The sequence below is a fragment of the Paenibacillus sp. FSL H3-0469 genome, from assembly GCF_038051945.1.
In the GTDB taxonomy this organism is placed as follows: domain Bacteria; phylum Bacillota; class Bacilli; order Paenibacillales; family Paenibacillaceae; genus Paenibacillus_AQ.
Map to the genome: position 1 here is coordinate 7,435,102 of NZ_CP150302.1, position 57,671 is coordinate 7,492,772.

At 53.6% G+C, this 57,671-nt stretch carries 43 protein-coding genes (2 of these 43 only partly in view); 33 read left to right on the plus strand and 10 right to left on the minus strand.

Annotated elements, in window-relative coordinates:
* Positions 1–392 carry the 5' portion of an AraC family transcriptional regulator gene (locus tag NSS83_RS32215; RefSeq protein ID WP_341347313.1) on the minus strand. 502 nt of this gene lie to the left of the window's left edge, so the window shows 392 of its 894 coding nt (coding positions 1–392); it begins with the start codon at positions 390–392; the stop codon falls past the left edge of the window.
* Positions 393–511: 119 nt separating this feature from the next.
* Between NSS83_RS32215 and NSS83_RS32220 the strand changes: the two genes are divergently transcribed.
* Positions 512–2,938 (plus strand): TIM-barrel domain-containing protein, encoded by a 2,427-nt coding sequence (locus NSS83_RS32220; RefSeq protein ID WP_341347314.1) that lies wholly within the window; start codon positions 512–514, stop codon positions 2,936–2,938.
* A 57-nt stretch (positions 2,939–2,995) separates the two neighbouring features.
* Here the strand turns inward: NSS83_RS32220 and NSS83_RS32225 are convergent, their stop codons facing one another.
* Complete coding sequence (locus NSS83_RS32225; RefSeq protein ID WP_341186613.1) at positions 2,996–3,862, minus strand: AraC family transcriptional regulator; 867 nt, start codon at positions 3,860–3,862, stop codon at positions 2,996–2,998.
* A gap of 131 nt (positions 3,863–3,993) precedes the next feature.
* On the opposite strand from NSS83_RS32225, the gene NSS83_RS32230 reads away from it, so the two are divergent.
* The 4 genes from NSS83_RS32230 to NSS83_RS32245 are packed head-to-tail and all read left to right on the plus strand — an operon-like array spanning position 3,994 to position 9,097.
* Positions 3,994–4,830, plus strand: a complete 837-nt coding sequence (locus NSS83_RS32230; protein ID WP_341186612.1) for an amidohydrolase family protein — start codon at positions 3,994–3,996, stop codon at positions 4,828–4,830.
* A gap of 20 nt (positions 4,831–4,850) precedes the next feature.
* The gene (locus NSS83_RS32235) at positions 4,851–5,810 is read left to right on the plus strand and encodes an aldo/keto reductase (protein WP_341347315.1); all 960 of its coding nucleotides are present in this window, start codon (positions 4,851–4,853) and stop codon (positions 5,808–5,810) included.
* Complete coding sequence (locus NSS83_RS32240) at positions 5,810–6,829, plus strand: zinc-binding alcohol dehydrogenase family protein (protein WP_341347316.1); 1,020 nt, start codon at positions 5,810–5,812, stop codon at positions 6,827–6,829. The genes NSS83_RS32235 and NSS83_RS32240 overlap by 1 nt, the downstream gene beginning before the upstream one ends.
* A 21-nt stretch (positions 6,830–6,850) precedes the next feature.
* Positions 6,851–9,097, plus strand: a complete 2,247-nt coding sequence (locus NSS83_RS32245; protein ID WP_341347317.1) for a glycoside hydrolase family 95 protein — start codon at positions 6,851–6,853, stop codon at positions 9,095–9,097.
* 67 nt (positions 9,098–9,164) lie between these two features.
* On the opposite strand, the gene NSS83_RS32250 is transcribed toward NSS83_RS32245, so the two are convergent.
* Positions 9,165–9,476: a hypothetical protein gene (locus NSS83_RS32250; RefSeq protein ID WP_341347318.1), complete on the minus strand. Its 312-nt coding sequence runs from the start codon at positions 9,474–9,476 to the stop codon at positions 9,165–9,167.
* 253 nt (positions 9,477–9,729) lie between these two features.
* Here NSS83_RS32250 and NSS83_RS32255 point away from each other — a divergent pair, with 253 nt between their 5' ends.
* The 9 genes from NSS83_RS32255 to NSS83_RS32295 all read left to right on the plus strand — a co-directional run bounded on the left by NSS83_RS32255 (position 9,730) and on the right by NSS83_RS32295 (position 22,607).
* Positions 9,730–11,427: an extracellular solute-binding protein gene (locus tag NSS83_RS32255; RefSeq protein ID WP_341186607.1), complete on the plus strand. Its 1,698-nt coding sequence runs from the start codon at positions 9,730–9,732 to the stop codon at positions 11,425–11,427.
* Positions 11,428–11,537: 110 nt separating this feature from the next.
* On the plus strand, positions 11,538–12,524 hold the full coding sequence (locus tag NSS83_RS32260) for an ABC transporter permease subunit (protein ID WP_036693453.1): 987 nt from the start codon (positions 11,538–11,540) through the stop codon (positions 12,522–12,524).
* A gap of 14 nt (positions 12,525–12,538) precedes the next feature.
* Entirely contained in the window at positions 12,539–13,450 is a 912-nt protein-coding gene (locus NSS83_RS32265; protein ID WP_036693452.1) for a carbohydrate ABC transporter permease, read from the plus strand.
* Positions 13,451–13,581: 131 nt separating this feature from the next.
* The gene (locus tag NSS83_RS32270; protein WP_341347319.1) at positions 13,582–15,114 is read left to right on the plus strand and encodes a response regulator transcription factor; all 1,533 of its coding nucleotides are present in this window, start codon (positions 13,582–13,584) and stop codon (positions 15,112–15,114) included.
* Positions 15,115–15,138: 24 nt separating this feature from the next.
* The gene (locus tag NSS83_RS32275; protein WP_341186605.1) at positions 15,139–16,947 is read left to right on the plus strand and encodes a sensor histidine kinase; all 1,809 of its coding nucleotides are present in this window, start codon (positions 15,139–15,141) and stop codon (positions 16,945–16,947) included.
* Entirely contained in the window at positions 16,940–18,460 is a 1,521-nt protein-coding gene (locus NSS83_RS32280; RefSeq protein WP_341347320.1) for a response regulator, read from the plus strand. Before NSS83_RS32275 ends, NSS83_RS32280 begins: the two co-directional genes overlap by 8 nt.
* Before the next feature lie 119 nt (positions 18,461–18,579).
* Positions 18,580–19,599 carry an endo-1,4-beta-xylanase gene (locus NSS83_RS32285; protein ID WP_341347321.1) on the plus strand — a complete coding sequence of 340 codons (1,020 nt, stop codon included), beginning with the start codon at positions 18,580–18,582 and terminating at the stop codon, positions 19,597–19,599.
* Between the two features lie 44 nt (positions 19,600–19,643).
* Positions 19,644–21,077, plus strand: coding sequence for a glycoside hydrolase family 43 protein (locus tag NSS83_RS32290; protein ID WP_341186602.1), 1,434 nt, complete (start codon positions 19,644–19,646; stop codon positions 21,075–21,077).
* An 18-nt stretch (positions 21,078–21,095) separates the two neighbouring features.
* Positions 21,096–22,607, plus strand: a complete 1,512-nt coding sequence (locus NSS83_RS32295) for a glycoside hydrolase 43 family protein (protein WP_341186601.1) — start codon at positions 21,096–21,098, stop codon at positions 22,605–22,607.
* On the opposite strand, the gene NSS83_RS32300 is transcribed toward NSS83_RS32295, so the two are convergent.
* On the minus strand, positions 22,604–23,494 hold the full coding sequence (locus NSS83_RS32300; RefSeq protein ID WP_341186600.1) for an AraC family transcriptional regulator: 891 nt from the start codon (positions 23,492–23,494) through the stop codon (positions 22,604–22,606). The two genes, NSS83_RS32295 and NSS83_RS32300, sit on opposite strands and share 4 nt — an antisense overlap.
* Before the next feature lie 125 nt (positions 23,495–23,619).
* Between NSS83_RS32300 and NSS83_RS32305 the strand changes: the two genes are divergently transcribed.
* Both NSS83_RS32305 and NSS83_RS32310 read left to right on the plus strand, forming a co-directional pair.
* On the plus strand, positions 23,620–25,602 hold the full coding sequence (locus NSS83_RS32305; protein ID WP_341186599.1) for a glycoside hydrolase family 31 protein: 1,983 nt from the start codon (positions 23,620–23,622) through the stop codon (positions 25,600–25,602).
* A gap of 428 nt (positions 25,603–26,030) precedes the next feature.
* Positions 26,031–26,171, plus strand: a complete 141-nt coding sequence (locus tag NSS83_RS32310; protein WP_341347322.1) for a hypothetical protein — start codon at positions 26,031–26,033, stop codon at positions 26,169–26,171.
* A 153-nt stretch (positions 26,172–26,324) separates the two neighbouring features.
* On the opposite strand, the gene NSS83_RS32315 is transcribed toward NSS83_RS32310, so the two are convergent.
* Entirely contained in the window at positions 26,325–27,116 is a 792-nt protein-coding gene (locus tag NSS83_RS32315; RefSeq protein ID WP_341186598.1) for an AraC family transcriptional regulator, read from the minus strand.
* Between the two features lie 171 nt (positions 27,117–27,287).
* Here NSS83_RS32315 and NSS83_RS32320 point away from each other — a divergent pair, with 171 nt between their 5' ends.
* From NSS83_RS32320 to NSS83_RS32355, 8 genes are all read left to right on the plus strand, one after another.
* Positions 27,288–29,102, plus strand: a complete 1,815-nt coding sequence (locus tag NSS83_RS32320) for a family 43 glycosylhydrolase (protein WP_341186597.1) — start codon at positions 27,288–27,290, stop codon at positions 29,100–29,102.
* 113 nt (positions 29,103–29,215) lie between these two features.
* Positions 29,216–30,781, plus strand: a complete 1,566-nt coding sequence (locus NSS83_RS32325; protein WP_341347323.1) for a response regulator — start codon at positions 29,216–29,218, stop codon at positions 30,779–30,781.
* Between the two features lie 19 nt (positions 30,782–30,800).
* A complete protein-coding gene (locus NSS83_RS32330) occupies positions 30,801–32,543 on the plus strand; it encodes a sensor histidine kinase (RefSeq protein WP_341186595.1) in 1,743 nt (580 codons plus the stop codon).
* 75 nt (positions 32,544–32,618) lie between these two features.
* A complete protein-coding gene (locus NSS83_RS32335; RefSeq protein WP_341186594.1) occupies positions 32,619–34,358 on the plus strand; it encodes an ABC transporter substrate-binding protein in 1,740 nt (579 codons plus the stop codon).
* Positions 34,359–34,516: 158 nt separating this feature from the next.
* Positions 34,517–35,431 carry an ABC transporter permease subunit gene (locus tag NSS83_RS32340; protein WP_235218379.1) on the plus strand — a complete coding sequence of 305 codons (915 nt, stop codon included), beginning with the start codon at positions 34,517–34,519 and terminating at the stop codon, positions 35,429–35,431.
* Between the two features lie 16 nt (positions 35,432–35,447).
* Complete coding sequence (locus NSS83_RS32345) at positions 35,448–36,389, plus strand: carbohydrate ABC transporter permease (protein ID WP_341186593.1); 942 nt, start codon at positions 35,448–35,450, stop codon at positions 36,387–36,389.
* Positions 36,390–36,565: 176 nt separating this feature from the next.
* Entirely contained in the window at positions 36,566–38,590 is a 2,025-nt protein-coding gene (locus NSS83_RS32350) for a right-handed parallel beta-helix repeat-containing protein (RefSeq protein ID WP_341347324.1), read from the plus strand.
* 210 nt (positions 38,591–38,800) lie between these two features.
* Positions 38,801–39,700 (plus strand): GNAT family N-acetyltransferase, encoded by a 900-nt coding sequence (locus NSS83_RS32355; RefSeq protein ID WP_341347325.1) that lies wholly within the window; start codon positions 38,801–38,803, stop codon positions 39,698–39,700.
* A gap of 57 nt (positions 39,701–39,757) precedes the next feature.
* Here the strand turns inward: NSS83_RS32355 and NSS83_RS32360 are convergent, their stop codons facing one another.
* Positions 39,758–40,129, minus strand: coding sequence for a MerR family transcriptional regulator (locus NSS83_RS32360; protein ID WP_341347326.1), 372 nt, complete (start codon positions 40,127–40,129; stop codon positions 39,758–39,760).
* 120 nt (positions 40,130–40,249) lie between these two features.
* Here NSS83_RS32360 and NSS83_RS32365 point away from each other — a divergent pair, with 120 nt between their 5' ends.
* Positions 40,250–41,104, plus strand: a complete 855-nt coding sequence (locus NSS83_RS32365) for a patatin-like phospholipase family protein (protein WP_341347327.1) — start codon at positions 40,250–40,252, stop codon at positions 41,102–41,104.
* A gap of 124 nt (positions 41,105–41,228) precedes the next feature.
* Positions 41,229–42,005 (plus strand): alpha/beta hydrolase-fold protein, encoded by a 777-nt coding sequence (locus tag NSS83_RS32370; RefSeq protein WP_341347328.1) that lies wholly within the window; start codon positions 41,229–41,231, stop codon positions 42,003–42,005.
* Positions 42,006–42,242: 237 nt separating this feature from the next.
* On the opposite strand, the gene NSS83_RS32375 is transcribed toward NSS83_RS32370, so the two are convergent.
* From NSS83_RS32375 to NSS83_RS32390, 4 genes are all read right to left on the minus strand, one after another.
* Positions 42,243–44,039, minus strand: coding sequence for a hypothetical protein (locus tag NSS83_RS32375; RefSeq protein WP_341186567.1), 1,797 nt, complete (start codon positions 44,037–44,039; stop codon positions 42,243–42,245).
* 46 nt (positions 44,040–44,085) lie between these two features.
* A complete protein-coding gene (locus NSS83_RS32380) occupies positions 44,086–45,051 on the minus strand; it encodes a carbohydrate ABC transporter permease (protein ID WP_081751123.1) in 966 nt (321 codons plus the stop codon).
* Positions 45,048–45,962 carry an ABC transporter permease subunit gene (locus tag NSS83_RS32385; RefSeq protein ID WP_341347329.1) on the minus strand — a complete coding sequence of 305 codons (915 nt, stop codon included), beginning with the start codon at positions 45,960–45,962 and terminating at the stop codon, positions 45,048–45,050. The genes NSS83_RS32380 and NSS83_RS32385 overlap by 4 nt, the downstream gene beginning before the upstream one ends.
* Before the next feature lie 577 nt (positions 45,963–46,539).
* Positions 46,540–47,310: a helix-turn-helix domain-containing protein gene (locus tag NSS83_RS32390; RefSeq protein WP_341347330.1), complete on the minus strand. Its 771-nt coding sequence runs from the start codon at positions 47,308–47,310 to the stop codon at positions 46,540–46,542.
* Between the two features lie 253 nt (positions 47,311–47,563).
* Here NSS83_RS32390 and NSS83_RS32395 point away from each other — a divergent pair, with 253 nt between their 5' ends.
* The 7 genes from NSS83_RS32395 to NSS83_RS32425 all read left to right on the plus strand — a co-directional run.
* Entirely contained in the window at positions 47,564–48,952 is a 1,389-nt protein-coding gene (locus tag NSS83_RS32395; protein WP_341186564.1) for an extracellular solute-binding protein, read from the plus strand.
* Positions 48,953–49,046: 94 nt separating this feature from the next.
* Complete coding sequence (locus tag NSS83_RS32400; RefSeq protein WP_341347331.1) at positions 49,047–51,941, plus strand: extracellular solute-binding protein; 2,895 nt, start codon at positions 49,047–49,049, stop codon at positions 51,939–51,941.
* Positions 51,942–51,959: 18 nt separating this feature from the next.
* Positions 51,960–52,925 (plus strand): sugar ABC transporter permease, encoded by a 966-nt coding sequence (locus NSS83_RS32405; RefSeq protein ID WP_341347332.1) that lies wholly within the window; start codon positions 51,960–51,962, stop codon positions 52,923–52,925.
* On the plus strand, positions 52,922–53,803 hold the full coding sequence (locus tag NSS83_RS32410; protein ID WP_036724919.1) for a carbohydrate ABC transporter permease: 882 nt from the start codon (positions 52,922–52,924) through the stop codon (positions 53,801–53,803). The genes NSS83_RS32405 and NSS83_RS32410 overlap by 4 nt, the downstream gene beginning before the upstream one ends.
* An 18-nt stretch (positions 53,804–53,821) precedes the next feature.
* The gene (locus NSS83_RS32415; RefSeq protein WP_341347333.1) at positions 53,822–55,282 is read left to right on the plus strand and encodes a hypothetical protein; all 1,461 of its coding nucleotides are present in this window, start codon (positions 53,822–53,824) and stop codon (positions 55,280–55,282) included.
* Positions 55,279–55,905, plus strand: coding sequence for a YIP1 family protein (locus NSS83_RS32420; RefSeq protein WP_341186561.1), 627 nt, complete (start codon positions 55,279–55,281; stop codon positions 55,903–55,905). The genes NSS83_RS32415 and NSS83_RS32420 overlap by 4 nt, the downstream gene beginning before the upstream one ends.
* A gap of 14 nt (positions 55,906–55,919) precedes the next feature.
* On the plus strand, positions 55,920–57,671 hold the 5' portion of the coding sequence (locus NSS83_RS32425) for a DUF5696 domain-containing protein (RefSeq protein WP_341186560.1). Its footprint extends 813 nt past the window's final position; 1,752 of the gene's 2,565 nt are visible here — the first part of the coding sequence; it begins with the start codon at positions 55,920–55,922; its stop codon lies beyond the right edge, outside the window.

Below are 57,671 nucleotides of genomic sequence, written 5' to 3' on the forward strand. Positions count from 1 at the left end.
GCATCTGCGGCAGATAACATAGCAGGAAGCCGTATCTTCCCTTGCAGAACCGGGTCCAGGAACAGCTCCTGTACCCGGTCGGGCTGCGGTGAAGACAGCCAGGAACCTTTGAACACGATGGAATAATAACAGGTGCCGCCCATAGCGGTGTCCATACCCGAATGAAGCTCACCGGGGTGGACGATCAGGGCATCTCCAGCCTGAATGGCGAACTCGCGGCTCTCAATATGGAAGGTAGCCTTGCCTTCTGCCAGATAGATAATCTCCATTTCGTTATGCCAATGGACGGGAAGAATGGAATGCACGCGGGCCTGATGCTCCACCCGGTAGATATGCAGGGGGAATTCCGGCTGGCCGTGCAGCTTGTTCTCCCGGTAACGGTGTTCGTACATGATGTCCTCCTGTGAATCGCCATATTGTGTTGATATCGCGCAAATATATGCTAGATGAACCGGTACCAATAATAATATCATTATCATCAGAGGAAGTCATAAGGAAGGGTGGAACCATTGTGAAACTGATAACTGTTCAATCCGGCGAGGCCGGCGTAAGGCTTGCGACTAGTGAGGGAATGATGCATATCGGCTGGTGTACGCCGGGGATTGCCAGAATCCGTTATACGCTGAATGCTGAGCTGAGCGGCAAAGAGAGTCTGATGGCGGTAAGCCGGCCAGAAGCCGGGAAAGTAGAATACAATATGGCAGACCTGCCCGGCCATCTGGTGATCTCAACGGCGCAGCTAACGATTGAAGTGGATAAAGAGACCTGTGCGTTCAGCTACAGAACTGCGGATGGCACACTGCTGACACGGGAGCCGGCCAGAGGCGGCAAAACCCTGGAGCGCACAGAGGTCTATCATACAGTCTTCGATGCTTCAGCAGATACGGTAGAGACGGGACAGGGTGCTGACGGGCTGCGTGCCAGAGCGGAAGGAGTGAACCGGAGGCTCGACAGAGAGGCTTTTCATACGAAGCTTGAATTTGAATGGCAGGAAGGGGAGGCCCTGTACGGACTTGGCTCCCATGAAGAGGGGATGATGAACCTCCGGGGACGGCAGCAATACTTGTACCAGCAGAATATGAAGGCGGTTGTACCGGTACTGGTGTCTACACGCGGCTACGGGATTCTGGTAGATTCGGGGTCGTATATGACTTTTCATGACGATGCCTTTGGCTCGTACCTCTGGAGCGATGCGGATGAAGAGATGGATTACTATTTCATTTATGGTCCGGAATTCGATCAGATTACGGCGGGCATCCGCTATCTGACCGGAGAAGCGCCGATGCTGCCGAAGTGGTCCTTCGGGTATGTGCAGTCCAAGGAAAGATACGTCTCCCAGGCGGAACTGCTTGCCATCGTGCAAGAGTACCGTGAACGTTCGCTTCCCCTCGACTGTATCGTACTCGACTGGCAGTCCTGGACGGGCAATCTGTGGGGGCAAAAGACTTTCGATCCTGAGCGCTTCCCCGATCCGGTGCAGATGATGAACAGCCTGCACGCTATGAATGCCAAGCTGATGGTATCGATCTGGCCGATTATGGGTGCGGGTGGGGATAATCATGAAGAGATGAAGGCGCGCGGCTTCCTGCTCGGCAATCAGGCGACATATGACGCCTTCTCGGAGGAGGCTCGTGCGCTGTATTGGAAGCAGGCCAACGAAGGGCTGTTCACCCACGGCATTGATGCCTGGTGGTGCGATTGCACCGAGCCGTTCGAAGCGGACTGGAAAGGCGCGGTGAAGCCGGAGCCGGAGCAGCGGCTGCTGATTAATACGGCAGAATCGAAGCGGTATCTCGATCCGGGCTTGATCAATGCCTACTCCATGCAGCATTCCAAAGGGATCTATGAAGGCCAGCGTGCAGCGACCTCAGCGAAGCGGGTAATCAATCTGACACGCTCCGCGTTCGCAGGGCAGCACCGCTATGGCACGATTACATGGTCTGGTGATACAGCCGCCAACTGGGAGACGCTGAGGAAGCAGATTGCAGACGGCCTTAACTTTTGCCTGACCGGTTCGCCATACTGGACGCTGGATATCGGAGCGTTCTTCGTGAAGAATCACAAGGAGCAATGGTTCTGGAACGGGGATTATGACGAGGGTGTTGCGGATTTGGGCTACCGGGAGCTATATGTCCGCTGGTTCCAGCTTGGCGCGTTCCTGCCGATGTTCCGTTCTCACGGAACCGATACTCCAAGGGAAATCTGGCAGTTCGGCGGGGAGGGTGAGCCGATGTATGATACGCTGGTGAAATACCTGAAGCTCCGTTACCGGCTGATGCCATACATCTACTCCCTGGCCGGAGCTGTGGCACACCGCAGCTATACTATGTTCCGCGCACTGGCCTTTGACTACCGGGAAGATGTGCAGGTCCATTCGATCGGCGACCAGTTCATGTTCGGTCCGGCTTTCATGGTGGCTCCCGTGACAGAGGCTATGTATTACGGTCCCGGCTCCCGCGAGCTTGAAGGGGTTCTTAAGCAGCGCAGTGTATATCTTCCTGAAGGCGAATGGTACGATTATTGGAGCGATGAACGGCTGGAGGGCGGTGTGACGATTGTAGCAAAAGCGGATCTGGAGACGCTTCCCTTGTATGTCCGCGCCGGGTCCATTATTCCGCTCGGCCCCGATGTTCAGTATTCGGATGAACAGCCGGAGGCTGTGACCCGGCTCAAGGTATACGGCGGCAAGGATGCAGCCTTCACCCTGTATGAAGATGAAGGCGACAATTATAATTATGAGACCGGCTCCTATGCCATGATTGAGCTGAGCTGGTGTGAAGCGGACCGCAGCCTGACTATCGGGAAGCGGGCAGGAGACTATGCCGGAATGCAGGCGGTAAGGCAATTTGCCGTAGAACTGGCGGGGCATGCGGGAAGCTGTGTTGTCACTTATGAAGGGGAAGCTGTAACCGTCCGCGAGGAGGATCTTCAGAGCTAAGGCAGAGGTTCATTGTAACCAACCTGAACGTTTTGTAAGCTGAATAGAGAAGCTCTACTAGGCTCTGTTACTCTTGCGGTAGGCGGCGGGTGTCATGCTGGTGATTCTTTTAAATGTACGGTAGAAGTGGGGCAGGCTCTCGAAGCCGCAGGCCATGGCGATCTGCTCAATGGTGCCGCTTGATTGCAGGAGGCTGTCCTTGGCGGCAAAAATCCGCTTAGTCGCAATATAATCCGTCACATTCATGCCCAGACGCTGCTTGAAGACCCGGCTGAAATGGGCCGGTGAGATCGAGGCCCGTGCAGCCAGGGAGCTTAGCTCCAGCGGCTGATCCAGATGATCGTTGATATAACTGAGCGCCTCACGGAACCATTCCGGCAGCAAGGGATTTGAAGCAACCGGCTCGGCCGCTTGCGGCAGACAGTAGCGGTTCAGATGCAGCAGTGTAAGATGAAGCAGCAGTGTAAGCGCCTGCCCGCCGTCCGGCTGATTCTGCTCGCGTTCCCGGTGGATCGCTTCGATATCATTTTGCAGAATCCCAGCATGCTCAGGAGACAGGGTATACTTGTACTGCTTGTTGGTCTTGGCAGCGTCGAACAGCTTTAGATAGGGATAAGACTCATTGTAGGTATGATTATGGATCAGAGCCGGGCTGAAAAAAAGAGCGGAGGAGGTCACCGGCTCCTCATTGTCGGGAAATCCCCGGTGTACCGTGTTCCCGGGAACAACAATGATGTCACCCGGCTGCATCTCATAAAAGGTCTGATCGATGAAAAAGCTTCCTTTGCCGCCGTATACGTAGATGAATTCGTACCAGTCATGCTGGTGGTCGGGCAGCTCACGCTGCGGGCTTTTTGTTTCCTTATAGTCCAGCAGCAGCGTAATTGGCAATTGATGGTCAAAATGCCTGCGGATCGGTTCCATAAAGTCTCCCCCTGAGTGAAATCTCTGCATTCTTACTTACATCATATCAAAATAAGGTATAAATTTGTTTGTTTTAGCTATTTTTATTCCTTTATCGGATGTTTACAATAAGGTGGAATGGAGGCGTTATCATGTATATTGATGCTCACCAGCATTATTGGAAGATAGACAGGGATGATTATGGATGGATTACGCCGGAGATTCCGGTGCTGTTCCGGGATTATCTGCCTGCTGATCTGGAGCCGGAGCTAACGAAGCATGGGATCAGCCGCACCATTGTGGTACAGGCTGCGCCGACCGTGGAGGAGACGGAATACATTCTGGGACTCAGCGGGCAGTCGGAGTCTGTCGCGGGTGTGATTGGCTGGCTGGATCTTGCAAGCCCTTCCTTTCAGGCAGAATTCGAGCGGCTCAGCAGACATCCGAAGTTCACCGGGCTGCGGGTGATGATTCAGGAGATGGCAGACCCCGGTGTGCTTTTGACCCGGCCATATATAGAAGCGCTCTCATATCTGGCGGAACGGGATGTGCCGGTGGATCTGCTGGTGCTGGCGGATCAGCTTCCGCAGCTTATTGCGATGCTGGAACAGGTTCCGGGACTGCGGGGAGTTATCGACCATCTGGCTAAGCCTAAGATTGCTTCGGGCCAATTAGAGCCTTGGAGAAGCTTAATGGAGGAGGTAGCTAAGCATCCGGGAATTTACTGCAAGCTGTCTGGAATGGTGACGGAGGCTGATCCGCAGGGCTGGACGCAGGAGGATTTCTCGGCTTACGTCCATGCTGTGCTGGAGCTGTTCGGACCGGAGCGGGTGATGTTCGGCAGCGACTGGCCGGTGTGTCTGATGGCGGCAACCTATGAGGAGGTTGTGGGGATTTTGCGCACAGCACTGCAAGACCGCTTGTCTGCGGAAGAGATGGAGCCGGTGTTTGGAGCGAATGCTGCTAGATTTTATAAGTTAGATCTATAAACCATAGGAGGTAGTGCAAGATGAAATACAGAAAGCTGGGCAATACGGGACTGGATGTCTCAGCATTAAGCTTCGGGGCCTCTTCACTGGGCAGCGTGTTCCGGGAGGTCCCGAAGGATGAGGCCATCCTTACGGTTCATACGGCGATTGATCTGGGGATTAACCTCATTGACGTCTCCCCATATTACGGTCTGATGAAAGCGGAAACGGTGCTGGGCGAGGCGCTGCAGACGGTACCGCGTGACAAGTATATTCTGAGCACTAAGGCCGGGCGTTACGGGTCAGATGAATTTGACTTCTCCAGAGAGCGGATCTTCCGCAGCGCGGAAGAGAGCATGGGCAGACTGGGCACGGATTACCTGGATATTCTGCTGCTGCATGATGTTGAATTCGGCTCGCTTACGCAGGTGATGGAGGAGGGAATTCCGGCGCTGGAAGAGCTGAAGCAAGCAGGCAAAATCCGTTACTTCGGTGTCAGCGGCCTGCCGCTGAGTGTGTTCGAGAAGGTGCTGCCGCAGACCAAGCTGGATGTCATTCTGTCCTATTGCCATTATTCGCTCAACGATACTACGCTGCTCCAGCTCCTTCCGCTGCTGGAGGAGAGCGGCACAGGGCTGATGAATGCGTCGCCTATCTCGATGGGTCTGCTCAGCAACCGCAAGGTGCCGGACTGGCATCCGGCAAGTGCGGAGATTCAAGCCGCGTGTCAGCGCGCCGCTGAGTATTGCAGAGACAAGGGCAAAGACATCGCCAAACTGGCGGTCCAGTTCTCCACGGCGAACGAGCAGATTCCAACCACCTTGGTCAGCACGGCGACACCGGCTAATATCCGCAACAATATTAAGTGGACCGAGGAGCCCATAGATCAACAATTACTGGCAGAAGTGCGCGATATTCTGAAGCCGATCGACGGTGCAACCTGGCCGAGCGGCCGGGCAGAATGGAACGAAGCATCTGGCCGGAACGGGGAGCGCTTATAATGAAGGGAATTATTTGTGAGGAAGTCGGTAAGTTCGTATTCCGCGAGGATCTGCCGGAGCCGGAGCTGGTGGACGGGGAAGCAGTTGTAAGCATCCGCCGTATCGGCATCTGCGGGACAGATCTGCACGCTTACCGGGGGAACCAGCCTTATTTCACTTATCCGCGTGTGCTGGGGCATGAGCTGTCCGGGATTATTGAGCGCATTGGCGACAACCCGCAAGGGCTAAAGGCCGGTGACCAGGTCAGTGTCATTCCGTATCTGCATTGCGGAGAATGCCGGGCTTGTCTGAGCGGTAAAACGAATTGCTGCCAGAAAATGAGAGTGTTCGGTGTTCATCTGGACGGCGGGATGCGGGAACGGGTGAGTCTGCCTGTAGGCAATCTGCTGAAGACAGACGGGCTGACGCTGGATCAGGCGGCCATGCTGGAGCCGCTGGCGATTGGTGCCCATGCGGTTCGGCGCTCCGGTGTCGGCGCTGGAGATCAGGTGCTGGTGATCGGCGCAGGTCCGATTGGGCTGGGCGTAATGGCGATGGCCCGGTACGCCGGGGCGAAGGTGATTGCGATGGACGTTAACGATGAACGTCTGGCCTTCTGTAAGGGCTGGGCGCAGGCGGAGCATACGGTAAGCGCGTTGAAGGAGCCGAAGGAACAGCTGTCGGCGTTGACGGAGGGCAACTTCCTGCCGCATGTTATTGATTCCACAGGCAACATTTCCTCTATGGAAGGGGCTTTCGGACTGGTTGGACATGGCGGTACATTGACTTATGTCGGCTTGGTCAAAGGGAACATTACCTTTAGTGACCCCGATTTCCATGCCCGTGAGATGACGGTGCAGGGCAGCAGAAATGCGACCCGCGAGGACTTCGAACAGGTGATTAGCGCCATTAGAGACGGTTACATTGATGTGGACCGCTATATTTCCCACCGCTGCTCTTTCGGGGAGATGACCCTGCAGTTCGAGAGCTGGCTGAATCCTGAGTCCAAGGTAATCAAGGCATTGGTGGAACTGAATTAACTGCGAAGGAGCGGAAAAGCGATGACAAGCACAAAACAGAGCCAGCGGTTATGGTACACGGAGCCGGCACAGGAATGGAATGAGGCACTGCCGGTCGGTAACGGCAGGCTGGGAGCGATGATCTTTGGCAGGGTAGCTGAGGAAAAGCTCCAGCTCAATGAGGATTCCGTGTGGTACGGAGGTCCGCGTGACCGCAACAATGAAGATGCGCTGCCCCACTTGCCGAAGCTCCGCCAGCTGATTCTGGAAGGCAAGCTGCGGGAGGCGGAAGAGCTGGCAGCCATGACGATGGTGGGGCTGCCGGAAGCACAGCGCCATTATCTGCCGCTTGGCGACCTGCTGCTGTCATTCGCCGGACATGAGCAGCCTGCTGAGGACTATCAGCGGGAGCTTGATCTCGAATCCGGCGTATCCCGGGTGAGTTATGTGACCGGCGGGGTCCGGTATACCCGTGAGCTATTCGCCAGCTACCCGGATCAAGCTATCGTGGTGCGGATTACCTCTGACCGGAAGAACGCAATCTCCCTGAAGGCCAGGTTTAACCGCCAGAACTGGAGAATGCTGGAGAAGACCGAGAAATGGAATGACAGCGGGCTGGTGATGGGCGGAGAATGCGGCGGGCGCGGGGGCAGCTCCTTCGCTGCTGCATTGAAGGCCGTCACGCAAGACGGAACCTGCCGCAATATCGGCGAATATGTGCTGGTGGAGGGGGCAAGCTCGGTTACATTGCTGTTTGCCGCAGGAACCACATTCCGCTATCCCGATCCGGCGCTGTATGCCAAGCGGCAGTTGGAGGCCTTGACTATGGTGCCTTATGAGGAACTGCTCGCCCGCCATGTTGCGGATTACCGCAGCTTGTACGGCCGGACCTCGCTGACGCTCCCGATGAACCCGGAGCTGAGCGGACTGCCAACCAGTGAACGGCTAAATCGGTTCCGGCAGGGGGGAGAAGACCACGGACTGATCTCGACTTATTTTCAATATGGCCGTTATCTGCTGATCGCCTCCAGCCGTCCTGGCTCCTTGCCTGCGAATCTGCAAGGCATCTGGAATGACAGCTTCACCCCGGCGTGGGACAGCAAATTCACGATTAACATTAACGCACAAATGAATTACTGGCCGGCAGAACTCTGCAATCTGGCGGAATGCCATGAGCCGCTGTTCGATCTGATCGAACGGATGCGTGAGCCTGGACGGGTGACTGCGAAGGTCATGTATGGCTGCGGCGGCTTCACGGCACACCACAATACGGATATCTGGGCAGATACTGCGCCTCAGGATACGTATTTGCCAGCATCGTTCTGGCCGTTGGGAGCAGCTTGGCTGTGTCTGCATATGTGGGAGCATTACCGGTTCGGCCAGGACCGCCAGTATCTGGCGAATGCCTACGATACGATGAAGGAATCTGCACAGTTCCTGTTGGATTACCTGATAGAGGATGAGTCGGGCCGTCTGATTACCTGCCCGTCCGTCTCGCCGGAGAACACGTATCAGCTGCCCGGCGGAGAATCGGGCGTGCTGTGCGCAGGAGCTTCTATGGACTTCCAGATCATTGAAGCCCTGTTCAAGGCCTGTGTCCAGAGCTCGGAGATTATCGGGCGGGACGAGTCATTCCGCGAAGAACTCCGTTCAGCGCTGGACCGTTTGCCGGGGCCACAGATCGGTAAATACGGGCAGATTCAGGAATGGATGGAGGATTACGAAGAGGTAGAGCCGGGGCACCGGCATATTTCGCATCTGTTCGCGCTGTATCCGGGGGATGCCTTCACGGTGGAGCATACGCCAGAGCTGGCAGCAGCAGCCCGTACGACGCTGGAACGCAGACTTGCCAGCGGCGGCGGACATACCGGCTGGAGCCGGGCCTGGATCATTAACTTCTGGGCCAGACTGCAGGATGAGGGTAAGGCTTATACGAATGTACGGGCGCTGCTGGAGCACTCCACCTTGCCGAATCTATTTGACAACCATCCGCCGTTCCAGATTGACGGGAACTTCGGAGGAACAGCAGGTATCGCGGAGATGTTGCTGCAGAGTCATACAGATAGGATCAGACTGCTGCCTGCATTGCCTGCCGACTGGAACGAGGGCAGTGTCAAGGGACTGCGGGCTAGAGGCGGCTATACCCTCGATTTCTCTTGGAGCGGTGGACTGGTTACGGAAGCAGTGGTAACATGTACCGTATCCGGCCCTTGCCGGCTCGAAGGTCCGGGACTGGATACGGTGTCGTTCGCAGGAGAAGCGGGAAGCTCGTATACATTCACCCGCTGAGGCTGAATAGCAGGCTGTGCGGTTGACGAATACTATAAGATAGTACACTGGGATTGGCGCATTTGCGTCAATCCCTTTCTGCTGTGGTTGGTTTGAACGTCGAGCGCGGACCGAATGTAATCGAAAAACCGATTACATTGCACAGCGCGGGGACGAGCGGAGCAAATGTAATCGAAAAACCGATTACATTGCGCAGCGTGGAGGTGAGCGGAGCAAATGTAATCGAAAAACCGATTACATTGCGCAGCGCAGTGGCGTAGGTGCGGGTGGGTGCGCAAGGGACGAGCCTGATGGTGAGGTGCACAAGTGCCCCTGAATTCGCCGAAAGTAGGCCACCCGAGCAAATCAGGAGCACAAGTGCCCCTGATTCCGCTTTCATTCGCCGAAATCCACCTAACCCGAAAAGGACCTAAGCAGGCTCAACGCTACACTCAACGCCACACATAGCCAGCTCAGAAAGAACGGCAATTCCACTGCCGTGCTGCAAGCAACCGTTTTCTTTTTATGAATTTATAGGGGGGAAGACCTATATTCTATGAATTGTAAGCGCATTCTGAAAACGTATAATTAAAGTTGTCACCAGGAGAAATTAGAAGCATAAGCGATTAGCCAAAAAGGGGAGGCATAACAACATGCACAAAACGGCAAAACGTTCAGCAGCAGCCGCTGCGGCCGGTGTATTAGCACTCACACTGGCACTGACAGGCTGTGGATCAAGCAATAACACCAGCAACACCGGAAGTAAGGATACCGGAGGCAAGGAACCCGCCACTGGAACTAACGCCAGCCCGGCAGCAGCCGGAGACGACACGGCTCCCGTAACGTTCTCGGTATTCATGAATGGTCCCGGACAACAGCCAACGCCTGACAATAAGCTTCTGAAGCTGATCAAAGACGAGACTGGAATCACCTTCAACCAGGAATTCCTGGTCGGCGACCTGCAGCAGAAGCTCGGGGTCATGATTGCCGGGGGCGATTACCCGGACATCCTGTCGGGTGACGACAAATTAATCAATGCCAAGGCATACATTCCGCTTGAGGATCTGATTGAGAAATACGCTCCTAACCTGAAGAAGCATTACGGTGCGGTCTGGAACCAGATCAAGGATGAGAGTGACGGCCACATTTACGTACTGCCAAGCTATGGCGTTTATCAAGGTAAAATTACTGAGCCTACTTATCAGGGACCAGGCTTCTGGCTGCAAAAAGGCGTGCTTGAGGAAATGGGCTACCCTACTCCTAAGACCCTGGATGAGTACTTCGACATCATTGCCAAATATAAAGAAAAACACCCGGATATGATCGGATTCGAATCCCTCAACTTCGACTGGCGCGTGTTCCCGCTGCAGAATCCCCCAGAGCATCTGTCGGGGCATCCGAATGACGGGGCCGTTATTGTAGATAACAATGTAGCACAGATTTTTGCCGATAAGGATATCTCCAAGACTTACTACAAGAAGCTCAATGATATCAACGCTCAGGGCCTCATGGATAAAGAAGCCTTCGTACAGAACTATGACCAGTATCTGGCCAAGGTTGCAAGCGGCAAGGTCATCGGGATGTTTGACCAGCACTGGAACTTCCAGGACGGCGAGAAATCCCTAATCTCTCAAGGCAAGCTGGAAAATACGTATATCGGCTTCCCTCTGCTCTATCCGGGCGCAGAAGAATGGTATCGTGACCGTGGAGCGGTCGGTACTAACCGCGGATTCGGAATTTCAATCAATGCCAAGGACCCTGTCCGCATTATCAAATTCTGGGATAAGATGATTACCGAGGATTGGCAGAAGACGCTTCAATGGGGCGTGAAAGGCGAAGATTATGAAGTGAACGCAGACGGTTCCTTCTACCGTACGCCTGAGCAACGGGCCAATGCAGATCAGACCAGCTGGCAGGTAGCTAACAAAATCTCAGGGATGTTCGGTTACATGCCTAAGATTCAAGGTACGTACAGTGACGGTAACGCAGCAGATGCCGGTACACAGCCTCAGGAATTCTTCGACAGCCTGAAGCCTTACGACCAGAAGATTCTGAAGGCGTACAACAAGAAATCATGGTCCGAATTCTTCAAAGAACCGAAAGAGAACAACATCTACTTCCCTGCGTATTCCATCGTGCTTAAGGATGGTTCACCAGCCCAGCTCGCACAGTCCAAACTGAATGACCTCATGATTAAGTATTTGCCGAAAGCTATTATGGCCAGCCCTGCTGAGTTCGACGGCGTGTGGCAGGATTATGTGGACAGAATCCACAAGCTGGACATCAAGGCCTACGAAGACCGGATGAATGAAGGCATTCAGCAGCGTATCGAAAAATGGAGCGTTAAATAAACCATTTAATACAGAAATAGGAGCGGGAAATGCTGTTTCCCGCTCTTCCTAAATAGGACTGCGTGAACAGGACAACGTGGAGAGAATGATTTTTACAGGAGGGAAACAACATGTCTGATGCCGTACTGGACAAACAGGTCAAAAAACAGAAGACCCGAAAAAGCAAAATCGATCCGGAAATCGGTGTGGAACTCAGCTGGAAAACACTGAAAACACAAAAACAGCTTATTTTTATGTCCGTGCCCATTGCACTCTATCTGATTATCTTCAACTATGTTCCCATCTGGGGTTGGCTGATGGCCTTTCAGAATTACCGCCCGGCGGTGTCCTTTGGCCAGCAGGAATGGGTAGGTTTGCAGCAATTCAAATTTTTGTTCTCCGATGATACCTTTATGCTTGTACTTCGCAATACCATTGCCATGAGTTTTATTAACCTTGTACTGGGTACGGTTACGGCGATCGGTCTGGCTCTGCTGCTGAATGAGATCAAGCTCAAGTTCTTCAAGCGCGCGGTTCAGTCGATTTCCTATCTGCCGCACTTTCTGTCCATGGTTATCGCTGCGGGGATTGTATCCACTTCACTCTCCATCGATGGCGGGATTGTCAATGTCGTTCTAATGAAGCTTCACCTGATTAAAGATCCGATTATGTGGCTCAGTGAAGGGAAATACTTCTGGGGCATCATCGGGGCGTCGAACGTGTGGAAAGAGGTGGGCTGGGGTACGATCATTTATCTGGCGGCCATTACCTCCATCGATCCTTCCTTGTACGAAGCAGCTTCCATTGACGGCGCGAAACGTTTTCAAAAGATGCGTTATATCACGCTTCCGGGAATTAAGGCTACATTCGTTATTTTGCTGATTATGAACATTGGACATATTCTGGATGCCGGCTTCGAGCTTCAATATCTGCTGGGCAACGGACTTACTGTGGACTATTCGCAAACCATTGATATCTTTGTAGTGAAGTATGGTCTGGCTATGGGTAACTACTCGCTGGCTACGGCCGCAGGGATCTTCAAAACGATTGTCAGTGTCATTCTCGTATTCATCGCAAACAATGTCGCAAAACGCCTCGGCGAAGAGCGATTACTATAGAGGAGGAAGCCCATATGAAAGCCGGGACCAAAGGTTCAAGCCGGATTGAGCCGGTTGTATTTCATACCTTCAACACGATATTTATGCTCTTTGTGGTTACTGTCACGCTCTATCCGTTCCTCCAGACGCTGGCGGTATCCTTCAATGACGGCAGTGACACGCTTACCGGGGGGATCTACCTCTGGCCCCGTGTATGGACGCTGGAGAATTACCGGGCGGTCTTTATATCAGGAACAATCTATCATGCTGCATTTATCTCGGTATCCCGTACGATAATTTCAACGGTGCTCGGTGTATTCCTTACAACGATGCTCGCTTATGCACTGGCGCAGCCGCAATATATTTTCCGCAAAAAGATCGGCCTGCTGTTCATCCTGACCATGTATTTCAATGCCGGACTGATTCCGAACTACTTCCTGATCAAGAATATGGGCCTGCTGCATAACTTCATGGTCTATATCCTGCCGAGTCTGGTCAGCGCGTTCAACCTGATTATCATGCGGACGTATATCCGCGGGCTTCCGTTCAGCCTTACCGAATCGGCGAAGATTGACGGGGCAGGAGAATTCAGAATTTTCTGGAAAATCATCTTCCCGCTCTGTACGCCTGTACTGGCAACTGTCGCACTGTTTATCGCGGTAGGCTCATGGAATTCCTGGTTTGACACATTCCTCTATGCCTCCTCGGATATCAAGCTTAGCACGCTGCAATATGAAATGATGAAGATGCTCGGTTCCATTATGAGTGCGAACAATGATCCGTCGATGCTTGCGGGAGGCCAGAACAATCAGGTCCAGTCGCTGGTTACGCCAGCCTCCATGCGTGCAGCCATTACGATCGTTACAGCGGTTCCGATTCTGTTCGTCTACCCTTTCTTGCAGAAGTATTTCGTGGTAGGATTGAACCTGGGTAGCGTAAAAGAGTAATTGTCAATACGTATTATAGTAAGGAAAATATGTATACTATAACCGTTTCGGGTGCAGCCGAAGCGGTTTCTCCTGTTCCATCATATGGAGTCCTGCCGGACTCCAACTACTTATATAAAGATGGTGATTCCATGCTTAAGGTACTGTTTGCCGACGATGAGCCGATTATGCTGGAAGGGCTCCGCTTCCTGGTCGACTGGGAGGCACTAAATTATGAAGTATGCGGCGAGGCGCTGGACGGGGAGGACGCGCTGCAGCTGATCGGCAGCACCCGCCCTGACCTGGTCATCACCGATGTGCGTATGCCGGTCATCGACGGCCTTGAGCTCATCCGAAGAACCTCTGAAAGCGATTTTCGGCCGAAGTTTATTATTTTTAGCGGCTATGCTGACTTTGAGTATGCCAAGCGGGCCCTGAAATACGGAGTAGCGAATTACTTGACCAAGCCTCTGGATGAAAAGGAGCTGACGGAGGCGGTGCAGACGGTTACGGCACAGATCCTTAAAGAACGCAAGGCGTCCTCTCGGCGTGATGCGCTCTCGGCTCTGATGCAGGAGGATATGGTATCCCGGCTCCTGATGCGGGAGAATACGGAGGAGGAGCGGGAGCAGGGGCTGAAGACGCTGGGGATCTCCCCCGCCTCGCGGCTATGCTGTATTCTGGTCCATGGAGCAGCGCCGGACAGCGTACATATGCGTGAGCAGCTCGCCGCCATGAGAAGCAGGGAACTGCTGCGCAGCCTCGCAGTCTATCCGTTCACCGCAGGCAGCGGGAAGCATGGCTATCTGCTGGTGTCTCCGCAGGAAGGACCGGTGCTTGACCAGGCACTGCTTACCCGGTGGATGGAGGAGATGCGGCCGCTGTACAGCACGCCGGTCTTTTTCACAGCAAGTCTTCAGCATCAGGGCCCGGAGGCTCTGAATACGGCATACCAGGAGGCGCTGGCTGCTGAGCTGTGCAAACCGTATGGTCCGGGGGCCGGGGGAGACGGCATCTTCGAGAAGCAGGATAAGACACAGATGGCTATGCTTCCGGCAGAGCTGAGACGATCGCTGCTGCAATCCGTCACCGAAGGGAAGACCCTGCATCTCACGGATCAGCTCGGAGAGGTGTTCAAGATTTTCTCGGCGGAGGTGGCTTCAAGCTCATGGATCGACGCTTTTCTGGCTAATATCAAAGCAGAGCTGCTACGTGAAATTACTGCCAGAGGGGGAGACTATGCGCAGTGGGTGCAGAAATGGTTCCCGTCCCGCCATACGGCTACTTGTCTGCCGATGCTTGAGCGTCAGATAGAGGAGGAGCTGTGCGAGGCTGCAGAGTGGTTCGCCGCGGCTGCGGACGGCAGGGCAGAGGATCAGATCGTGGCTGCAGCGATAGAGTATGTCCGCGGGCATTATCAGGAGAAGCTGAAGCTGCAGGATATTGCGGGGCATCTGCATGTGAACTCGGCTTACCTGGGACAACGGTTCAAGAAATACTACGGCAGCTCTTTTAACGATTATCTCCATGAATACCGCATTGAAGAGGCGAAGAAGCTGCTGCGCCGGACCGATATGGGGATTTCCGATATCTCGAGCAGAGTGGGCTATTCAGACGCCGATGTGTTCGCCGCCAAGTTCAAGGCGCTTAACGGAGTTACACCTTCCGTGTACAAGAAGAGCTAATTCAAGAGGAAGGAGGGGGCCTGCATGAAGAATAACCGGAAGCCATCTGCCTTCATCAATGATCTTCCGCTCAAATACAAGTTTTTGTTCATCTACTTGTTGTGTGTGCTTGTCCCCATACTTAGCATCAATGCCCTCTTTTATGTGCAGATCAGCCGTAATGTGGAGGCACGGGAGAGGGATAATTTGGAGATTTCTGTAGACCGGGTGGCTTATGACCTGATGCAGATCGTGAACGAATGTGTGGCGATCAGCAACACGGTGGCTGCGGACCGGCCTTTTATGGAGATGATGGATTACGCCTACCCGGATAATGAGGCTTATTATGATGCTTATAATGATTCTCTGAAGGACAAGCTGCGGCAGTACAGCAATCTTCATTCCTATATCTATTGGATGGGCATATACACCTCTAATCCGACGATTCAGAACGGCAACAGCTACTTCATTCTGTCGGACGCAGATAAGAGAAGTGAATGGTACCGTAAAATCTCAAGCAGCACAGACAAGGTGCTGCTCACTTCTTATCAGGGAACTAACCCGCTGAATCCGCCGCAGCAGGAAGTGCTTGTCAGCCTGATCCGCAAGCTGGATAACTTCACGGGCCAGCCCTACACGAAGTATCTGAGGATTGATCTGCGGCTGAACAATGTGCAGGACCTGTTCCAGAAGGAGCGTGACTATCTGGATTTCAAGCTGCTGGATGAGCAGAACCGGGTCGTGCTGGACTCGAACCGTTCCTTCTCCTCACTGGATGGCAGTGCCTTGCTGAATGTGGACACCAGCCTTGACCAGGCGCCCAAGCAGATTGTCCGGGCGCTCAGCAGTGCGGCCTACACCAAGGGCTGGCGGCTGGTTGGCACTCCGGAAGGGCGTAAGATCAACCATGAGATGGAGAGCGCGCTCAGGAACTCGCTGATTCTGCTCCTGCTGACGATCATCATTCCCACGCTGCTCATGATCGTCATTATACGTTCCTACAATCTGCGTGTACGGCTGCTCTACAAACATATGAAACAGGTCAAATATGAGCAATTCGAGAGCATTGATATGTATGAGGGGAAGGATGAGATCGGCGGTCTGATCCGCAGCTTCAATCTGATGACCGGCAAAATCCGCAATCTGATCAATGATGTCTACAAGCTGGAGATTCAGAAGAAGGATCTGGAGCTGGAACGGGTGCGGGCGGAGCTGAAATATCTGGAGAGCCAGGTGGACCCTCATTTCCTTTTTAATACGCTGAATGCGATCCTGGTCATCTGTAAGAAGTATAAATATGAACAGGTTACCGATGTCATCCGCAATCTGGCCCTGATTATGCGCAGGCTGCTCAGCTGGAAGGATGATCTGATTACGGTGGAGGAGGAAGTATCCTTCATCGAGATGTATCTGCAGATTGAGAAGTTCCGCTTCCAGAACCGGTTCTCTTATGAGCTGGATATTGCTCCTGAGGTGCTGAACTGCCGGATTCCCAAGATGAGTATACAGGCTCTGGTGGAGAATTCCTGCAAGCATGGTCTGCAATCGGTCAAATGGGCAAGGGAAATCCACGTGTCCGCTTCACGGAATGAGACAGGTCTGCTGATTGTGGTGACCGACAACGGCAAAGGAATCGAGAAGGAGAAGCTGGAATGGATCAAGTCCCATCTGGAGACAGAAGAGGATACGGGACAGAATGTCGGCCTCCGCAATGTGTATAAACGCCTCATGCTGTACTTTGACGGCAGGGCAGGATTCAGCATTGAGAGCATCGAGTATGAACGCACGGTCATTACCATCCAGATTCCCGAGGATTTGAGTCTGGTTCCGATAGGGGAGGGAGCTCATGTATAAAGTAGTGCTTGCTGATGATGAGACGATTGCCTTAGAGGGGCTGCGGACGCTGACTGACTGGGAGGAGCTGGGCTTCGAGGTATGCGGCGCCTGTGAGAACGGGGAGGAAGCGCTGGCTGCCATTATCCGCAGCTCGCCCGATCTTGTGATTACAGATATCCGCATGCCCGAGATCGACGGGCTTGAGCTGATCCGGCGCGTACGCAGCCTTGATATGGAGCAGCCGGTCTTCATCGTGCTTAGCGGCTACGGCGAATTTGAGTATGCCAGAACAGCCATCCGTTACGGGGTAAGACATTACCTGCTGAAGCCGGTCATGGATGCGGAATGGGATAAGGTGCTTACGGACATTACGGATGAGCTGGAGCTGCGCCTTAAGCAGACCATGCAGCAGAGCATGCTGTCCAGCCGGCTGCTGCCGCTGGCGATCGCGCGCATGCTTGAAGGGCACTGGACGGAGCCCGATGAAGAAGCAGCTGAGCAGATGGACCGCCTGGATGAGGCGGCTACTGGGTGGACGTATGTGCATGTGGAGGGTCATAGCAGCCGGATTACGGAGCTGTGCCGGGAGCTGGCCGGACCGGCCGGTGCGATGCTCATTGATCTGCCGGGGGATCAGACCGGGCTGGTCGTGGAGAGCTCGGGAGGGGCGGCTGGACTGGCGGAGCAGCTATACGCCGGACTGACCCGCAGCAGAATAAAGGGCTCGGTCAGCATCGGGCCAAGTGTGCGCTCCCTCCGCGAGCTGCCGGTCTCCTACCGCGAAGCGGCAGACGCTGCGGCCCGCCACTACTTCTATTCGGACGAATGCGGCCCGGTGGATTCGGCCAGTGAAGCAGAGGGACAGGTGAATTACACGCTTCCTTCCGCAGAGCTGATTGAGGAGATCATCAGCGCAGTGGAGCGGCTGCATGAGCAGAAGGCCGCAGAGAAGCTTGGCGAATTGTTCAGCGGTTTCAAGGAGAACCGGACAGATCCGGGAGTCGTCCAGATGACAGGCATGGATATCATGCTGCGGAGCATGGAGCTGCTGAAGGAATTCGGCGGCGCGGACGATCAGTGGATCGGCACGCTTGATTTTTTCAGAACCGAGCCGAGATCCCTGGAAGACCTGCAGGTCACTCTGGAGACGGCGCTCTCCACCAGTATGAACTATATCCGCCAGCACAAGGAGCGTAACTCCGAGCATCCGCTGATCCGCGTGGAATGCTTCCTGAGAGATCATTATGCGGAGCATCTGACGGTAAAAGAGATTGCTGAGCATTTCTATATTAATCCGGTGTACCTGGGCCAGGCCTTCATTAAAAAGCACGGTATCAGCATTCTTGAATACATTCATAATCTGCGGATTGAAGCGGCCAAGCAGCGGCTCGTTGACACTCAGGACACAGTCAGAAGTATTGTGGAGAGCATCGGGTACGTACACTATCACCATTTCTTAAGAGAGTTCGAGAAACGGACGGCGCTGAAGCCCGTCCAGTTCCGCGCACAGGCACAGGGAAATAAAAAATAGGGTGCAATTATTTATTTGGGGTCCATCTATTTACTTTGGTGATGGTAAACGCATACAAATGCGTTATGATAAAGAGAGTTGTCCCAAAAATTGTTGTCAAATACAGGAGGTTAGCAAAAATGAAGCAAGCAAGCAGCGAAATTCCTGCATTACACGAAATGTTCCGGGAGGCCTTTAAAATAGGGGCCGCCGTCAGTACTGGCATTATAGCTGCCCAGGGTCCTTTCATTGCCAAGCATTACAACAGCATCACCGCCGAGAATGAGATGAAGCCGGCTCTGGTTCAGCCGCAGGAAGGCGAATTCACCTTCGAGGCAGCAGACGATATCTTCGAATTCGCAGAGTCGCATGGGATCGGTGTCCGGGGGCATACGCTTCTGTGGCATAACCAGACCGGAGACTGGATGTTCCAGGATGCGGAAGGCGGAGCCTGCAGCAGAGAGCAGTTGCTTGCCCGCCTGCAGACCCACATTAACACAGTAGTGGGCCGTTACCGGGGACGGGCGTATGCCTGGGATGTAGTAAATGAAGCGATTGAGGACAAAACAGACCAGTACCTGCGGGATACGCGGTGGCTTGAGATCATCGGCGAGGATTATCTCCGTCAGGCCTTTGAAATGGCCCATCAGGCAGACCCAGACGCGCTGCTGTTCTACAACGACTATAATGAGACCGATCCTGTCAAGAGCGGCAAAATCTACAAGCTTGTACGCAGCCTGCTGGATCAGAATACGCCGATTCACGGGATCGGCATGCAGGGACACTGGAATATCTACGGCCCTTCCATTGAGGAAATCCGCAATGCGCTTAAGCTCTACGCATCGCTGGGGCTTAAGATCCACATTACCGAGCTGGATCTCTCCGTATTCCGTCATGACGACAAACGAACGGATTTGAAAGCGCCAACAGCTGAAATGCTGAAGCTGCAGGAGGAGCGTTATGCCGAGATATTCGCCCTACTGCTGGAATTCAGAGACTCCATTGATTCGGTGACCTTCTGGGGTGTGGCCGATGATTATACCTGGCTGGACGGCTTCCCCGTCCGGGGACGCAAGAACTGGCCGTTCCTGTTCGATGAGCAGAAGCAGCCAAAGGCTTCATTCGCCCGGCTGGCCGAGCTGGCCGCACCGCAATCCTAATCTTATTGTAAGCTGGACACCTTATTATATCTGGAGGGAATCAAATGACAACTCAACTGAAGCAGGCTACCGGCAAGGTACCGCCAAGCGGCAATCCGCTGGTGGCACACAGATACGGAGCCGATCCTTATGCCCTGGTATTCGGAGACAGAGTCTATCTGTATATGACTAATGATGCGCTGGAGTATGATGAGAACGGCGCCGTGAAGGAGAACTCCTACAGCAGTATTAATACGATTACCGTAATCTCGTCCGCTGACCTGGTGAACTGGACCGATCATGGTCCGATAGCCGTAGCCGGACCGGAGGGTGCAGCGAAGTGGGCAACCCAGTCCTGGGCACCGGCAGCGCTTCATACCGTAATTGACGGCAAGGACAAGTTCTTCCTCTACTTCGCCAATAATGCCAGCGGCATCGGCGTTCTGTCGGGTGACAGTCCGGTGGGTCCATGGGTGGACCCGATCGGGGAGGCACTGATTCTGCGCTCTACACCTGGAGTAGAGGATGTTACCTGGTTGTTCGATCCGGCGGTGCTGTTAGATGATGACGGCAAGGGGTATATCTATTTCGGAGGCGGCGTCCCGGAAGGACAGTTCGCCGAGCCGGGCACAGCACGGGTGATGCCGCTGGGTGAGGACATGATCAGCGTGGTGGGCAGCGCGAAAGTGATTCCGGCCCCGTTCATGTTCGAGGATGCCGGAATCCATAAGTGGAACGGAGTCTACTATTATACCTACTGCTCGAACTTCTATGACGGGCAGCGGCCGGAAGGCAGCCCTCCTGCGGGAGAGATCGCCTATATGACCAGTGAGCATCCGATGGGTCCCTGGACGTATCAACACACGATCCTGAAGAATCCGGGACATTTCTTCGGCGTATCCGGGAATAACCATCATGCGGTCTTCCAGTTCCATGACAGCTGGTATATCGCTTATCACGCCCAGACCTTGTCCAAGGCTCAAGGGATTGCGAACGGCTACCGCTCCACACATTTGAACCGCCTGACTCATAATGAGGACGGTTCCATTCCGGAGATCCATGCGGATTACGAAGGTGTGCAGCAGCTTGCAGCGTTGAACCCGTATGAGCGTATTCCGGCGGCAACGATGGGCTGGAGCGCAGGGGTGAAGACAGAATACCTGGCCAAGGGCGGAGTTCAGGCCGTAACGGATGTGGAGCACGGCGGATGGATCGGACTTTCCGGGGTAGACTTCGGCAGCGGTGCCGGCTCGTTCCAGGCGTCAGTCCTGAGCCTGGAAGCGGGCGGCGTGCTGGAGCTGCATCTGGATGACCCGGCAGGTCCGGTTATCGGCAAGCTGCAGGTTCCGGCGGCAGGCGGAGCACAGGAATGGCTGGAGCTGAAGACGGCGGTCGAGGGAGCGGAGGGAGTGCATAACCTCTATCTGGTATTCTCAGGAGAGAGCGGTAAGGATTTGTTCAAGCTGGCCCATTGGCAATTCACACCACAGCATAACTAACAGCAAGGAGGCGGCACATTGAATACAGTCATCATTACTAATCCAGTACTATGGGCAGATGTCCCGGATGTGGATGTGATCCGGGTCGGTCCAGTGTTCTATATGGTCAGCACCAGCATGCACTCGATGCCGGGCTGTCCGATTATGAAATCGGTGAATCTGAAGGACTGGGAAATTGTGAGTTACGTCTTTGATACCTTCGAGGACACTCCGGCCTTCCGGCTGGAGGACGGCGAAGTGATTTACGGCGGCGGTTCCTGGGCGGCCTCGCTGCGGTGCAGGAACGGAATCTATTACGTATGCTTCTCTTGCAATGACACGGACCAGTTCTACATCTACCAGACCCGTGATATCGAGCATGGACCGTGGGAGCGTTCGGTCATTCCGGATCTGCACCATGACCCGGCGCTGCTGCTGGATGAGGACGGCCGTAATTATGTGATCTACGGCAACGGGGATATCCATATCCGGGAGCTGAACGAGGACCTGACCGGATGGATGCACCGGGGAACGAAGCAGCTGCTGCTGGAAGGCGAGCGGCAGGGCATTATGCTGCGGATGGAAGGCTGTCATGCCCATAAGCGGGACGGGTATTATTACCTGTTCTTCATTGAATGGCCGTCAGAGGGCAACATGCGCAGACGCCAGCTATGCTACCGGTCCCGGGAGCTGCTCGGTCCTTATGAGCGCAAGGTTATTCTGGACGATAACCTGGGCTACGAGAATCGCGGTGTAGCGCAAGGCGGGCTGGTCGATACTGAGGACGGCGACTGGTACGCCGTGCTGTTCCAGGATCACGGGGCAGTTGGACGTGTTCCCTGTGTATTCCCTGTGAGCTGGGAGAACGATTGGCCGGTAATCGGGGATGGCGGCAAGGCTCCGCTGAGCTTCGGGACGAAGCTGCCTGCGGATGAGCCAAAGGCGATTGTAATCAGCGATGAGTTCGACTATACGGAGAACCGGCTGGCGCTTCAGTGGCAATGGAACCATAATCCCGATAACGGGCTATGGTCAGTTACAGAGCGGCCGGGCTGTCTGCGGCTGCGTACAGGCAAGGCAGCTGATAGCGTCGTAACGGCGCGCAATACGCTGACCCAGCGGACGGAGGGTCCGGCTTGCAGTGCCGAGACGATGCTGTATCTGGGCGGCATGAACGAAGGCGACCGGGCCGGAATGGTAGCTCTCCAGTCCGGATACGGCACGGTTGAGGTGGCCGCCGGAGTGCAGGGACAGTTCACCGTGGATATGTGTATTCAGGGTGACAACGGCGTTGAAGTGGTGGAGAGTATCCCGTTCACGGGTGAGCGTATCTGCCTGCGGATCGATTTCGACTTCAGGGAGGGGGTAGACGAAGCACAGTTCTTCTATTCCGGTGACGGGGAGGTCTGGCACCCCATCGGACAGACGCTGCATATGAAATATACGCTGGATCATTTCATGGGCTACCGGATCGGCTTGTTCAATTATGCGACCCGGCTGCCTGGCGGCTATGCCGATTTCGATTATCTCCGTTATCACCGGCAGGATTAAGACCGGGTCTGGAAATGGGAAGCATATTCGCTGGGCGTCATCGATGTATGCTGCTTGAATATTCTTCCGAAATACGTCAGGCCCGTGAAGCCGACCCGGAAGGCCACCTCCTGAATCGGATACCGGCGGAGCTGGAGCAGGCGGCTGGCCTCATGCACCCGCAGCATGTTCACATATTCGATTAAGGTCTTGCCGGTGTTCTTTTTGAACAGATGACAGAAGTAGTTGGGGGTTACGCAGCAGATCCGTGCGGCCTCCTCCACGGTCAGCGGTTCATGGAAATGGTTGCTAAGGTGAATCAGCAGGGGCTGGATGCCTGTCTCCTGCCGGTCTCTTTTGGAAGGCGGTGCTGTGAACTCGGCCAGGGGATAAGCCAGACCCAGGGAAGAGAACAGGCCGCCTTTTATACATAATTCATACCCGGGATTCTTGCTCTGGTAGCTGAAAATAATCTGTTCAATGCATCCTCTGATCTGGCGGGTAACCGGCTGGTCCGCCCCATAGAAGGCAGGCAGCCTGATTTCACCGGAGAGCAGCGGCCGGATATGCTGAAGCTCAGTCAGGTCCCGTATACCGTTCAGCAATGCTTCGTTGTAGACAACCGCATACAGCTCACTGCCATCCTCTGTCGGATAGGCCGCATGAATCTGCGGACGGCTGACGAAGGCCAGCTCCCCCTGCACCAGCTCTCTGGAGTGGGGGCCGACCTGGACGCGGAAGCGGCCTTTGGTCACGAGAATCCATTCGAGATGGTCATGCCAGTGCGGCGGAATAATACTGCGGTCCGGAAAGCAGATATGAAATACATTGATGGGGAACAGGCCCTCGGGAATTTCCGTGTGCTCTTTTTTCCATGGATAAGGCTTGTCCTCGAACGCTCCACTCATCTTAATCCCTCCACACAATCGTAATATCGTATGATAGATGCGTATTTTTATGTATAGTATAGCGGCTTTGCACTCTTTATAATGTGGGTGCAACCTTATTATAGAACTGTTGGAGGGATCGCGCTATGTTTCGTGAAGAGAATGGCAGACTAATCAGAGAATATGATCATGAGAGAGTCTGGATAGAGCCTTGGGGAGAGCATTCGCTGCGTATCCGGGCTTCGTATGCGGAGATTACCGATGAGCAGTGGGCACTTCTGCCTGCTGTGCAGACGCTGAGTAATATATCGATCACTAAAGAACGCGCGAGCATTGTAAACGGGAATATCCGGGCGGAAATGACGGACAAGGGCCAGATCTTCTTTTATAACCAGCATGGCAAGCTGCTCCTTAACGAGACGGAGGATACCTATCAGTTAAAATACGGGGGCAGAGAGCTAAGCGCCATCCCCGGCAGCAGTGACTTCTCCGTGAAGCTCCGGCTGGAAGCGGACCCGCAAGAGAAGCTGTACGGCATGGGCCAGTATCAGCACTCCTTCCTGAATCTGAAGGGCTGCTCGCTGGAGCTGACCCACCGCAACAGCCAGATCAGTATTCCGTTCGTGCTGTCCAGCGCCGGTTACGGGTTCCTGTGGCATAATCCGGCGATCGGACAAGCGCATTTCAGTCTGAATGTGACCGAATGGACAGCTCCGTCGACCAAGCAGCTGGATTATTGGATCACTGCCGGCGACTCGCCTGCCGAGATCGAGGAGGCTTATGCCAAGGCTACGGGAACCGTGCCGATGATGCCGGATTATGGCATGGGGTTCTGGCAATGCAAGCTCCGCTACCGGACGCAGGAAGAATTGCTGGAGGTGGCGAGGGAGCATAAACGGCGGGGTCTGCCGATTGACGTCATCGTCATTGATTTCTTCCACTGGACGAATCAGGGAGACTGGCGGTTCGACCCGGAATATTGGCCTGATCCGGAGGCGATGGTGCAGGAGCTGCAGGAGCTGGGCATTGAGCTGATGGTCTCGGTCTGGCCGACTGTTCAGACGGAGAGTGAGAATTATAAGGAAATGCTGGAAAAAGGGTACCTGCTGCGCTCGGACCGCGGGGTGCGGACACAATTCCAGTTCCTCGGCCAGAATGCGATTTTCGATGCGACGAATCCGGAGGCCCGCAAGTTCCTGTGGGGTCTGATTAAGCAGAATTATTATGATAAAGGAATCAAGGTCTTCTGGCTCGATGAGGCAGAGCCGGAGCTGACGGTCTATGACCATGATATCTACCGTTATCATATCGGCTCCAGCAAGCAGATCGGCAATATCTATCCGATGAAATACAGCCAGACCTTCTATGACGGCATGGCCGCTGAAGGCCAGGAGAATATTATCAATCTGGTCCGTACCGCCTGGGCGGGCAGCCAGCGGTATGGGGCGCTTGTATGGTCTGGAGACATTCACTCCAGCTTCAAGGTGCTCAGCATTCAGGTGCGGGCCGGACTGAATATGGCTATGGCCGGGATTCCATGGTGGACCACCGACATCGGCGGCTTCCATGGCGGTAATCCGGCAGACGCCTCCTTCCGGGAGCTGATGGTCCGCTGGTTCCAGTACGGCGCGTTCTCTCCGGTATTCAGGCTGCACGGGGATCGTTCACCTTTTGTGCAGCCTACCGGAACGCGGGGCGGGGGCGTATGCGGAAGCGGCTCGGATAATGAGGTGTGGAGCTACGGGGATGAGGCGTATGTTATCTTCAAAGAGTTCATGCAGATGCGGGAGCGGCTGAAGCCGTACATCCGCGGACTGATGGAGGCTGCCCATGAGAAGGGCACGCCGCCTATGCGTCCATTGTTCTATGATTTCCCTCAGGACCCGGCAGCCTGGGATATCGAGGATCAGTATATGTTCGGTCCCGATCTGCTGGTCGCCCCGGTGCTGGGCGAGGGTGAACGGGCACGCAAGGTATACCTGCCGTCCGGCTCAGAGTGGACCCATGTCTATACCGGCACTGCCTATGCTGGCGGACAGGCGATTATGGTCGACGCGCCGCTCACGCAGATTCCGCTGTTTGTGCGGGACGGTGCCGTGCTGCCGGTGCTTGGCGGGGCTGAGGAGTAAGGATAGTGTGAACAAGAGCAGCGATTCTCCGGCGGAGGGTCGCTGCTCTTGGTAGTTGGGGCGGAATATGTACGGAAAACTGAACACATTGGGCCGGCGCGGAGGCGTGCGAGCGGAATGTAATCGAAAAACCGATCACATTTGGCGTGACAGAGGCGCGTGGATGAAATGTAATCGAAAAACCGATTACATTTAGTGTGGCGGAGGCTTGCGAGCGGAATGTAATCGAAAAACCGATTACATTTGGTTTGGCAGAGGCGCGAGGATAGAATGTAATCGAAAAACCGATTACATTTGGTGTGGCGGAGGCGCGAGGATGGAATGTAATCGAAAAACCGATTACATTTGGCGTGGCAGGGGCGTGCGAGCGGAATGTAATCGAAAAACCGATTACATTGGGCGTGGCAGAGGCGTGAGAGCGGAATGTAATGGAAAAACCGATTACATTGGGCGTAGCGGAGGCGTGTGAGCGGAATGTAATCGAAAAACCGATTACATTGGGCGTGGCAGAGGCGCGTGAGCGGAAGGTAGTCGAAAAGCCGATTACATTGGGCGTAGCGGAGGCGTGAGAGCGGAATGTAATGGAAAAATCGATTACATTAGCGGCGGCGAGAGAGTGCCCACCGTTGGAGCGACGATGTATTCACACTTCCACATACCCTTACATACTCCTAACTAACTCCTGCCTAAGCCTCGTCTAACTCCGACCCTTTACACTCCCACTACTCTCCCTCCCGCACCTTCGGCTCCCGGGAAGCCAGCCGCTCCCGGTAGGCGCGGGGGGAGAAGCCGGTCAGCTGCCGGAACTGGCGGCAGAAATGCTCGACATTGGCGTAGCCGCAGAGAGCGGCGATCTCGGCGATTTTGTGCTGGCCGAAGCCCAGCTTCTCCTTGGCCAGCCGAATCCGGCATTGAATGACATCCTCCATGCAGGAGATGCCGAAGGCGGACTTGTAGATGGTCTGGAGGTAGCCGGTGCTGATGTGCAGATATCCGGCCATTGAGGATACAGTCCAAGGGTGGCCGGGATTGCTGTACAGCGTCTTGCGCAGCTCCAGCAGGTTATAATACTGCGGCGTCAGCTTGTCCTGGGAGGCTTCGGACAGCTTGTTGAACAAGAGACGGAACAGGTAGTCAATGGATAACTCCCGGTAATCATTCTGGAACGAGTTCTCCAGCGTCAGCAGCTGGAACAGCTGATGGCAATACCCGGGGTCGGGCAAGGAGAACGGGCTGCCCAGCGGCAGGACGCTTTCAGTAATATACGATTCATCCGCATCGAAACGGACCCAGTCGTTGACATACCTCCGGGAGCAGGCCCGGTAATAAATGTTGTGCCCAGGAGGGTATAAAGCGACAGAATGAGCGGGGAATTCCTTCAATTCACCGTCCACTTCGAACACCGCCGGGGTCTGGGTCAGGACAAGAAGCCAGGCGTTCAGTCCTTCGGGGATACTGTAGACGAAATTGGCCGGATGTGCAGCATCGTATTCCACGTAGTGAATTGTAGGCATTGGCTTCTCCTTTCTTCGGATAGATCAATTAATGGTCAGTAAATATCATTGTTAGTATTTCAGTGAATCTCTATAATTTGTAGTGGACATTAGAGTAAATTCGAAGGTTAACCGAACAGTGCGTAATTATAGTTATTAGAAATTATCAATAGGAAGGAAGATTATGAATTCATGATACCACAACAAAACGATGATCGGAAAGATATCCTTTGCTATACAAGACTGCCGCAGGAGGATATCGTGTATGCTTCGAAGCTGGCTTACAGTATGCACCTGGCATACAAGACCGATGGGGGCCAGTATCGGGCATTAAATCATAACTCAGGGGTTCTGTTCGCCAAGGCGACGGAGAATGAGGATGGGACGCTCCGGGCCAAAAGCCTGAAGAAGCCGTATCTTTTCTACTTGGCAGACGGGAATTTCGGCGTCATTGCTGTGCGCACCGAGGCTGACGGGGAAGCAGATGAACAAAGCAAGGGGAAGGTGCTGCTGTTCACTTCGGCCGATCTGCTGCAATACAGTGAGATTGGACTGCTGGAGCTTAAGACAGACACTCATGTAAGCGATGTCTCCTGCACCTATGACCCGGAGCGCAGCGGTTACCTGATCCAATGGATAGACGGGCAGGGCCAGGGCTATGAGAATTTCACTGCTGACATCATGAGCCTTACGAATGTCTCAGCACCGGTGGAAGCGGAGCCGTTCACGCTGGAAGCGGTGCAGACCGATATCGAGGGAATCCAGCCGCGTAATAGGATCGCTGTCTCTGCTGAGATAGCCCGCAGACTCTTCTGCAAGCTTACGGTACCGGAGAACATTGCTGTCGTAGTACCGGACCGGGTGAATGCGGCATCGGTAGAAGATGTGAAGGCGGTCCGGGCAACAGCCTTATACAGTGATGGAACGCAGGCTGCCAAAAAAGTCCGTTGGAACACGGAGGCCATCAACTGGGACAAGGCCGGAACCTACAGCATCTCTGGAGAGATCCATCAGGATCACTTTCCATTCCCGATTGCACTTAACCGTGCGGACCCTTGCATCGCAGCGTGGAAAGGGAAATATTATTTCATTGCGACTAATGACGCGGATAAGGAACATACGCTGTATATGAGGGAAGCCGATACGATTCCGGAGCTGGTGACAGCGGAGGAATCCCTGATCCTCGATTCCACCACGTATGAAGAGATTGGCGGCCTGCTGTGGGCACCGGAACTCCATATCATTGAAGACGAGCTGTATATTTTCCATGCCGCCACACCCGGCGAGTTCTTCCATGAGGAATCACATGTGATGAAGCTGAGTCCGGGCGGCAATCCCATGAATGCTGCGGACTGGTCCAGGCCCCGCCGGGTAGTGAAGAAGGACGGAAGCTATCTGTGCGAAGCAGGCACAACCATTTCACTGGATATGACCGTCATCCGCTGGAACGGCCAGCTCTATGCCGCATGGTCGGAGCGCCAATTCCTGCCGGTGGATCTGGGAGCCTGGGTCTACATCGCCACGATTGACCCGCAGGAGCCGTGGAAGCTGACCAGTGATCCGGTGCTGCTGACCCGGCCGGATTATGGCTGGGCCAATAACCATACGTTCGTGGATGAAGGTCCGTTTGCTCTGTACACGGATGACAAGCTGTACGTGACTTTTGCCAGTGCAGCGGTGGATGCTACTTATGTGGTCGGTCTGCTGACCGCAGACAAGGGGGCAGATCTGCTGGATATCAAGAGCTGGACCAAGGGCAATTATCCGCTGCTGACCTCCAGAAGTGTGCCGGGGGAATATGGGCCGGGCCATAATTCCTATGTGACGGACGAGGACGGGGTGATCTGGAACGCCTACCACGCCAGACCGGGAATTGAAGGACCGCGAAGCTCCGGCTTGCGGCGCGTGCATTTTGATATTGATGGTGCTCCGGTTCTGGATCTCACTGAGGAGAAGGATCTGAATCCGGGCCTGAAGCAGGTATCGATGGAAGTCATCGTAGGCTAGACTCCTGGCACGCCTAACTCTATAATATTCCTTGTCATCCGGGAACCCTTGACCATTCACTTAGGCCGGGGTTCCCTTTTTTTCAAGATTGTACTGGAGGAGTGGAAGCCGATATGTACGGGATCATTATTGTTGACGATGAGCTGTTTGTCCGCAAGGGCCTGATTGGAATGATTGACTGGGCGGGCAGCGGGTTCCAGATTGTGGATGAGGCGGACAACGGGGAGGATGCGCTGGAGCTGATCCGGGCCAAGCGGCCGCAGCTCGTGATCACCGATATCCGTATGCCGGTTCTGGATGGCATCGGGCTGATTGAGGCGGTGACGGAGGAGCAGCTTGGAACGGATTTTATCATAATCAGCGGATATAACGATTTCCGGTATGCCCAGCAGGCGGTCCGGTATGGCGTGCTGGACTATGTACTGAAGCCGATTAATGAGCATGAAATTGTGAAAGCGCTTCATAAGTTCCGTGATAAATTCACTGCGCGCAAGCAGCTACAGGACCGGCTTAGCATGCATGAGGGAGAGAAGCGGGTGGAGGCCCTGATCCGGGGAGAAGCGGAGGCGGAGGCGCTTGACGCCTGGGAGCAGCAGTGGATAGAGGCGGGAGCCCGCCAGTTCACCTATGTGCTGCTGGAGGTAAACAATGTGTTCCCTTGGAGCGGGAAGCCTATGCCCGGGAAGGCAGAGCTGAAGGAGGCGATCCGGCAGGCGGTGCAGCAGCTCACAGCAGAGACGCCGATTATCTATGAGCACCGGAGATTCTTCGGCTTCATTGTGCCGGAACATTATCTGGAGAAGCATGCAGGGGAGCTGCGCAGCTTCGTGGCGGATTGTCTGAGCAAGCTCTACGAGCGTTATCCCTTGGAGGTTCAGGCGTATGCGGGCAGACCGGTGAACACACTTCAGGAGCTGAAGTATTCGTATACCTCGGCCAAGGAGACTGTGGAGTACAAATATGTCCGGTCTGCCCAGCCGATTCTGCTGTACTCGGATATTGCCGGTCTGTCTCTGAACTACATTCATGCCAGTAGTAGGGTGCTTCAGGCGCTGATTGAAGCGATTGAGGAGAATAAGCAAGCGGAGATGCTGGACGCAATCTTCAAGCTGTTCACAGAATTTCAGGAGAAGCTGTTCTCCCGGGAAGCGATGAAGGCGGTTGCCATTCAATGCGTCCATAGTGTGCTGCACACTATACGGAGCATGGAGGGGGATGAGAAGCAGCTGGCAAGCCTTGTCCCGATGATGAACTGGCCGGATCATAACATCACGCTGACGGAGCTTCGTTCCTTGTTCGAAGCCTTTGCACAGGAGGCGGCGGAGCGGATTCAAGAGCTGTACCAGAACTACGGCAGCAGCGGGCTGTACCGGATCAAGTGTTATGTGGACCGGAACTTCCATGAGAATCTGAACCTCAAGCAGATCGCTGGCCAGTTCTATATGAACTCAGCCTATCTCGGTCAGGTATTCAAGAAGAATTACGGCATGTACTTCAATGACTACCTGCTCCAGCTGCGCATCACCGAGGCCAAAAAGCTGCTGCGGCAGACTGATCTGAGGATCTATGAAATTGCCGAGCAGGTCGGATTCAAGAATGCCGATTATTTCGTCACCCAGTTCGAGAAGCTGGAGCAGAGAACGCCGACAGAGTACCGAAACCGGACGGGTAACCATTAATGTCAGGAGGGGGCACTGTATGAAGCTGCTGAATAATATCCGGCTCAGGAATAAAATGTTCCTCGTCTATTTCCTCGGGGTCATCGCTCCAATCATTCTCACGAATGTGATCTTCTACAACACGATCACCGGGAATGTGAAGGCGCAGCGGATTAAGGACATCGATCTGGCGGTGGAGCAGATCAAGAATGAGTTCCGGCTGATCGTGGATCAGGCCGTGGGATTATCCTCTTTTTTCTATGCGGATTACAAGACCAATGAGGTGCTTGACCGTAACTTCACACAGACCGAAGACTATGTTGAGGCCTACGACCTCTATCTGCGGTCTACCCTGAACAACTATTCTCCGTTCTCTTCCTCGCTGCAAAACAAGACCCTCTATGTGGATAACCCCACGCTGCTGAATTCCGGGAACATCGGTATCCTGTCCGGGGAGATCCGGGAGAGCATCTGGTATAAGGAATGGATGCAGGAGGCTTCCTCCCAGCCGCTGTTCGTCCGCATCCAGGATGCAGGCGGCCGGTTCCAGTCGTTCTCGCTGCTGCGGCGGATGGATTATTTCGCGGACCGCATGCTCAAGGAGAAGCTGGTGAAGATTGATTTTAAGACGATTGATCTGATGGAGGTCTTCGCTAATCTGAACGTACACGGGGACGTGTATCTGCTGGGGCCGGAGGGCCGGATTGAATATACAACCAACCGGGCCATAGACTGGCAGGGGAAGGACCGGCAGCTGTATGCCTCTCTGAAGCAGGAGCATATCATTGATTTCCAGAAGGAATACGGGAGTATCAGTTATTTGTCCGGCTGGAGGATCGTCGGCACGGTCAATGAAAAGGAGATTATCAAGGAGGTGCTGAAATCCCGCTATTTCATCCTCTGGTCGGCCTGCCTGATGATGCTTGTCCCTACCGTTATTATTCTGATCATTACCCGCTCGATCAACCTCCGGATTATTGAGATCCTGAAGCATATGAAAAAGGTGAAGACGCAGCAGTTCCAGATGATTATGCACGGGGAGTCGCGCGATGAGATCGGCCAGCTGACCCTGGAGTTCAACAGTATGATTATGCAGATTAAGGCTCTGATTAACGATGTGTATCTAACGGAGATTCAGAAGAAGTCGCTGGAGCTGGAGCGGAGGAAGGCGCAGCTTAATGCGCTGCAGAGCCAGATTAACCCTCATTTCCTGTTCAACGCACTGGAAACCATTCGGATGCGGAGCCTGCTGAAGCAGGAGAACGAGACGGCCAAAATCATCCAAAGCATGGCGATGATCCTGCGCAGCTCATTGACCTGGAATAAGGAGTGGGTGAGCGTGGAGGAGGAGCTGGGCTTTATTCTCTGTTTTCTGGATATCCAGAAATACCGGTTCGAGGATAAGCTGAGCTACCATATCGATGTGGAGCCCGGGGCCTACGCCTGTATAGTCCCCAAGATGGTGTTCCTGCCCTTCGTGGAGAACGCCAGTATTCATGGCATCGAGCCGCTCAAAAAAGGCGGAAGCCTAGAGATCCGCATCAGCGTGACGGGGGATGAGGTGGTCTTCCAGGTGGCGGACAACGGGATTGGCATGAGCAGTGAGCAGGTGGACACGCTGTACGGATATCTCGACATGGAAGGGATTATCGGCGAGCGTATCGGAATACAGAATGTAATCTATAGGGTTACCATGCTGTATGGCGGGCGTGCGGTCTTCCGGGTGGACAGCAAACCGGGGGAAGGGACACGGATTGAGCTGAGAATCCCGGCGAATCCATAGTTTTCAAAGGAGAATCCATAATTTTACGGGTAACGGAGTAATGTAAACGCTTTTATACTAAAGGAGCAGTATATCATGAATATACAAGGGGGAGTACAGGCAATGGGTAAAAGCAAGAGAATATGGCTTCTCGCTCTGACGGCAGTCGTCTCATTATCCGTGGTGACAGCTTGCTCGGGGCCTAATAATGCCAAGAAGAATACAGGGACGACGGAGCCGACAAGCGCCGCTGCTACCACAGAGACCGAACCCAAGCAGGATAAGGTAACGTTCAAAATCTTCAACGGAGTGGCCGGCTCGAAGGATGGAAATACCAATGAGACGACCATCGGCAAGCTGCTGGAGGATCAGACCGGTGTCAATTTCAAGCTGGAATTCGTGGTGGGCGACCTCAATACCAAGATCGGAACTATGATTGCCGCCAATGATTACCCGGATGTGCTGATTCCTGATGCTGCTATAGAGGAAGTGCTTAATGCCGGTGCATTCATCCCGCTCGATGAGCTGATTGAGAAGTACGGGCCGAACATCCAGCGTGTCTATGGCAAATCCCTGAATCAGATGCGCTCCAAGGATGGTAAAATCTATTTCCTGCCGATTGCCGCCCAGGTGAACGATTTCATTCCTGAGCCGGAAGCCGGGGCGGGATTCTGGGTTCAGCGCCGTGTGCTGGAGGAAGCGGGTTATCCGAAGATCAAGACGCTGGATCAATATATAGAGCTGATTAAGAATTACCGCGACAAGCACAAGGATGAGAATCTGACCGGGATGGTCTCTCTTACGCATGACTGGAGATTCTTCGCCACCTCCAACCCGCCGATGCATCTGATGGGCTATCCGAATGACGGCAACGTTACCGTGGATACCAATACCTGGGAAGCCAAGACCTATGCCGGTGCAGAGTCCACCAAAAAGTGGCTGAAGACGCTGAATGACCTCAATGCTGCCGGTCTGTTCGATAAAGCCTCCTTCGTCGATAACTATGACCAGTATATCGCCAAATTAACCTCCCACAAGGTGCTCGGCTTCTTCGACTACCGCTGGCAGGTGGATAATGCGCTGAATGTGCTGAAGGATGCTGCCCGTAAAGATCCTTCCCTGGACGGCTTCAAGTACTTCCCGCTGCCGGTGACCTTCGAGGAAGGCACGCCGGATGCCTATCTTGATCCCCCAGGAGGCCTTGTAACGAACCGCGGAATCGGGATTACCGTCAGTGCCAAGGACCCGGTCCGCATCATCCAGTTCTTCGACAACATGCTGACCGAAGAGAACCAGACCCTGATGTCCTGGGGGATCAAAGGCGAGACGTATGAAGTGAATGAGAAGGGCCGCTACTACCGTACGCAGGAGCAGATCGACAAGATTGACGAGCCGTTCAGAGAGAGCTTCGGCTTCAAATACTTCAGCTGGAACTGGCCGATGTACAATGCCACCTCTACCCTGGCTGACGGAAATGCCAAGAATGTTGCCAGCCAGCCCGAGGTCTTCCAGATGACGCTGACCGACAAGGACAAGGCGATCTTAGAGAAATACGGCGTACAGACCTACAGCCAGCTGTTCGCTGAACCGGTTCCGCGTCCATACTTCCCGGCGTGGGGCTTCGCGAAGGAGCAGAATTCCCCGGAACAGCTCTGGGAAGCCAGCAAGGATGAAATGACGAAGAAATATTTCCCTAAGCTGGTGCTGACGACTCCCGATAAGTTTGATGCAGTCTGGGAGGAATACATGAAGGAATTCGGCAAGCTCGATACTGCGGGTTATGAGAAATGGACCACTGAGCAAGTCAAAGCGAAGGTCGAACTGGCGAACCAATAGCCGCCGGAACCGGCGGGAAAGACCAGGGCTGTACCCAGATGCTGGTCTTTCCTGCTTGCCGCTTAGACACCCCGGTGCGCTGAAGGAGAGAGATACGGATGGATAAAAATACGGTACCTGCGTTATCCCGGCCAGCGGCGGATAAGGAGCCGGGCCGGATGCGGCTGTTTTTCAAAAAACTGGGCCAGCAGCGGGCCCTGGCAGTGATGTCGGTCCCTTTTCTAATCTGGCTGTTTGTATTCAAATACTTGCCCTTGTGGGGCTGGAGCATTGCCTTCCAGGATTATAAGCCGGCCAGGAAGTTCATGGAGCAGACCTGGATTGGCTTCGAGCATTTCAAATTTCTGTTCGGGGACGACCGCTTCCTGCGGGTGTTACGCAATACGCTGGCGATGAGCTCGATTAACCTGTTCTTCGGCTTCGTCACCGCGATTACCCTGGCCTTGCTGCTTAATGAAATACGCAATATTGCTTTCAAGCGTGTAGTGCAGACTGTCAGTTATTTGCCGCATTTTATCTCCTGGGTGGTAGCAGCAAGTATCATTCAGACGACGCTGTCCCCGGATGGTACCATTAACCAGCTGCTGGTGGGTCTGGGCTTCCTTGACCGCGGCAATGAAATTCTGTTCCTGGGAATCCCCGAATACTTCTGGACCATCTTCGGAGCCAGCTCCGTCTGGAAGGATATCGGCTGGAACACCATCGTCTACCTGGCCGCTATGACCACAATTGATCCCACGCAGTATGAAGCAGCAGAGATTGACGGCGCGAACCGGTTCAAGAAAATGATCTATGTCACGCTTCCGGGCATCAAGTCTGTTGTGATTGTCCTGCTCATTATGAATATCGGATATCTGCTGGAATCGGGATTCGAGCCGCAGTACCTGCTGGGTAACGGCATGAATGTGGACTATTCCGAGAACATTGACATATTCGTGCTGAAATACGGAATTGCCCAGAGTAATTTCTCCCTGTCTATTGCAGCGGGAATGTTCAAGACGGTCGTCAGCTTCATCCTGCTGTTCATGGCGAACAATGCCGCGAAGCGTATGGGCGAAGCCAGACTGTATTAATAAAGGAGGCGCAGGCATGGAAACCGCAGCTGTCCCTAAGAAAAAACGCAAGCCCCCCATAAGCTCTTCCACCGGCGACCGCTTGTTTGTTATTTGCAACTACTGCTTCATGATCGCACTAATGATCGTTACTCTGTATCCGTTTGTGAATGTCCTTGCCGTGTCGCTTAATAACGCGCAAGACTCTATCAAAGGCGGAATCTACCTGCTGCCCAGAGAATGGACGCTGGCGAATTACACTTATATTCTGAGAGAGGCCACGATTTTTCATGCGACCTTCATCTCAGTGCTGCGCACCGTGATCGGAACGGTAGTCACCGTCTTCTGCTCGGCCATGCTGGCCTACACGCTTAGCAGACAGGATTATGTGCTGCGCAAATTCATCACCGTAGCTTTTATTATGACGATGTATTTCAACGGCGGTCTGATTCCCAATTACCTGCTGATCCGGGATATGGGACTGGTCGGCAGCTTCTGGGTCTACATTCTTCCGGGGATTATCGGGGTGTTCAACCTGATTATTATCCGTTCCTTCATTGAAAATCTGCCGGAGAGCATCATCGAATCGGCGAAAATTGACGGGGCGGGGGATTACCGGACCTTCTTCAGCCTCATTCTGCCGCTAACCGTGCCTGTCCTTGCCACGGTGGCGCTGTTCTCAGGGGTGTTCCAGTGGAATTCGTGGTTCGATGTGTTCCTCTACAATTCCTCGGATGAGAAGCTGAGTACCCTGCAATATGAGCTGCAAAAGATTCTGCAGAACTCCAATACCACCACCGGCACCTCTTCACTCGACGGGATGATCCAGGGAGCTACCGGAGGACAGCAGAATGCGGTCACGCCAATGTCCGTGCGGGCAACGATGACGATTGTAGCCTCGGTGCCGATTATCATGGTGTACCCGTTCCTGCAGAAGTATTTTGTCAAAGGCATGATGGTCGGCGGGGTTAAAGGCTAAGATGTCTAATTGTATACAAGAGTTCTCCCTTAGGGGGAATTATCATAGAAGGATCGTATGCCGGATGTACAAGGCCTGCGGTCTTTTCTATTAGGAATGTATACATGGTTATAGCATAATATAGTATTTTCATTTAAAATGTCCATATGACATATAAGAAAGAGGAGGATGTTCATATGGAATATCATGTTGCAATGCAAGGGAGCGATCAGGCTCCGGGTACAGCGGATCAGCCTTTCCGCTCCATCTCCCGCGCTGCGGCGCTGGCGGAGCCTGGAGATACAGTTACCGTTCATGCGGGTACATACAGGGAATGGGTGAACCCGGCTAACGGAGGAACAGAAGAACTAAGGATTGTCTATCAGGCTGCCGGAGATGGGGAGGTCATCATCACAGGTGCTGAGCCGGTGGCAGACTGGCAGGATGAAGGGGACGGTGTCTGGAGTACAGAGGTACCGAACAGCCTGTTTGCTGTGCGCAATCCTTTCAAAGAGAAATTGTATGGCGACTGGCTGTTCGAAGGGGCGTTCGAGCCGCATCTGGGGGAGGTCTACCTGGACGGCAAATCGCTGTACGAATGTGATAGCGTTACCAAGCTGCGCGATCCGAAGGTATGGCCTCAGGCCAAATACTCGCAGGATTCTCTTCTGCAGTGGTATGCGGAGGTAAGCTCCAATGCTACTAAGATCTGGGCGAGCTTCGGAGGCAAGGACCCCCGCAGGGAGAATGTGGAGATCAGCGTTCGACCTTATTGCTTCTGGCCGGAGAAGACAGGACGGGGCTATATAACCGTCAAGGGCTTCACGCTCCGCCAGGCTTCTCCCCAATGGGCACCGCCGACGGCGCTGCAGGAAGGGCTGATCGGCCCGCACTGGAGCAAGGGCTGGATCATTGAGGACAACCACATCTGCGAGTCCAAATGCACAGGGGTGAGCCTGGGCAAAGAAATCTCAACCGGGCATAACGAGTGGTCGAATGGCCGGATGAAGGGCGGGACGCAGCGGGAGCAGGAGGTTATTTTCCGTGCACTCCGCCAGGATTGGCATAAGGACAACATCGGAAGTCATATCGTGCGCAATAACGTGATTCATGATTGTGAGCAGGCCGGAGTCGTCGGACATTTGGGTGGGGCCTTCAGCCAGATTATCCAGAACCGGATTTATAATATTCATCATAAACGGATTTTTCACGGGGCAGAGGTCGGCGGAATCAAGCTCCATGCTTCACTGGATACCCAAATTTGCGGCAATGTTATTTACAGCTCCTACCGGGCGTTATGGCTCGATTGGCAGGCGCAGGGTACCCGGATCAGCCGGAATGTGTTCTACGACAACCTGTCCGAGGATTTCTTCATGGAGGTCTGCCACGGTCCTTATATGGTCGATCACAACCTGTTCCTGTCGCCGATGAACTTCCGCAATATGGCCCAGGGCGGCGCATTCGTCCACAATCTGTTCGCCGGCAGGTTCGTAGTGCGTCCTGAGCTTACCCGTTATACGCCGTACCATATGCCGCATGAGACAGCGGTTGCCGGTTACAGCAACTTCACGGGCGGTGATGACCGATACTATAACAATATTTTCCTGCGTGATGAGGACACGGACGATGAGGTAGTGCCGATGACATTCTTCGAGCATCTGCCGCTTACCCCGAGAGAGCAGCTTAACGATAACGGTGAACGGGTAATGGACGGTATCCCTGACAATTCCCGCTGTTACCTGCATCCTGTTGGACTGGGCGGCTATAACGAGCATCCGAATGCCCGGGATAAGCAGTGGTGGGAATACACCAGGGAAGAGATCAAGGCGCTGATCGATTCCGGGAAGCCGTTCCATCCTGAACAGATGGCCCTTCCTGTAGCCATTCAAGGCAATCTGTATCTGAAAGATGCGGTGCCGGGTGCGCATGAGCCACATGCGAAGGTCTATGCTGACAAAGGCATTGAGATTGAGGTTGATCCGGCTTCCGGCAAGGTGCAGGTGCATATCGTGAACCCTGAGCTGCTGCGTGCAGCCGCGCCGACCGTGGTCACCACGAATCTGCTGGGCAGAAGCTATCACGCCGAGATGCGCTATGAGGAGCCGGACGGCTCGCCGTACCGGTTCGACCGCGATTTCTTCGGTAAACAGCGTCCGGACTCGAATGTAACGCCTGGACCGTTTGAATTAACAGAGAATGCTGCGGTGAAAATAGTGCTGTAGAACTGAATGGTTATGACTGAGAGCCTGTCCCTGTGGACAGGCTTTTGTGTGGTGCATGAAATGAGAAATCTTGCAAGAAGTGCAACAATGCTGAATGCAATAGTACAGATGGTTATAGCCGATCTCTGCCTATAAAGGGAGAGGAGACTTCCATATAATAGAAGAAGCTTGAAATGATTAGATTAGAGTCGAACGAATGGAGATGTAGAGATGAAGACAGTACAAGAAAAGTATACAGACACCCCGGAGAACTTCAACAACGTTCATGCCTTTTTGAGAAAAATGGTAACTTTGACGGGTAAGCTTCAGACCTGGGAATTTGTCAGATTCGAGTTCTGGGAGCGGTATGAAGCCGCTAAAAGCACAGACCCTAATTTCATGGAAAAGAATGCACGCCTATGGAAGAATGAAGCCGGTGAGATCATAGGCTTGTTCATTTCCGAATCGGGGGGCAGCTTCTTCAGCTTAATTGTCCACCCGGATGATCCGCAGCTGGCAGGCGAGATGGTGGAATGGGCCCGGAAGGTATGGGGCGAAGGGAAAAAGAAGCTTAACACCGATTGCTATCCCTACGGTCTGGAGGTTCAGGCATTATTAGACCAAGGATTTGTGCAGGATTCTCATATCGGGAACACCCGAAGATACGATCTTGCGCATACGGATTACACTTTGAAGCTGGAAGAAGGATACTATATCCGTTGCATGGCGGAAGGGATTGACGAGAGAGCGAAGAGCAATTTGATTGAGCAGATCTTCTCTCCGGATGATGTCAATGTCGGGAACTCAGATTACTGGAGAAAAGATCTAAAGTCCTATCGTGCGGAGCTTGATCTCTCGGTGGTTGACGATAAGGGGCGGCCTGTTGCCTTCTGTTTCGGGTTCGTGGATCAGGATAACGGGCTCGCGGTTATAGAGACGATTGGGACCCATCCGGATTACTGGCAACGGGGCTTCGGCAAGGCGGTTGTTACAGCCTGCTTCTTGCGGCTGAAGGAGCAAGGTGTGACAACGGCATATATTACGGGTTTTTCTGCCGAGGCTAATGCACTCTATCAATCTCTGCAGCCGGTGGAGATGGTTCCACTTCATTCGTATGTGTATGAACATTAAAACTAGTAAGTTACCCCGGAAATAGTTCATCCTTTCTTACGGTAACGCCTTATTTTCTTATGTTCCCTTCTTCTCCAGCAGCGCCAATTTGTTGTCTAGCATCCGGGCGAGAAGAGACTGCGATTGTTCCAATTCTCTTTTCCTGAGGTCCATTTCCTTCATCTTCTTCCGCAAATATTCAATGGCCCGGGAGAGCTCAAGCTTGTTCCCGTCTTCTTCCTTCAAAATAACTTTGATTTCCCTTATCGTAAAACCCGCAGCCTGAACCCTTTTGATCAGTAAAAGGTGTTCGACTGCATCCTCGGTATAGTCGCGGTAATTATTGTCCCTGCGCTCAACGTGGCGTCTATCCAGCAATCCTTCCTTCTCGTAATAACGAATAGTCGGCGGATTTAACCCGGTCTTCTGTGCCAGCACATGAATTTTCATGCTTTCCTTCCGCATTAAGGCTTGACCTTCAAGTATACTTTATAGTTTATACTCTAAAAGTCTAATGGAACCTTGTCAAACGAATGGGTACCATTTTCGAAGCAGAAGGAGGAACTGTGAATGAACGCTCAGAAATGGAATTCACCGAGCCGGGCTGTAGTTTTGGGGGGCGGTGGCGTAACGGGCATCGCATGGGAGGTTGGTGTCTTAGCGGGACTGCTCGAATCCGGAGTAGACCTCCACCTGGCTGACGTGATCATCGGAACGTCCGCCGGTGCGTTTGTAGGAGCGGCCTTGGCCAGCGGGTACGAGATGAATAAACTGTTTGCTGCCCAGTCGGACACGAACTCGGCCGAGATACCGGTTGCCGCGTCCAAAGAATTGATGCAAGCATGGTATAAGGCATTTGCCACGGGAGGAAGCGATCCGCGAAAAGTCGGGGCAGAATTCGGCCGTATCGCCAAAAATAATCCCTCCCCTGTGTCGCCTGAACAGCGGCGCAGCGTGGTCGAGAGTCGCCTTGTGACCAGAAAATGGCCGGCGAATCTTAAGGTGACCGCTATCGATGCCAATACCGGGGAACTTCATACTTTCGATCATCAAGCGGGTATTTCTTTGCCCGATGCCGTGTCGGCGAGCGGAGCCGTTCCAGGAATTTGGCCGCTTGTATCAATCGGGGACCGCTTCTGGACCGACGGAGGAATGGTGTCCACGACCAATTCAAGGCTGGCTGAAGGTTATGAACGAATCGTGATTCTTTCCCCAATGCCGAATGGTTATGGCTCCATCCCGGGAGCGGCGGATGATGCAGCAAGCATGCGTACAAGCGCGGACGTTTATCTCATAACACCCAATGGACGCAGCGTTGAGTCGATCGGCTCGAATATCTACGACCAGACCCGCCGCGGCGTATCGGCGGTCGCGGGGCGGGAGCAGGGATGCTCTATCGCCGAAGCCGTTCTGACTATGTGGTAAGAAGCATACTCCATATATATTTTTCCGAACGAGCTTCCTCAGCAGGATTTCACACTTAGTTTATCGAATAAACAAAGTGTGGAGATATACATATAATCTATGAGAGGAATGAGCAGCTTTGGACATGAACCAACAGAAGTATACAACACAAGCAGCGGGATATGATCAGGAGAAAGCAGGGATTGAGCGTGGTAAGATCACGATGATTGAATATCCATCTGCAACAGTGGGCACCACCCGGAAGGCAAGAGTATACACACCGCCCGGTTATTCCAGCACAGAGAAATATAATGTCTTGTACCTGCTGCACGGCATCGGCGGGGATGAGGACGAATGGTTCACCCACGGCACTCCGCAGATTATTCTCGACAATCTGTATGCCGATCACAAGCTGAAGCCGATGATTGTTGTGTTGCCGAACGGCCGGGCGATGCAGAATGACCGGGCGGAGGGCGACATTTTCGCGCCTGACAAGTTGGAAGCCTTTGCAACCTTTGAGTCTGATCTGCTGAACGATCTGATCCCTTATATCGAAGCGAATTATTCCGTGCTGACGGACCGGGAGCACCGTGCGCTGGCCGGCTTATCCATGGGCGGAGGGCAATCGCTCAATATGGGTCTGAACAACCTGGATCGCTTCGCCTGGGTAGGGGCCTTCTCTGCGGCACCTAACACGAAGGAGCCAGAGCTGCTGGTACCTGATCCGCAGAAGGTAGCGGACGCGCTTAACCTGCTCTGGTTATCCTGCGGAGACCGGGACAACCTGAAGTATGTCAGCGACCGCACCCATGCCTACTTCCTGGAGCATAACGTGCCGCATATCTGGGTCGAAGAGCAGGGCGACCATGACTGGCCGGTCTGGAAGAACGGGCTGTATCAGTTTGCGCAGCTTATTTTTTAAATGGTGTAGAGGGCGTCCTGAGCGGGCGCCTTTTATTCTGGCTGGAAGTTGCCGCTGTATGCCGGGTAATCCTTAGAAGTCCAAATGTTCACGGCAGTGACGATAATGCTTCCAGTTTTAAATAGTAGTGCGTCAGTGTGTCTTACATTCACTGAAGCGCAAAAAAGGCAGCCCCAAGCCATATCTATGGCTCGGGGGCTGCCTTTTCTATCATCTCCGCGCTTTGCAGGTCACCGCTTATTTATTGGCAATCGCGTCAGCGCGCATTTTAACGATTTTGTCTGCTCTTTCCTTGTCTACTGCGAAGACATCGTTCCAGCCGAGTCCTTCGACATCGCTCTTCAGCTTGGTCCAGAGCTGGTCGAATTCGGCCTGGTCCTTGGCGAAGATCATTTTCCAGGAGGTGTTCTTGACATAATCCGAGATCTGGCTGCGTTTGTTCTTGACGTCAGAGGAATCGGAGCCAAGACTGGTATTGATGTTCGGCACGATGTCGATCATGTTGTTCTTCGTATAGTACTCAGTCGGAGTAGTAGCATCATAGGTCTTCTGCCAATCTGTAGTTAACGCAGTCTTGTTGGCTTCAATGGTGGATGCCCAGTAGGTGCTGTTGTAGAACTCTTTGGTTTCCGGGTCGGTCACGAAATCACTCATAATCATCGAGTTGACCTTGCTCTGGCCATCCTGGTAACCGCCGCCGCCGTATTCAGCAGGGACCGGGGTGTTTTCCTGGAATGCAGTCTGACCAACTTCGGTCAGCTTGAATTTGCCGTCCGGTGTTTTTTCATAGTTGAAGCCTTCGAAGCCGTTGGTATAGTAACGCAGGCCTTCAGGAGAGGACATCCAGTCCATCAGTTCCATGATTCTTTCCGGTTCTTTCGCTTTGGAGCCGATGGCAAACACTCTGCCGTTCCCGAAGTAAGCATCACTGTTCTGGATCAGATGGGTATCGCCGATCGGAACGGCTACGTTGCCGTCACCCTGGTTGCCGCGTTCAATCGTGTTGTAGAAGCCTCTCTGCCAGGAGTACCACAGGAGCAGCACCTGCTTGTTGGTCAGCTTCTCAGATACCTTGTTCCAGTCCTGGGAAGGGGAATCCGGGTCGACGAGACCCATTTTGTTAGCGTCATAATAGAACTGCAGAATCTTCTTGTACATGCTGTTGTCGTCTACGATCGGCACGATGTCGCCTTTGGCATTCAATTGAATCGTTGTCGTGCCGTTCGGCTGCTCATAGCCATACCAGTTGCTCAGCCACCGGACATTCTCCATGCTTCCGCCGTCCCAGTCCTTCCACAGTGTAATCGGAACAATCGGCTTGCCATCCGGAGTCTTCGGATATTTAGCCTGCATGTCCTTCAGGGCTGTCATCAGGTCGTTTAGATTATTCAGCTTTGGCGCGCCGATTCCCTTGTAATAATCCCAAGGCATAATCGGGCTGGAGTATGGCAGCTCTTCCGAAAAGGTCGTTGGTGAAGTATCGGCGGTGAAGGCCGGGAGAGCATAGATTTTACCGTCCGGATTCTGCTTCTCGAAGGCCACATTGAACGGCTTAAAGTGATTGTCTACATATTGGGACAGATGCTCCGTGTTCTTAATCATGTCGGTTAGATCCATAATCATGCCTGCCGGAATCAGTTCCTCGAGCTGGCTGTTCTCAATAATCAGGAGGTCGCCGAGGTCACCGGATGCCGAGCGGGTCTTGTACAGCTGGTCGCCCGCTACCTGCGGAGCCAGAATGTTCAGCGTGATATTGAATTTGTCCTTAAGCAGCTTGCCGTACCATCCCGTCTGCTCCCCTTGATAGTTAGCTGCGTTGTCGAATACCGTAATGGTTAGAGGTTTGCTGTGATCGATGCCTTTGCTTGTGCCCGGATCGGATGACTCAGTAGGTGTTCCGGGTTCGGCCGTCCCCGCAGCAGCTCCTCCATTGTTGGAATTACCGCTGCAACCACTTAGCGCCGTTGTTACCAGCAGGATGGTCGTCCCTAGTAACAGCGCGGACTTTCTGCCCAGCTTAATGTGTGCTTTCATGTGTAGCCCCCCGAATGTTTAATGTATCATAAATGGCGCTGGCGGATTAGCCTTTGACCGCACCAATTATAATTCCTTTTACAAAAAATCTCTGGAAGATCGGATATACCAGCAGAATAGGTGCGACTACGATAATGGTTACGGTCATGCGGATGGAGGTAGAGGTCTGCTTGGTCGCCAGAGTAGCCATGGCCGTTGAGCCGGCATTCTGCAGATTGACCATGGTCGACAAGGAACTCGCCTGGTTGATGTAGTTATACAGTATGAACTGTAAGCTGTAGAGCTTACTATCCGTTACCAGCAAAAGCGTATCCTGAAAGGAGTTCCACTGGTTGACCGCCGAGAAAATGGCAACGGTTGCAAGGATCGGCTTGCTGATTGGCAGAATGACTTTATAGAAAATCGTAAAGATTCCTGCGCCGTCAATGCTGGCCGCCTGCTGGAGCTCCTTCGGTGTTGCCTCGACGAAGGTTTTGACCAGGATAATGAAGAAAGGAGCAACAACGGACGGAAGAATATAAGCCAGGAAGTTGTCCGTCAGATGCAGCGATCTCATGGTCAGATACCAAGGAATGATTCCGGCGTTGAAGAACATCGTGATAATGGTGAAGCGGTACCAGAACTTTTTGCCCCACATGTCCTCCTGCGCGAACATGAATCCAAGGAAGGCCGAGGCGCCGACGGTCAGGAGCGTACCGATTACGGTTCTGCCGAGGGAGATCATGAAGGCATTGCCCAGACCCGGGATTTTGAACACATCGATATAATTCTGGAAATGAATCCCCTTAGGCCAGAAAATGATTTCGCCCTTCGCACTGAGATCATTCGCGCTGATCGTATTGATAATGATTGAGTAGAACGGATAAACGCAGATGAAGGCGAACAGGGAGAAGAGGATATAGATAATAGTAGAGATGATTTTATCGGTAGCGCTGACCTGCATTTTGACCGTTTTTTTGGTGATGTCGATCTCACGGGTGTTTGGCGTAAGACTGGTCTGGTTGTCACTCATACAATGCCCTCTCCTCTCAGCATTTTGGACAGCCCGTTCACCGAAAAGAGAAGCACCACGCTGATCACACTCTTCAGCATACTGATCGCAACAGAGACGGAATAGCTGCCGCCGCCCATGGCGAGGTTATACACATATAGATCAAGAACCTGAATAGTGTCCTTGTTAAACGCATTCTGGAATACGAAATACTGCTCCAATCCGTTGTTCAGGAAGCTGGCAATCTGGAGCATCAGCAGGACGAAGTAGGTTGGCATCATGCTTGGCAATACGACATGGCGGATCACCTGCATCCGGGTAGCCCCGTCTACATAAGCCGCTTCATACAGCGATTCGTCGATGCCCATGATGGCTGCGATGTACAGAATGGCGGACCAGCCCAGTGTCTTCCAGGTAGCCCAAGCCCACATCGTCCACCAGACATGCTCGGAGCTCTGCAGGAACATGGTTGGAGAATCGGTCAGCCCGGTCATATGCAGGAAGCCGTTGACCATCCCTTCGCTGGAGAACATGGAGAAGGCGAGGGAGTACACAAGCACCCAACTGATGAAGTTCGGCAGCGTGGTGACCGTCTGGATGAATTTGCGGAAACGTACCGCCTTGATTTCGGTCAGGAAGATAGCGAAGATCATCGGGAGCCAGGAGAAAAGGATGCCCAGTCCGCTGATGCCGAAGGTATTCCAGATGACCTGCATTAACTGGTCGATCTTGACCTGATTCTCAACCAGGGAATGGAACCATTTGAAACCGACGAACTCGGAGGCGGACAACGGGATAGGCGGGGTGTAGTCAAAAAAGGCATATACCCATCCATAGAGCGGATAGTAGGCAAAGACAGCGAGTAAAAGCATAAAGGGAGAGATGTAAAGGAATTTCCGGAACGAATTGCTTCTCATGCTCTGGCTGCGCATTGTTTCACTCCTCATCATATTCTCTTTGTATGATTGCTTCCTGAAGCTAAGCCGGGGCAAGCAATCCCGGGCATTTGTCTGTCTGTCATCCCCCTTCTTCAGTAAGCAACTCCGGTTTTTGATAACGCTTTCATGTATGAAACTATAATAAGTTATCGTCTATCTTCCTACAATGACCGATCCTCACCAATTATTGATCTATTGTAAGGTGAAGGAGACGCGGACGAAAAGGGCATTTGCATGGGAGAGGCAAGAAAGAGAAGCAGGAAACACGAATGAAACCGGAGTTTATAGGAGTGGGAAGAAAGGAACACGGGAGGTTAGTGGGCGGATGAGCCGACTGAGGGGCATAAGTGCACCTGATTTCGTCAAATGCGGGCAGATGAGCTGAATGAGGGGCATTAATGCACCTGATTTCATCAAATGCGGGCGGATGAGCTGAATGAGGGGCATTAATGCACCTGAATTCGTCAAACGGACGGGTAGCAGCGCTTCTAGGGTCTGGCAGGCAGAGGCTGTACTTATTCAGAGCCTTGCTCCAGATTTCGTACAGGCCGCTCCCTCCAACCCCTCCGCCTCAGGCAGTGATGAAGCATTGCTTGCGGTATTCATTGGCACTGGTTCCCGTGTATTCTCTGAATTTCTTGTAGAACCAGTCGATTTCCGAATACCCCACAGCGTCTGCAATCTCATAGATCTTCATGTCGGTCGTTTCCAGCAGCAGCTTGGCCTTCTCCATCCGCTGGCGCAGGAGGTATTCGTTGAAGGACATATTCTCCTGCTGCTTGAACTTCTGTCCGAGATAGGCGCAATTGAAGTTCAAGGAGTCGGAGATCTGCTTGAGCGTAATATTACGATGGAGCTGCTCATCCACGTATTGCTTGATCGTACTGACAATTGGAGACGGGGAGGGCGGCTCTTTTTGTAGGGTGAACTCCGCATAATCCTGCTCCGCAGCAGCCGGTCTGCCGGCTGGAGCCAGTATCCGTCTAACCGCTTCCAGACTTCCGCCCAGCTCAGCCGGGTCCACCGGGTCCGTCAAGTAATCGCTTACATTATAAAGTAAAGCTTGCCGCGCCAGCCCGAAATCCCCGCTGCCTCCGAGCAGGATAATCGGAACGGAGCTTCCCTGTCTAATCTGCTCACAGACTCTCATGCCCGGCGCATGGGCGTCCCTGATGTTCAGAAGAACCAGTGATATCCCCTCGCTGCGGATCAGCCGCAGAATATCGGATGAATAATCAGCATGCGCATGAATGATAAAATTCTTAAGTTTGCTCCCTGCCATATAAGAAGCGATCTCCCGCACCAGACGGTTACGCTCTACACATAAGATTCTGTACAACATGATGACCCCGCTTTCAGAGAGAAGTTAAGCTTCCTTCATTCATTATGTGCAACAGAGCCAGGCGCTACAATGTGCAATTCTTGCACCAGGCTCCATTTGTTTACCTGATCGAAATCCGGTAGCCCGGTGGATAAGGACTTGCGGACCCGACCTATAATTTGACAGGTGAACACCTGAAGTTAGACGGGTTGCTGCCTGAAAATGTAAGCGCTAAACTTTCGAGGTAAGTCATTCATATTTGGGGGGACAGATCATGCGGGCAAAAAAAGTAATGTCAGTATTCATTAGTACGTTGTTATTAGCAGCCACGACGGCATGCGGCGGAGCGGGGAACGGCGGGAACGCCGGAGGGGGAGCATCAGCCCAGCCGGCGGCGGCTACGGAGGCTCCGGCCGCTGAGGCCACTGCGGAAGCTACAGCGACTGCGCAGCCTAGCAATGCTACACCGGACAAGGATTTCGATATGGGCGGCAGAACGATCAAGATTGTCTCCTGGTGGGATATGAAGATTCCCGAGGATAACCCGGACAATATCCAGCGCTCGAAGAATCTGAAGGAATTGATGGCCAAGCATAATTTCAAGGTTGAATATGTAGCGCTGGACTTCGGTGAATACCAGAAGAAGGTAGTGGCTTCACTGGTTGCCGGTGAACCGCTTGGCGATATTGTCAGAATGGGCAAGGGCTATATGATTCCGGTGCTGACGAAGCAGGATATGTTCTGGCCGGTTGACGAATACACCAAGAACGAGAATGCTTTCAATCAGCGGATGACTACGGAATTCTCGCAATATGAGGGCCGGGGCTATGGCTTCTCTGAGAATGCGGGTAACCTGATCAGCGGGATATTCTATAACCGCACTTTGATGAAGAAGCTGGGCATGAAGCCGCTCCAGGAATATGTGAACGAGGATAACTGGAACTGGGAGACCTTCACCCAAGTCGCCAAAGAAGCGAACAAGGATACAGATAACAACGGGAAACTTGATGTATGGGGCTTGGCCTCAGGCGGGTTCCTGGAAATGGCGATGGCCTCTAACGAGACCGATCTGACCATTGATGACAAGCAGAATCTCGATGATCCCAAGCTGCTGGAGGTATTCAAGTTCATCGCCAAGCTGGGTGCCGAGAAGGTAGCCCGGCCGACTGAAGGCGGGGACTGGCAGGAACCGGCGCAGTTCTTCCGCCAGGGGAACACGCTGATGTATGCAGGAGCAGATTATGAGGCGAACGGCTTCAAGACGGATATGAAGGATTATGATATCGGCTTTGTTCCTTTTCCAAAAGGGCCTAATGCTACCGAATACCACAGTGTGGAATCCAATGTCCAGTTCCTGACCATCCCGAAGAAAGCCGAGAATCCGGACCAGCTGCTCTATATCTGGGAGAAGATCAACGATATCGAGTCGATCTATGATTATCCGAAGCAGGCTTCGCTGGAGAGCACGTATGACAACGAGGACGATATCAACAACGCCAAGCTGGTCGAAGGCGGCATGCTGTTAACGAACCATAACACCTTCTCGACTATGCCGTACTACGAGATGGTAGATGAGCTAAAGAAGGGAACTTCAGCTTCGACTGTCATTCAGAAGTACAAGGCGAAGGTTCAGGCATCTGTAGACGCGGTCTACAAAAAATAAACGGATATCCGCATGGAACAACAGTCCCCCGCGGACTGTTGTTCCCATTCTTGCGGCATTTTATATGATCCATCGCTTAAGGGGAGGAGTACGATTGAATATTCGAATCAGGAACATAGCAGTTATATTGGTTGTTGTCCTGCTGGCCGGGACGATCTGGATATTTAATTCCCCGGGGCAGCCTGTGCATTCCGACTCTCCTGCAGTAGGCAAGTTCACGGCAGCCGCACAGGATGCCGAAGAAGGCGGCTATGAAGCCTATCTGAGGCAACACGTGGATGCCCCGCGCCCTGACCGGGAGATCCGCATCGAAGGGGAGAGCTATTCCCCAGGCAGCGGAGATGCCTTCGAGGTGAAGCAGCAATTCGAGGGGCTTGACGGAACAGCAGTCATTACCCCGGAATCGGGAACCATCTCCTGGGAGGTGCCGGTTCCGGAATCCGGGCTGTATAACATCCGGGTTCATTATTATCCGGTGGAAGGCAAAAGCTCGTCGATTGAGCGTTCCTTATCGATCAACCGCGAGGTACCGTTCAAGGGAGCGGATACCTTGCTCTTCGACCGGGTCTGGGGGAACCGTGAAGAGGTCATTAAGCAGGATGACCGCGGCAACGATTTGCGCCCCAGACAGGTGGAGCAGCCGGTGTGGCAGTCCACGGTCATAGCGGACAGTGAAGGCTTCTATGAGGAGCCCTATGCCTTCTACCTGGAGCAAGGGAACCAGACGCTGTCGCTGACCGCGCTCCGTGAGCCGATGGCCATTGATTATATTGAGCTGTTCCAGGACCGGACAGTGCAGTCTTACGCAGAGGCTAAGCAGCAGTATGAGACTAAGGGCCTTCAGCCGGTAAAAGAGCCTTATATCGAGGTCCAGGCCGAAGCGGCATCCGCCAAATCCTCGCCGACTCTATACCCGTTATCCGACCGCTCCAGCCCGGCAGTGGTTCCTTATGCAGTCTCGAACTTAAGGATCAACACCATCGGCGGGGTGAACTGGAAGCTTCCGGGGCAATGGATTGAATGGGAGATTGATGTCCCTGAAGAAGGTCTGTACCGGATAGCGCTCAAGGAGAAGCAGAATCAGCTTCGGGGTGTCTATGCCAACCGCAGCCTTACGATTGACGGTGAATATCCGTTCACTGAGATGAAGCAGATCCGCTTCAATTACTCTCCCGGCTGGCAGATGAATGTACTTGGCGGGGAAGAGCCTTACCTGTTCCATCTTACACCAGGGACGCACAAGCTGAGACTGACCGTGACCCTGGGCGATATTGCGCCGCTGGTCCGTACTATCCAGTCCAGTGTTCTGACCTTGAATGAAATGTACCGTAATATTCTGGCGATTACCTCCAATAACCCGGATAAGTTCCGCGACTATCAGCTGGAGAAGCGCATACCGCAGATGACCAAGGTATTCCGGGAGCAGGCGGAGATTATCCGCAGTGTCGGCGAATATCTGGAGCAGGCCACCGGAGAACGCAGCGATAAGGTATCCGTGCTGTACTCGATGGTTACCCAGCTGGAGGATATGGCTAAGCACCCGGACACGGTAGCTAAACGTCTGGTCTCCTTCAAGACAAATGTCGGCGGTCTGGGGACCTGGATTCTTAGTGTGCGGGAACAGCCGCTGACACTGGATTCGCTGGTGGTCTCGGCGCCGGATAAGCCCCTTCCGTCTGCACAGGCGACCTTCTTCCAGAAGCTGAAGCATGAGCTGAGAGCCTATGGTGCCTCGTATACCGAAGACTACGACAGTATCGGTAACGTGACGAAGAACCAGAAGGCGATTACGGTCTGGATATCGACAGGCCGGGATCAGGCTCAAGTGATGAAGAGCATGATTGATGATACCTTTACACCGGATTCGGGCATCTCTGTGGCGCTGCGGCTGGTGCCTCCGAACATTCTGCTGCCGGCAACCCTGGCGGGAGAAGGGCCGGACGTAGCCATGCAGATCGGTGAGGACCTTCCAGTGAACTATGCGATGCGCAAAGCATCGGCCGATCTGTCCCAGTTCGCTGACTTCAAAGAAGTGGCTGACCGCTTCCGGGACAGTGCGCTCACCCCTTATAAGTACAACGGAAGCGTCTACGGGCTGCCTGAGCAGCAGATTTTCCCGATGCTGTTCTACCGGAAGGATATTCTGCAGGAGCTTGGCCTGGAGCCGCCTACTACGTGGGAGGAAGTCTACAATGTGGTCTCTGTTCTGCAGAGACATAATCTGGAGTTCTATCTTCCGCTGGAGGATACACTGAACAACGCGACGCTGGTGCCCAATGCAGCCTTCACCATGCTGCTCTACCAGAACGGCGGGCAGCTCTACACGGATGACCAGAGGCGGAGCGCGCTGAACTCGGAGATCTCCATGAGTGAATTTAACAAGTGGACCCAGTTCTATACCAATTACAAGTTCCCGGTGAAGGTGGACTTTCCGAACCGCTTCCGTACAGGCGAGATCCCGATCGGGATTGCTGATTATACCATCTATAACAGCCTGACGGTAATGGCGCCGGAAATCCGCAATTTGTGGGAATTCACGGTGGTGCCGGGAACGAAGCAGGCGGACGGCACGGTGGACCATAGCGTGGCCAGCCATACAACCGGCGTCATGCTGCTGGAGAATGCCAAGGACAAGGATTCGTCCTGGGAATTCATGAAGTGGTGGACAGACAAGGACACCCAGGTCCAGTACGGCCGGGAAATGGAAGGGCTGATGGGAGCGGCGGCACGTTATCCGACCGCGAACATTGAAGCGCTGGAGGAGCTGCCGTGGCCGGTGAAGGATTACAAGGAGCTGGAGAGCCAGTGGCAATGGGTGAAGGGTAACCCTCAGGTTCCGGGCGGGTACTTCACAGGCCGGCATCTGGACAATGCGTTCCGCAAGGTGGTCAACGGGAAGGTGAATCCGCGTGAAGCCCTGTCGGATTATCTGATCTACATTAACGATGAAATTCAGATCAAACGGAAGGAATTCAAACTTCCGTATTAGGTTGGAGGCTGCAAGCTGATGGTACAAATACACAATACCACTGAACCAGCCTTGCAAGGGCTGGCTGGCGGTCCGATCAAGGAATCCCGCCTGGCGCAATTATGGAGAGATATCAAGAAGAGCAAGCATTATTATTTCATGATGAGTCCCTATATGATCATCTTCTTCCTGTTCACAGTGATCCCGGTGGTCGTCTCCTTCGGGCTGAGCTTCTTCTATTTCAATATGCTGGAGACGCCGAGATTCATAGGCTGGGAGAACTATTCCAGGCTGCTGCTGGGCGATGATGTGTTCATGATCGCACTGAAGAACACCTTTCTGTTCGCTGTCATCACAGGCCCGTTAAGCTATATCGCATGCTTCCTGTTCGCCTGGCTGATTAATGAGCTGTCGCCCTTTGTCCGGTCATTGATGACGCTGGTCTTCTATGCGCCTTCCATCTCGGGCAATGTGTTCTTCATCTGGCTGATCGTCTTCTCAGGGGACAGCTATGGTTATCTCAACGGCTTCCTGATGAAGATCGGGGTGCTGCTGGAGCCGATTATATGGCTGCAGAATGAGAAATACATTCTTCCCATCATCATTATTGTGCAGCTCTGGCTGAGTCTCGGCACAAGCTTCCTGGCCTTCATCGCCGGACTTCAGACCGTGGACCAGACGCTGTTCGAGGCGGGAGCGATGGACGGAATCAGGAACCGCTGGCAGGAGCTGTGGTTCATTACCCTGCCGTCCATGCGTCCGCAGCTGATGTTCGGCGCGGTCATGCAGATTACCGCTTCCTTCGCGGTGGCCGAGGTCTCTATTGCGCTTGCGGGCTTCCCGAGCGTCAACTATGCGGGACATACGGTGGTAACGCACTTGATGGATTACGGGACACTGCGCTTTGAGATGGGATACGCCTCTGCGATTGCTACCATTCTCTTCGCGATCATGCTCGGAACCAACATGATGACCCAGAAGCTGCTCCGAAAGGTGGGTGAATGACCCTGTATTCAAGAGTGATAGGGGCTCTTCGCCCTCAAAAAAGACTGAACCGTTCCTTTGCTGTCAGCTTTATGCTCTTCGGCCTGCTGCTGGGCTTCGGCGCATTCATGGTTCTTCCCCTGATCTACACGGTGAACAATGCCTTCAAGCCGCTGGATGAGCTGTTCATCTTCCCGCCGAGATTTCTGGTGCGGAACCCTACGCTGGAGAACTTCACCGATCTGATGGTGATCATGGGCAATTCCTGGGTGCCGTTCACCAGATATATTGCGAATACGCTGCTGATCACACTGGTAGGAACCGCAGGGCATATCCTGCTGGCGTCGGCAGCAGCGTATCCGCTGGCCAAGTTCAAATTTCCGGGTTCAAGCATTCTGTTCAAAATTGTAGTGCTGTCCCTGATGTTCTCGCCGCATGTTACGGCAATACCGAACTATCTGGTCATGTCGCAGCTGGGGTGGATCAACACCCAAGCGGCGATTATCGTGCCGTCACTGGCCTTTTCCCTAGGCTTGTTCCTGATGAAGCAGTTCATGGAGCAGATCCCGGATGCGCTGATTGAGGCGGCCAAAATCGACGGTGCGAACGAGTACCGCGTGTTCTGGCAAATCGTAATGCCGAATGTGAAGCCGGCCTGGCTGACGCTGATGATTCTGCAATTTCCGGCGCTGTGGGGCACAGATGGAGGCAGCTTCATCTACAGTGAGAACCTGAAGACGCTTCACTATGCGCTCAGCCAGGTGATCCAGGGCGGGATTGCACGTGCCGGGGTCGGAGCGGCAGTCGCGCTGCTGCTGATGACTGTGCCGATTCTGTTGTTCATTATTTCACAGAGCAGTGTCATCCAGACGATGGCCACATCCGGTATGAAAGAGTAGAGAGGAGGAACGGTGACAATGGTCGCAAGGATAAAGAAACTGAGAACCGGTCTGCTGGCCTTGTGCTGCCTGGTCAGTCTGGGGCTTGGCGGAGAGCTGGCCCTGGCAGAGAGCGCAGCCCCTTCCTACAATTATTCATACTGGGGGAATGCGGTGGCGGCTCCGTCCGCCTACGAGGCTACTACGCTCATCACGGGTGCCAGCTCCGGTGCGGGCCCCTTCAACAATCCGCAGGATATTCAGGTTACAGCAGATAAGCAGATCTATGTTCTGGATAGCGGCAATAACCGGTTTGTCATACTGGATCAGGACTACAAATCTGTCAAGACGGTAGATGCGTTCCAGTTCAAGGGGAAGGCGGAGAAGTTCAACAATCCGCAGGGCATCTATGTGACGCAGCAGAAGGAAGTGTATGTGGCAGATACGGGCAATAAGCGTATCGTCCATCTCGACAGCAGCTTCAAGGCGGTGGGGATCATTGAAGCCCCGAAGTCCGAGCTATTGCAGGCGAACTTTGAATTTCAGCCTGTCCGTGTTGCTGTAGACAAGGCGGACCGCATCTATGTGATGTCGGCCGGCGTTTTCGACGGCTTCATGGAATTCGGGGCGGATGGTGTGTTCAAATCATTCATTGGCGCGAACCGGGTGCATGTCGATGCGGTGGAGTATTTCTGGAAATCGATCTCCACCAAGGCGCAGCGCGAGCAGATGGTCATGTATACGCCAACCGAGTTCACGAATCTGGACATTAATGACGAAGGCTTTCTGTACGCTACCAACGGTGACGATTACGGGGACCCGATCAAGAAGCTGAACGCGCAGGGTGCGGATATTCTGCGGAGAGAGGGCTATTACAAGCCCAGCGGCGATCTGCTCTACTCCACGCGCTCAGGCGGTGCCCCGCGGCTCGTGGATATTGATGTGAGCGACAGTGAAATATACGCGGTGCTGGATGCCAGCCGGGGCCGGGTGTTCACGTACAACGGGGACGGCTATCTGCTGTACATTTTCGGCGGAATCGGTAACCGTCTGGGCGAATTCAACACTCCGGTTGCCATTGAGCACAGCGGTGACGATATTCTGGTGCTGGATCAGGCGCTGGGTGAAATCACGGTATTCCAGACTACAGAGTATGGAAGAACGCTGAACAGTGCCGTACGCAGCTACTATAACGGTGATGAGGAGATGGCCTCCCGGGAGTTCAGCAAGGTCGTTAACTTGAATGCGAATATGGAGTATGCCTATGCGGGCATAGGCAAGGCATTTCTGCGGCAAGGCGAGTACAAGGAGTCGGCGGAGTATTTCGAGCGCAGCATGGACCGGACCAACTATTCCAAAGCGTTCCTGCTCTACCGTAAGGAAGTGCTTCGCGGACATTTTTCCACCATTATGACGGGTCTGATCGCACTTGTAGCCCTATGGCTGGGCCTGAGAATGTTCCGGAAAATGAAGGCCAGAAAGAAGGTGGAGCTCCATTGAACAGAGAAGCGCTGCAACATCCGCTGTATGTGATGGTTCATCCGTTCAACGGATACTGGGACCTCAAATATGAACGCAGTCAAAAAACCAGTCTGATCCTCTCCTTCGGCATTCTGTTTATGCTGATTCTGACGAATGTGCTGGGCGAACAATACAGCGGGTTCCTGGTAAACCTGAATAATCCCCGGTATCTGAACAGCTTGCTGGAAGCGGTCTATGTGCTGGTTCCTGTTCTGTTCTGGTGTGTGGCCAACTGGTCGCTGACCACGCTGATGGATGGGGAAGGGAAGTTCGTGGAGATTTTTATTACCACCTGCTTCGCACTGCTTCCGATTGTGCTGATTAATTTCCCCTGGATCTGGATCAGTAATTTCATCTCGGCCCAGGAGAGCTCTTTTTATTACTTTTTCAAAAACTTTGCCATTCTCTGGTCGGGACTGCTGATGTATGTGGGCATTATGACCGTTCATCAGTTCTCCCCGTCCAAAACGATCGGGACGATTCTGCTGACGCTGCTCGCTATGGCCTTCATGGCTTTCCTGACCCTGCTGTTCTTCAGTCTGGTTCAGCAGATGATTGCATTCGTCTCGACCATATATCAAGAAATTGTCTTAAGGAGATAGGAGGAGGACCGGGAATGAGGAAGCCGTTAATCATGCTGCTCTCGATTCTCTTCAGTGTGAGTGTGCTGGCCGGCTGTTCGGCGTCAAGCTCAGACAGCCAGGCCAGCGGGCATGAACCGAATCTTGAAGTGTCCTTTACGGAAGGGAGCGCGCTGAAATCTGCCTTCACCGATTCTGGGGTGAGCGGGATGACAGGCGTACTTGAGAACGCGCAGCTCCGGCTGTTCATGGACGAAGCTACCGGAGGGATCGCCGTCAAGAATCTGTCAGACGGCACGGTCTGGTACAGCAATCCGCTGGACCGTGAAGCGGATGCCAAGGCCAGCGGGGATAATAAAGACCTGCTGTCCGCGCAGCTCAAGCTGGATTTCTATAACAACCTGGGTCAGGTCAGCTCTGTCAATTCATATACGGACAGCGTGGCCCATAAGCAAATGAAGATGGAACTGACGCCTGGGGGCGTCAAGGTCTTCTACCAGTTCGGAACGACGGCTGCAACAGCAGAGGACCTGCCGATGAAGATGGGCAAGGAGCGGTTCGAGGAGAAGATCATGAGCAAGATGGATAAGACCGGGCAACGGACGATGAAAATTGCCTATACCTTCGATGAGGAGAACGGAGTCTATACGCGAAACGATGAAGCGCTGAAGGGGCTTCAGCTGGAGCGGACGCTGAAGGGCTTCGAGAAGGCTGGATATACCGAGGAGGATCTGCAGCAGGATATCGCCGAGAACAACCTCAGCCAGACCAAGCCTGCGCCGCGTATTTTCCAGCTCGCCATTGAATATGCCCTGGACGGGGACCAGCTGGTCGTCAAGGTACCGGTAGCGGATATCCGTTATCCTGCGGATTATCCGGTGAATGACATCTCCCTGCTGAGCTTCCTGGGTGCCGGAGGGAGCAAGGATGCCGGGTCCATCCTGGTGCCGGACGGCTCAGGAGCGCTGATTCATTTCAATAACGGCAAGATCCGTTATCCCGCATATAAGCAGGCCGTGTATGGTGTGGACGGGACGATGGAGACCACGGATGCCTATGCGCAGCAGCAGGAGGTCAAGCTGCCGGTGTTCGGCCTGATCCGGGAGGAAGGCGCCATGCTGGGCATTATTGAACAAGGTGCTTCTCTGGCCACCATCAATGCGGATACCAGCGGCAGATTGAATGGATACAATTACGTGTATCCGAGCTTTACCCTGATTGCCAAGGGGGATCTTACCCTGACGTCAAGCGACCAGAACCGCACCCTGCCGAAATTCCAGCAGGAGCCGCCTAAGACAGATTACGTCGTCCGTTATGCATTCCTGAGCGGAGAGGAAGCTTCCTATCCGGGCATGGCGCGTTATTACCAGAGCTATCTGGCGGAGCATGGCGGACTGCCTGAGGCACAGCCGCCGGCTTCCGCAGACTCCCCGGTAAATACGCCGTTCTATCTGGAGCTGGTGGGCGGAATCACGAAGACCAAGCATGTCCTGGGTATTCCTTATCAATCGCTGGAGGCGCTGACCACCTTCGAGGAAGCGCAAAAGATTCTGGAGCAGATGAAGCAGCGCGGGATTGATAACATCAAGCTGAAGTATGCGGGCTGGTTCAACCGGGGCCTGGATCATAAGGTGCCGGACCAGCTGTCTGTGGATAAGGCAATCGGAGGCAGCAAAGGGCTGGAGCGGCTGACTGCCTACGCCAAGGAGCAAGGCATTCAGCTCTTCCCTGACGTCGCACTGCTGCGGGCGAACCAGACCTCAGGCTTCCGGATTAACCAGAAGGCT

Bases quoted from the DNA above. Each gene is read 5' to 3' on its own strand.
- NSS83_RS32250 (WP_341347318.1), bottom strand. From the start codon at position 9,476: ATGAAAGCGGAATCAGGGGCACTTGTGCTCCTGATTTGCTCGGGTGGC.
- NSS83_RS32335 (WP_341186594.1), top strand. From the start codon at position 32,619: ATGAATATACAAGGGGGAGTACAGGCAATGGGTAAAAGCAAGAGAATA.
- NSS83_RS32320 (WP_341186597.1), top strand. From the start codon at position 27,288: ATGATACCACAACAAAACGATGATCGGAAAGATATCCTTTGCTATACA.
- NSS83_RS32345 (WP_341186593.1), top strand. From the start codon at position 35,448: ATGGAAACCGCAGCTGTCCCTAAGAAAAAACGCAAGCCCCCCATAAGC.
- NSS83_RS32370 (WP_341347328.1), top strand. From the start codon at position 41,229: ATGAACCAACAGAAGTATACAACACAAGCAGCGGGATATGATCAGGAG.
- NSS83_RS32280 (WP_341347320.1), top strand. From the start codon at position 16,940: ATGTATAAAGTAGTGCTTGCTGATGATGAGACGATTGCCTTAGAGGGG.
- NSS83_RS32305 (WP_341186599.1), top strand. From the start codon at position 23,620: ATGTTTCGTGAAGAGAATGGCAGACTAATCAGAGAATATGATCATGAG.
- NSS83_RS32225 (WP_341186613.1), bottom strand. From the start codon at position 3,862: ATGGAACCGATCCGCAGGCATTTTGACCATCAATTGCCAATTACGCTG.
- NSS83_RS32275 (WP_341186605.1), top strand. From the start codon at position 15,139: ATGAAGAATAACCGGAAGCCATCTGCCTTCATCAATGATCTTCCGCTC.
- NSS83_RS32240 (WP_341347316.1), top strand. From the start codon at position 5,810: ATGAAGGGAATTATTTGTGAGGAAGTCGGTAAGTTCGTATTCCGCGAG.
- NSS83_RS32325 (WP_341347323.1), top strand. From the start codon at position 29,216: ATGTACGGGATCATTATTGTTGACGATGAGCTGTTTGTCCGCAAGGGC.
- NSS83_RS32355 (WP_341347325.1), top strand. From the start codon at position 38,801: ATGAAGACAGTACAAGAAAAGTATACAGACACCCCGGAGAACTTCAAC.
- NSS83_RS32375 (WP_341186567.1), bottom strand. From the start codon at position 44,039: ATGAAAGCACACATTAAGCTGGGCAGAAAGTCCGCGCTGTTACTAGGG.
- NSS83_RS32245 (WP_341347317.1), top strand. From the start codon at position 6,851: ATGACAAGCACAAAACAGAGCCAGCGGTTATGGTACACGGAGCCGGCA.
- NSS83_RS32300 (WP_341186600.1), bottom strand. From the start codon at position 23,494: ATGAGTGGAGCGTTCGAGGACAAGCCTTATCCATGGAAAAAAGAGCAC.
- NSS83_RS32385 (WP_341347329.1), bottom strand. From the start codon at position 45,962: ATGCGCAGCCAGAGCATGAGAAGCAATTCGTTCCGGAAATTCCTTTAC.
- NSS83_RS32365 (WP_341347327.1), top strand. From the start codon at position 40,250: ATGAACGCTCAGAAATGGAATTCACCGAGCCGGGCTGTAGTTTTGGGG.
- NSS83_RS32410 (WP_036724919.1), top strand. From the start codon at position 52,922: ATGACCCTGTATTCAAGAGTGATAGGGGCTCTTCGCCCTCAAAAAAGA.
- NSS83_RS32265 (WP_036693452.1), top strand. From the start codon at position 12,539: ATGAAAGCCGGGACCAAAGGTTCAAGCCGGATTGAGCCGGTTGTATTT.
- NSS83_RS32285 (WP_341347321.1), top strand. From the start codon at position 18,580: ATGAAGCAAGCAAGCAGCGAAATTCCTGCATTACACGAAATGTTCCGG.
- NSS83_RS32350 (WP_341347324.1), top strand. From the start codon at position 36,566: ATGGAATATCATGTTGCAATGCAAGGGAGCGATCAGGCTCCGGGTACA.
- NSS83_RS32270 (WP_341347319.1), top strand. From the start codon at position 13,582: ATGCTTAAGGTACTGTTTGCCGACGATGAGCCGATTATGCTGGAAGGG.
- NSS83_RS32380 (WP_081751123.1), bottom strand. From the start codon at position 45,051: ATGAGTGACAACCAGACCAGTCTTACGCCAAACACCCGTGAGATCGAC.
- NSS83_RS32290 (WP_341186602.1), top strand. From the start codon at position 19,644: ATGACAACTCAACTGAAGCAGGCTACCGGCAAGGTACCGCCAAGCGGC.
- NSS83_RS32395 (WP_341186564.1), top strand. From the start codon at position 47,564: ATGCGGGCAAAAAAAGTAATGTCAGTATTCATTAGTACGTTGTTATTA.
- NSS83_RS32390 (WP_341347330.1), bottom strand. From the start codon at position 47,310: ATGTTGTACAGAATCTTATGTGTAGAGCGTAACCGTCTGGTGCGGGAG.
- NSS83_RS32415 (WP_341347333.1), top strand. From the start codon at position 53,822: ATGGTCGCAAGGATAAAGAAACTGAGAACCGGTCTGCTGGCCTTGTGC.
- NSS83_RS32260 (WP_036693453.1), top strand. From the start codon at position 11,538: ATGTCTGATGCCGTACTGGACAAACAGGTCAAAAAACAGAAGACCCGA.
- NSS83_RS32360 (WP_341347326.1), bottom strand. From the start codon at position 40,129: ATGAAAATTCATGTGCTGGCACAGAAGACCGGGTTAAATCCGCCGACT.
- NSS83_RS32230 (WP_341186612.1), top strand. From the start codon at position 3,994: ATGTATATTGATGCTCACCAGCATTATTGGAAGATAGACAGGGATGAT.
- NSS83_RS32405 (WP_341347332.1), top strand. From the start codon at position 51,960: ATGGTACAAATACACAATACCACTGAACCAGCCTTGCAAGGGCTGGCT.
- NSS83_RS32255 (WP_341186607.1), top strand. From the start codon at position 9,730: ATGCACAAAACGGCAAAACGTTCAGCAGCAGCCGCTGCGGCCGGTGTA.
- NSS83_RS32235 (WP_341347315.1), top strand. From the start codon at position 4,851: ATGAAATACAGAAAGCTGGGCAATACGGGACTGGATGTCTCAGCATTA.
- NSS83_RS32330 (WP_341186595.1), top strand. From the start codon at position 30,801: ATGAAGCTGCTGAATAATATCCGGCTCAGGAATAAAATGTTCCTCGTC.
- NSS83_RS32310 (WP_341347322.1), top strand. From the start codon at position 26,031: ATGGAAAAACCGATTACATTGGGCGTAGCGGAGGCGTGTGAGCGGAAT.
- NSS83_RS32340 (WP_235218379.1), top strand. From the start codon at position 34,517: ATGCGGCTGTTTTTCAAAAAACTGGGCCAGCAGCGGGCCCTGGCAGTG.
- NSS83_RS32315 (WP_341186598.1), bottom strand. From the start codon at position 27,116: ATGCCTACAATTCACTACGTGGAATACGATGCTGCACATCCGGCCAAT.